The sequence below is a fragment of the Sporomusa malonica genome, from assembly GCF_900176355.1.
GTDB classification, from domain to species: Bacteria; Bacillota; Negativicutes; order Sporomusales; family Sporomusaceae; genus Sporomusa; species Sporomusa malonica.
Genome location: NZ_FWXI01000018.1, coordinates 57672 through 115342 on the forward strand (window position 1 = coordinate 57672; position 57671 = coordinate 115342).

At 44.9% G+C, this 57671-nt stretch carries 54 protein-coding genes, 3 tRNA genes and 2 riboswitches (2 of these 59 cut by a window edge); of the genes, 6 read left to right on the forward strand and 51 right to left on the reverse strand.

Annotated elements, in window-relative coordinates:
• On the forward strand, positions 1-1966 hold the 3' portion of the coding sequence (locus tag B9A22_RS18035) for an ATP-binding protein (RefSeq protein ID WP_084577333.1). The gene continues 2 nt to the left of window position 1, outside the view; only the last 1966 of its 1968 coding nucleotides appear in the window; only part of the start codon is in view: it crosses the left edge, with 1 base visible at position 1; the stop codon is at positions 1964-1966.
• Here B9A22_RS18035 and B9A22_RS18040 read toward each other — a convergent pair.
• From B9A22_RS18040 to B9A22_RS18065, 6 genes are all read right to left on the reverse strand, one after another.
• Positions 1938-2453, reverse strand: a complete 516-nt coding sequence (locus tag B9A22_RS18040) for a transcription repressor NadR (protein WP_084577334.1) — start codon at positions 2451-2453, stop codon at positions 1938-1940. The genes B9A22_RS18035 and B9A22_RS18040 overlap by 29 nt on opposite strands.
• Complete coding sequence (locus B9A22_RS18045; RefSeq protein ID WP_245824046.1) at positions 2453-3469, reverse strand: potassium channel family protein; 1017 nt, start codon at positions 3467-3469, stop codon at positions 2453-2455. Before B9A22_RS18045 ends, B9A22_RS18040 begins: the two co-directional genes overlap by 1 nt.
• A gap of 102 nt (positions 3470-3571) precedes the next feature.
• Positions 3572-5236 carry a PAS domain-containing sensor histidine kinase gene (locus B9A22_RS18050; RefSeq protein ID WP_176215582.1) on the reverse strand — a complete coding sequence of 555 codons (1665 nt, stop codon included), beginning with the start codon at positions 5234-5236 and terminating at the stop codon, positions 3572-3574.
• Positions 5237-5361: 125 nt separating this feature from the next.
• Positions 5362-5437, reverse strand: a tRNA-Val gene (locus B9A22_RS18055).
• A 180-nt stretch (positions 5438-5617) separates the two neighbouring features.
• Positions 5618-5692 (reverse strand) — tRNA-Glu (locus B9A22_RS18060).
• Between the two features lie 10 nt (positions 5693-5702).
• Positions 5703-5778: transfer RNA gene (locus B9A22_RS18065), tRNA-Asn, on the reverse strand.
• A gap of 186 nt (positions 5779-5964) precedes the next feature.
• Here B9A22_RS18065 and B9A22_RS18070 point away from each other — a divergent pair.
• Positions 5965-7077, forward strand: coding sequence for an aminopeptidase (locus B9A22_RS18070; RefSeq protein ID WP_084577336.1), 1113 nt, complete (start codon positions 5965-5967; stop codon positions 7075-7077).
• A 129-nt stretch (positions 7078-7206) separates the two neighbouring features.
• Here the strand turns inward: B9A22_RS18070 and speE are convergent, their stop codons facing one another.
• On the reverse strand, positions 7207-8043 hold the full coding sequence (speE, locus tag B9A22_RS18075) for a polyamine aminopropyltransferase (RefSeq protein ID WP_084577337.1): 837 nt from the start codon (positions 8041-8043) through the stop codon (positions 7207-7209).
• A gap of 270 nt (positions 8044-8313) precedes the next feature.
• Here speE and B9A22_RS25560 point away from each other — a divergent pair, with 270 nt between their 5' ends.
• Positions 8314-8478 carry a hypothetical protein gene (locus tag B9A22_RS25560; RefSeq protein ID WP_176215583.1) on the forward strand — a complete coding sequence of 55 codons (165 nt, stop codon included), beginning with the start codon at positions 8314-8316 and terminating at the stop codon, positions 8476-8478.
• Positions 8479-8603: 125 nt separating this feature from the next.
• On the opposite strand, the gene B9A22_RS18080 is transcribed toward B9A22_RS25560, so the two are convergent.
• Complete coding sequence (locus tag B9A22_RS18080; RefSeq protein WP_084577338.1) at positions 8604-9113, reverse strand: YmaF family protein; 510 nt, start codon at positions 9111-9113, stop codon at positions 8604-8606.
• A 165-nt stretch (positions 9114-9278) separates the two neighbouring features.
• On the opposite strand from B9A22_RS18080, the gene B9A22_RS18085 reads away from it, so the two are divergent.
• Positions 9279-9932, forward strand: coding sequence for a hypothetical protein (locus B9A22_RS18085; RefSeq protein WP_084577339.1), 654 nt, complete (start codon positions 9279-9281; stop codon positions 9930-9932).
• Positions 9933-10093: 161 nt separating this feature from the next.
• On the opposite strand, the gene B9A22_RS18090 is transcribed toward B9A22_RS18085, so the two are convergent.
• Both B9A22_RS18090 and B9A22_RS18095 read right to left on the reverse strand, forming a co-directional pair.
• The gene (locus B9A22_RS18090; RefSeq protein WP_084577340.1) at positions 10094-10417 is read right to left on the reverse strand and encodes an AzlD domain-containing protein; all 324 of its coding nucleotides are present in this window, start codon (positions 10415-10417) and stop codon (positions 10094-10096) included.
• Positions 10407-11096, reverse strand: a complete 690-nt coding sequence (locus B9A22_RS18095; RefSeq protein WP_084577341.1) for an AzlC family ABC transporter permease — start codon at positions 11094-11096, stop codon at positions 10407-10409. The genes B9A22_RS18090 and B9A22_RS18095 overlap by 11 nt, the downstream gene beginning before the upstream one ends.
• A gap of 113 nt (positions 11097-11209) precedes the next feature.
• On the opposite strand from B9A22_RS18095, the gene pdxR reads away from it, so the two are divergent.
• A complete protein-coding gene (pdxR, locus tag B9A22_RS18100; protein ID WP_084577342.1) occupies positions 11210-12727 on the forward strand; it encodes a MocR-like pyridoxine biosynthesis transcription factor PdxR in 1518 nt (505 codons plus the stop codon).
• Here pdxR and B9A22_RS18105 read toward each other — a convergent pair.
• The gene (locus tag B9A22_RS18105; RefSeq protein WP_084577343.1) at positions 12694-13353 is read right to left on the reverse strand and encodes an HD domain-containing protein; all 660 of its coding nucleotides are present in this window, start codon (positions 13351-13353) and stop codon (positions 12694-12696) included. The two genes, pdxR and B9A22_RS18105, sit on opposite strands and share 34 nt — an antisense overlap.
• A 140-nt stretch (positions 13354-13493) precedes the next feature.
• On the opposite strand from B9A22_RS18105, the gene B9A22_RS18110 reads away from it, so the two are divergent.
• Positions 13494-14216 carry an SIMPL domain-containing protein gene (locus B9A22_RS18110; protein ID WP_176215584.1) on the forward strand — a complete coding sequence of 241 codons (723 nt, stop codon included), beginning with the start codon at positions 13494-13496 and terminating at the stop codon, positions 14214-14216.
• A 61-nt stretch (positions 14217-14277) separates the two neighbouring features.
• On the opposite strand, the gene purH is transcribed toward B9A22_RS18110, so the two are convergent.
• The 40 genes from purH to B9A22_RS18305 form a co-directional block, all read right to left on the reverse strand.
• Positions 14278-15819, reverse strand: a complete 1542-nt coding sequence (gene purH / locus B9A22_RS18115; RefSeq protein ID WP_084577345.1) for a bifunctional phosphoribosylaminoimidazolecarboxamide formyltransferase/IMP cyclohydrolase — start codon at positions 15817-15819, stop codon at positions 14278-14280.
• A 17-nt stretch (positions 15820-15836) separates the two neighbouring features.
• Positions 15837-16454, reverse strand: a complete 618-nt coding sequence (gene purN / locus B9A22_RS18120; protein ID WP_084577346.1) for a phosphoribosylglycinamide formyltransferase — start codon at positions 16452-16454, stop codon at positions 15837-15839.
• Positions 16455-16466: 12 nt separating this feature from the next.
• Positions 16467-17519, reverse strand: coding sequence for a phosphoribosylformylglycinamidine cyclo-ligase (gene purM, locus B9A22_RS18125; protein ID WP_084577347.1), 1053 nt, complete (start codon positions 17517-17519; stop codon positions 16467-16469).
• 24 nt (positions 17520-17543) lie between these two features.
• Positions 17544-18974 (reverse strand): amidophosphoribosyltransferase, encoded by a 1431-nt coding sequence (gene purF / locus B9A22_RS18130; RefSeq protein ID WP_176215585.1) that lies wholly within the window; start codon positions 18972-18974, stop codon positions 17544-17546.
• Positions 18974-19684, reverse strand: a complete 711-nt coding sequence (purC, locus tag B9A22_RS18135; protein ID WP_084577349.1) for a phosphoribosylaminoimidazolesuccinocarboxamide synthase — start codon at positions 19682-19684, stop codon at positions 18974-18976. Before purC ends, purF begins: the two co-directional genes overlap by 1 nt.
• 47 nt (positions 19685-19731) lie before the next feature.
• A complete protein-coding gene (purE, locus tag B9A22_RS18140; protein ID WP_084577350.1) occupies positions 19732-20232 on the reverse strand; it encodes a 5-(carboxyamino)imidazole ribonucleotide mutase in 501 nt (166 codons plus the stop codon).
• 198 nt (positions 20233-20430) lie between these two features.
• A complete protein-coding gene (locus B9A22_RS18145; RefSeq protein ID WP_084577351.1) occupies positions 20431-21801 on the reverse strand; it encodes an NCS2 family permease in 1371 nt (456 codons plus the stop codon).
• Between the two features lie 214 nt (positions 21802-22015).
• Positions 22016-22117, reverse strand: a riboswitch (purine riboswitch).
• Positions 22118-22210: 93 nt separating this feature from the next.
• Positions 22211-22684 (reverse strand): NanQ anomerase/TabA/YiaL family protein, encoded by a 474-nt coding sequence (locus tag B9A22_RS18150; protein WP_084577352.1) that lies wholly within the window; start codon positions 22682-22684, stop codon positions 22211-22213.
• A gap of 16 nt (positions 22685-22700) precedes the next feature.
• Positions 22701-23168 (reverse strand): C40 family peptidase, encoded by a 468-nt coding sequence (locus B9A22_RS18155; protein WP_084577353.1) that lies wholly within the window; start codon positions 23166-23168, stop codon positions 22701-22703.
• 68 nt (positions 23169-23236) lie between these two features.
• Entirely contained in the window at positions 23237-24709 is a 1473-nt protein-coding gene (locus tag B9A22_RS18160) for an HD domain-containing phosphohydrolase (protein WP_084577354.1), read from the reverse strand.
• A gap of 187 nt (positions 24710-24896) precedes the next feature.
• Positions 24897-25439 (reverse strand): UbiX family flavin prenyltransferase, encoded by a 543-nt coding sequence (locus tag B9A22_RS18165; RefSeq protein ID WP_084577355.1) that lies wholly within the window; start codon positions 25437-25439, stop codon positions 24897-24899.
• A gap of 16 nt (positions 25440-25455) precedes the next feature.
• On the reverse strand, positions 25456-26283 hold the full coding sequence (locus B9A22_RS18170) for a GNAT family N-acetyltransferase (protein WP_084577356.1): 828 nt from the start codon (positions 26281-26283) through the stop codon (positions 25456-25458).
• A 199-nt stretch (positions 26284-26482) separates the two neighbouring features.
• Complete coding sequence (locus tag B9A22_RS18175; RefSeq protein WP_084577357.1) at positions 26483-27433, reverse strand: aldo/keto reductase; 951 nt, start codon at positions 27431-27433, stop codon at positions 26483-26485.
• A gap of 105 nt (positions 27434-27538) precedes the next feature.
• Positions 27539-29014 (reverse strand): class I adenylate-forming enzyme family protein, encoded by a 1476-nt coding sequence (locus tag B9A22_RS18180; protein WP_084577358.1) that lies wholly within the window; start codon positions 29012-29014, stop codon positions 27539-27541.
• Positions 29015-29307: 293 nt separating this feature from the next.
• Complete coding sequence (locus B9A22_RS18185) at positions 29308-29877, reverse strand: DJ-1/PfpI family protein (RefSeq protein WP_084577359.1); 570 nt, start codon at positions 29875-29877, stop codon at positions 29308-29310.
• An 85-nt stretch (positions 29878-29962) separates the two neighbouring features.
• A complete protein-coding gene (locus B9A22_RS25565; protein ID WP_176215586.1) occupies positions 29963-30130 on the reverse strand; it encodes a hypothetical protein in 168 nt (55 codons plus the stop codon).
• A 15-nt stretch (positions 30131-30145) separates the two neighbouring features.
• Complete coding sequence (locus tag B9A22_RS18190) at positions 30146-30817, reverse strand: hypothetical protein (RefSeq protein WP_084577360.1); 672 nt, start codon at positions 30815-30817, stop codon at positions 30146-30148.
• A 48-nt stretch (positions 30818-30865) separates the two neighbouring features.
• A riboswitch (SAM riboswitch) is annotated at positions 30866-30969 on the reverse strand.
• 75 nt (positions 30970-31044) lie between these two features.
• On the reverse strand, positions 31045-31575 hold the full coding sequence (locus tag B9A22_RS18195) for a GNAT family N-acetyltransferase (protein ID WP_084577361.1): 531 nt from the start codon (positions 31573-31575) through the stop codon (positions 31045-31047).
• A gap of 35 nt (positions 31576-31610) precedes the next feature.
• The gene (locus B9A22_RS18200; protein ID WP_084577362.1) at positions 31611-32465 is read right to left on the reverse strand and encodes an ATP-binding cassette domain-containing protein; all 855 of its coding nucleotides are present in this window, start codon (positions 32463-32465) and stop codon (positions 31611-31613) included.
• Positions 32465-33463: an ABC transporter ATP-binding protein gene (locus tag B9A22_RS18205; protein WP_084577363.1), complete on the reverse strand. Its 999-nt coding sequence runs from the start codon at positions 33461-33463 to the stop codon at positions 32465-32467. Before B9A22_RS18205 ends, B9A22_RS18200 begins: the two co-directional genes overlap by 1 nt.
• Before the next feature lie 18 nt (positions 33464-33481).
• Entirely contained in the window at positions 33482-34294 is an 813-nt protein-coding gene (gene nikC, locus B9A22_RS18210) for a nickel ABC transporter permease subunit NikC (protein WP_084577364.1), read from the reverse strand.
• Positions 34291-35232, reverse strand: a complete 942-nt coding sequence (gene nikB / locus B9A22_RS18215) for a nickel ABC transporter permease subunit NikB (RefSeq protein ID WP_084577365.1) — start codon at positions 35230-35232, stop codon at positions 34291-34293. The genes nikC and nikB overlap by 4 nt, the downstream gene beginning before the upstream one ends.
• A gap of 24 nt (positions 35233-35256) precedes the next feature.
• The gene (gene nikA, locus B9A22_RS18220) at positions 35257-36876 is read right to left on the reverse strand and encodes a nickel ABC transporter substrate-binding protein (RefSeq protein WP_084577366.1); all 1620 of its coding nucleotides are present in this window, start codon (positions 36874-36876) and stop codon (positions 35257-35259) included.
• A 180-nt stretch (positions 36877-37056) separates the two neighbouring features.
• Positions 37057-38019: a hypothetical protein gene (locus B9A22_RS18225; protein WP_084577367.1), complete on the reverse strand. Its 963-nt coding sequence runs from the start codon at positions 38017-38019 to the stop codon at positions 37057-37059.
• An 8-nt stretch (positions 38020-38027) separates the two neighbouring features.
• Positions 38028-38720 carry a class I SAM-dependent methyltransferase gene (locus B9A22_RS18230; RefSeq protein ID WP_084577368.1) on the reverse strand — a complete coding sequence of 231 codons (693 nt, stop codon included), beginning with the start codon at positions 38718-38720 and terminating at the stop codon, positions 38028-38030.
• Between the two features lie 223 nt (positions 38721-38943).
• On the reverse strand, positions 38944-41385 hold the full coding sequence (locus tag B9A22_RS18235; protein ID WP_084577369.1) for a heavy metal translocating P-type ATPase: 2442 nt from the start codon (positions 41383-41385) through the stop codon (positions 38944-38946).
• A gap of 6 nt (positions 41386-41391) precedes the next feature.
• Positions 41392-41763 (reverse strand): ArsR/SmtB family transcription factor, encoded by a 372-nt coding sequence (locus B9A22_RS18240; protein WP_084577370.1) that lies wholly within the window; start codon positions 41761-41763, stop codon positions 41392-41394.
• Positions 41764-41894: 131 nt separating this feature from the next.
• Positions 41895-42599, reverse strand: a complete 705-nt coding sequence (locus B9A22_RS18245; protein WP_176215587.1) for a YaiO family outer membrane beta-barrel protein — start codon at positions 42597-42599, stop codon at positions 41895-41897.
• 107 nt (positions 42600-42706) lie between these two features.
• The gene (locus tag B9A22_RS18250; RefSeq protein WP_084577372.1) at positions 42707-43609 is read right to left on the reverse strand and encodes a hypothetical protein; all 903 of its coding nucleotides are present in this window, start codon (positions 43607-43609) and stop codon (positions 42707-42709) included.
• The gene (locus B9A22_RS18255; RefSeq protein WP_084577373.1) at positions 43572-45371 is read right to left on the reverse strand and encodes a polysaccharide deacetylase family protein; all 1800 of its coding nucleotides are present in this window, start codon (positions 45369-45371) and stop codon (positions 43572-43574) included. Before B9A22_RS18255 ends, B9A22_RS18250 begins: the two co-directional genes overlap by 38 nt.
• 35 nt (positions 45372-45406) lie before the next feature.
• On the reverse strand, positions 45407-46438 hold the full coding sequence (locus B9A22_RS18260) for a bactofilin family protein (RefSeq protein WP_084577374.1): 1032 nt from the start codon (positions 46436-46438) through the stop codon (positions 45407-45409).
• Positions 46438-47715, reverse strand: a complete 1278-nt coding sequence (locus tag B9A22_RS18265; protein ID WP_084577375.1) for a glycosyltransferase family 2 protein — start codon at positions 47713-47715, stop codon at positions 46438-46440. Before B9A22_RS18265 ends, B9A22_RS18260 begins: the two co-directional genes overlap by 1 nt.
• Positions 47703-48488 (reverse strand): hypothetical protein, encoded by a 786-nt coding sequence (locus B9A22_RS18270; protein ID WP_084577376.1) that lies wholly within the window; start codon positions 48486-48488, stop codon positions 47703-47705. Before B9A22_RS18270 ends, B9A22_RS18265 begins: the two co-directional genes overlap by 13 nt.
• A 265-nt stretch (positions 48489-48753) precedes the next feature.
• Positions 48754-50190: an ATP-binding protein gene (locus B9A22_RS18275; protein ID WP_176215588.1), complete on the reverse strand. Its 1437-nt coding sequence runs from the start codon at positions 50188-50190 to the stop codon at positions 48754-48756.
• A gap of 579 nt (positions 50191-50769) precedes the next feature.
• Positions 50770-53193 carry a heavy metal translocating P-type ATPase gene (locus B9A22_RS18280; RefSeq protein WP_084577378.1) on the reverse strand — a complete coding sequence of 808 codons (2424 nt, stop codon included), beginning with the start codon at positions 53191-53193 and terminating at the stop codon, positions 50770-50772.
• A gap of 35 nt (positions 53194-53228) precedes the next feature.
• The gene (locus tag B9A22_RS18285) at positions 53229-53498 is read right to left on the reverse strand and encodes a metal-sensitive transcriptional regulator (protein WP_084577379.1); all 270 of its coding nucleotides are present in this window, start codon (positions 53496-53498) and stop codon (positions 53229-53231) included.
• 206 nt (positions 53499-53704) lie between these two features.
• Positions 53705-54997 (reverse strand): sensor histidine kinase, encoded by a 1293-nt coding sequence (locus B9A22_RS18290; RefSeq protein ID WP_084577380.1) that lies wholly within the window; start codon positions 54995-54997, stop codon positions 53705-53707.
• A complete protein-coding gene (locus B9A22_RS18295; protein WP_084577381.1) occupies positions 54987-55670 on the reverse strand; it encodes a response regulator transcription factor in 684 nt (227 codons plus the stop codon). The genes B9A22_RS18290 and B9A22_RS18295 overlap by 11 nt, the downstream gene beginning before the upstream one ends.
• A 39-nt stretch (positions 55671-55709) precedes the next feature.
• Complete coding sequence (locus B9A22_RS18300) at positions 55710-57350, reverse strand: ArnT family glycosyltransferase (protein ID WP_084577382.1); 1641 nt, start codon at positions 57348-57350, stop codon at positions 55710-55712.
• 89 nt (positions 57351-57439) lie between these two features.
• Positions 57440-57671, reverse strand: partial view of a glycosyltransferase family 2 protein gene (locus tag B9A22_RS18305; protein ID WP_084577383.1) — the final stretch only. Its footprint extends 734 nt past the window's final position; 232 of the gene's 966 nt are visible here — the last part of the coding sequence; the start codon falls outside the window, past its right edge — the gene reads right to left on this strand; the stop codon is at positions 57440-57442.

Below are 57671 nucleotides of genomic sequence, written 5' to 3' on the forward strand. Positions count from 1 at the left end.
GAATTTCTGGGAACAAACCGTTTTATTTGCATCCAATACTTTTACTACACTGGCATTGTCAGCTCTTGGTAGTTGTTTGATCCTTACCCTTCCCAGGAGCTATACCTCAATTGTCTGGGGTGTTATATTCGGAATATGTTCAGTTCTTGTTATGCGCGAAGGTATCTTTATCACAAGTGGTTCGATCGTCGACTTCCGGCATATTATTCTTACGCTGTCCGGATATATTGGCGGCCCGCTTACTGCAATAATTACTGCCAGCATTGGTGCATTATTCCGTTGGCATTTGGGTGGATGCGGCGTTCTAGGCGGTATCATCTGCCTTTATGTTTTTGCCGCTTTCGGCTATCTGCTACGTCTGTACAAGCCGAAGATAAGCCATTACACTCAACTGCATTTGCTTAAACTCGGAGTTCTTATGGCGCTTATCTATCTTGTTATATTGACAGGAGCCGCCTTGTATTATACCGGTTCTATTCGGGTAGTCCAGACAGCCCTACTGCCGCTCCTTATTTTTACTCCGCTTGGCGTATGGGCCTGTTTTAATTTTTACCGCCTTATCTATGACAAATTCAGCCGTGCTGAGCTTGTCGAGTGCCTGCTTAATTCCAGCCCGTTTGCTATTGTTGTGTTTGATGCAAATAGGAAACCGGTGCTTGCCAGCGACAGTTTTACCAAAGACAGTCTTCTCCTCACAAAATTACTTGAATCCCCAGAAGAAGATAGGGCACTGCACCGAGCCTTTATTCACCATGAACACTCATCATCAATTCTTAGGATACCCCATAGCGGCGATGAACTGATATACTCTCTAAGCTTAGCTCCACTTAAATTACCGCAAGGCCAGACAGGTACAGTGGCAATCGTTAGCGATATCACCGACCTATTTCGAGCAAAACAGGCGTTACTATCTTCAGAGTGTACTTTTAATAAGATTTTTAATAGCAGCCCTATGCCGCTATCGCTCTACAGTCTGACTGCTGGTCGCTTTATTCACATTAATGAGAGTTTCATTAATCACTCCGGTTACAGCCGGCAAGAAATCATTAACCAGCCTGGAGTTGAGCATGCCCTATGGCGTTACCCACGCGAAAGAGAACGATTAATTCGGCTGGTTTACCGTGAAAAATCTGTGCGTGATTTCGAATTTGAATACATCACTAAAACGGGTGATATTCGGGTCAGCCAAATATATGCCGAGCTTGTCGAGTATGACGATCAGCCTTGCTTACTGGCATCGGTTTATGATGTTACCGAACGTCGCCAACTAGAGCTTCAGCTGTCACGGCTTGACCGGCTTAATCTTGTCGGCCAAATGGCTGCCAGTATTGGGCATGAGGTAAGAAATCCTATGACTACAGTACGTGGATTTCTACAACTATTAGCAAAAAAGCCGGCCTTAGCCAGCTATAACGAATATTTTAAGATTATGACTGATGAGTTAGATCGGGCTAACGACATCATTACCGAATTTCTATCGCTGGCTAACAACAAACTCATTCACTTAAAATCCACCTGTATTAATGATATCATCAATACTATGCTACCGCTGATGAAGGCCGATGCTGCTGCTGGAAACAAAGATATTATTGCTGACTTAAGCAATATTCCTGACCTTGCCCTTGATGAAAAGGAGATTCGCCAATTACTGCTTAATCTGGTACGGAATGCCCTTGAAGCCAGTCCGGCTGGCGGAGTTGTTTATATCCGGTCATTTTATGATGCTACCAATGTATCAGTTGTACTATCTGTAACTGATGAGGGTTCAGGAATAGCGCCAGAGGTCCTAAAACAACTTGGCACACCATTTCTGACCACCAAAGAAACCGGAACCGGCCTTGGTTTACCTGTGTGTTATAGCATTGCCGACAGGCATCAGGCAGGTATTGATGTGACAACAGGAGCTAGAGGAACGACGTTCTTTGTCAGGTTTAAGATTAGTCCAGCAATATCCCCAGCATCTTAAGCTCAATGGCGATTTTTTGCAGGACATCTTTTGAAGGAGCTTCGACTGTATGCAGATGCACGCCGCCGGTAATAAGTGACAGTGGTGCTGCGCCACTCTCGGCTGACTTATGCAAAAACTCGGTCAAGTCACGCCGGGAAGCTAACATTAGGTTAGCCTTAATCTCTCCATACACGGGGTGATCAACACTGACATCAAGTACTCGTCCGCCATTATCAACAATAGCCGCAAGCTCATCTTCCATAAGTTCAACGCCATGACGACAGGCAAATCTGGCTGTAACTGCAGTGGTTGCTGATACCGGCAAAATGATATATCCTTGCGGCGTGGCACAAATATCGACACCTGCCGCTCGCAAAATAGCAATGTCACCGACAATTACCTGCCGGCTTACCCCCAGCTCTTTAGCCAATGCGGTGCCGGTCAGCGGTTGTCCGACACATTTAAGCGCTCTGACAATCTGTTCACGCCGTTCTTTTGCTTCCATTAAAAGTCACGCTCCAGCCCAAATTCTAGCGAAGCCACCCTGTTAAGTTCATATAAGTGATCACGCTGCCCGAGTAAAATCATAATGTCGCCTGACTGAATGACTTCTTGGGCCCGAGGGTTGTTAAGCAGCGTTTCCCCCCGCTTAATCGCCACAATGATTGAATCATACTGTTCCTTGATGGCGCTTTGGACCAGCGTTTTGCCAACCAGCGGTGAGGCAGGCCTAACCGTAATTTGCGCTATGTCGACATGGATTTCCTGATTATAAAATACGTTTTCCACCAAATCGGAAACAACTGGCTTAGTCATGGAGGCTGCCAACTGCCGTCCTCCCATAACCGATGGAAAGATGATTGTATTTGCCCCAGCCCGTTTAAGCTTTTCTGCTGCTTCTGGGCGTTCGGCTCTGGCTACAATAGTAATATCCGGATTCATACTCTTAGCAGTCAGTGTAACGTACACATTATCAGCGTCATGCGATAATGCAGTGATAATCCCCTTTGCCCTGGCAACACCTGCTGCCAGTAATATTTCATCAAAGGTAGCATCTCCATGCACTGCAGGGATTCGCTGCTCCATTAATGCATCAACAATTTGCTGATCTCGATCTATCACAACGTAATTCTCTTTTTCATGCAGCAGCCGCTCAATGGTATTGGCCCCGACCCGGCCTGCGCCACACACAATAATATGATTATTCATAGCAGCAATCCGCCGGTTCATACTCCGCCTCCCCCACACATTCTTAAGCTGCCCTTCAATAAGCGCACTAATAATCAGCATAAAAGTATAATAAGCCATCCCCACACCGCTTATGATTAGCCCCATTGTAAACAAACGGCCAACAGGCGTCTTGGGTATGATATCGCCGTATCCAACTGTAGCAACAGTGACAACAGTAAAATATAACGCATCAATAAATGACAGGTCCTCAATCAGCATATACCCAGTAACGCCAATCATCTGGATAAGCAAGAAAGCAGCAATGGTTACTTTTAGCCGTTCATATTGCAAACCTGCTCACTCCACACGTCATACCGCCAATTATTTGCTTTTGCTTGGAAACTCCCTGCTCCATTTGGCTGTCGCCACCTTATTTTAGATATGTATCCATTATTATACACTGAAAGTGCATTGATGATCTACTGTAGGTAACACGCTATCATCTACTGCAGCTGGCAGCAATACAGTAAAAGTAGTTCCTTGACTGGTTTGGCTGGATACGGATATTTTGCCGCCATGGCTCTGAACAATGCTATAACATACCGACAATCCCAGACCTGTGCCATTTTCCTTGGTCGTAAAAAAAGGTGTACCCAACTTATCAATTATTTCCTGGGGAATTCCATTGCCATTGTCCTCGACTGTTATCGCCATCATACCCTGTTGTCTGCCAATGGCGACCACAACCTTCCCCTTGTCAGGCACTGCTTCTACGGCATTTTTCAGCAAATTAATAAATACTTGCTTAAGCTGAGATACATCGCCAAAAGCAACGCATCCTAATGTTGGTAGTTTTATGTCTAACTCTGCATGTTTATCATGCAATTGCCCTTCCATAAGAAAAGCAATATCCTGCAGCAGCTTACACATGTTGACTTTTTCAAAAACCGGCTCTTTAGGCGGCCGTGCTAACATCTGAAACTCGCTAATCAGATTGTCTATCCGGCCTATTTCGGCTACAATGATCTCTAAATGCTCAGGACGCGGCGGTCTATCATTCCGGCGAGCCATGAGCTGAATAAAGCCTTTTATCGATGTAAGAGGGTTTCTGATTTCATGGGCAATACCGGCAGCCAGTTGATTCACACATGTCATACGTTCCAGCCTGAGCTGCTCCCGTTCGTGCTCATGCTGACGATTCTGCCGCCATACACCATATACTAGCGCAAGGCACAGTATAAAGAAAAGTATATTGCCACCTTCATCTAGCGATTTAACAAGCACTCTACCATATACAATATTAACTGGAACAGCCACAACTACTCGCCAGTTGTTATAGACAGTGTCTGTATAAATGAACAGTTTATCCACATTATCCAAGAAAGACTTGATAACAACAGCTCCCGCTTTATCAGACAACATATTGCTTATCTGTTCTTTAAACACGGAATGCTCGTTATAAACGTCTACCAGCCTAGGGTGATCAACAATATTACCATTACTGTCCATGATGAAAACATATCCTCGTTCACGTATGTAGTCACGTGGGACACCAGCTGCAATATCACTAGTAGGTACACGAGCCGATAGTATTGCCGCAACATTGCCCTTATCATCAAGAACAGGCACCCTCAAGCTAACATAGGCGTCTGCAATATTTTCTTCTATTATAATATCAGAAACAACACTCCTGCCTTCAAGTGCCGTTTGAAAGCTTTTATCATTAATTAGTACGTTATTTCGATTGTAACTATTGGCCGGAGTTGTTAACAAACCAATAATTTCCTTACCCTGCGGATCATATAACACAAGATTGCGAAAACCAAGCACATTGCTGGCAATATATAATTCATGCCTGGCCTTATCAATATCAAGTTTTTTTACACTATTGCTTGCTGCTAAAAATTTAAGCCCAGTCAAACGGGAATTAAAGTACATATCCAGATAATTTGCCGCGATTGTAAGACCTTCTTTTTCACTGGCGATTACACTCCGGTACTGATAATGAAAGTAGTTAATGATAAGAGCACTAACAACAGCCACCAGTGTTGTAATAATGGTAACTGCAGCCGATTTACTTTTGCTTCGCGGCGACAAGAGCATGAATTTCTTCACCACCTTTTTCTGACACAATTCGCCAAAATTCAGACTTTTCCTGCTAAATTATATTGGGCTTTGATGTTTTTTTCACAAATAGCAAACAAAAGAAGCCCTCAGACTATGCTGAAAGCTTCTTTTGTTTATGGTGGGCGATGACGGGATCGAACCGCCGACATCCTGCTTGTAAGGCAGGCGCTCTCCCGGCTGAGCTAATCGCCCATGTAACTAGTATAAGGATGTTCTTCGCTACCGCTCAGAACTAAGCGATTCGCACAGGTTTTCGCGTCTCTCTCGCTCCTAAAAACCTGGCTCTCTGCTTATCACTACCGCTCGGAAGTAAGCGACTCACTCAGGTTCTCATTTCGCCTATCGGCTCGTGAGAACCTGGTTCGCTGCTTATGGTGACCCGTAAGGGAATCGAACCCTTGATACCGCCGTGAAAGGGCGGTGTCTTAACCGCTTGACCAACGGGCCGAATGTAAAATGGCTCCTCGAGTAGGACTCGAACCTACGACCGATCGGTTAACAGCCGATTGCTCTACCAACTGAGCTATCGAGGAATGTCTCATAACATTATGAATTATATACTAGGTAAAATAAAATTGCAAGTAGCCGCATGTATTTTTTTATGGTCAATTAGTTGCCCTATATTACCGAACAAAGCCTGATAGCAAAGGATATTTTTGCTAAAACATCAAATACTGATAGTATAACTATAAAAGAACATATCTAAGGAGGTATTACTTTTGGATCCAAGAATTAAAACTCTCGCCAAAAACCTGATTGGGTATTCAACCAGTCTTGCGCGTGGTGAAAAAATATTAATTGAAATGTTTGATGATGCCCTGCCTTTAGCCAAGGCACTTGTGGATGAAACTTATGCAGCCGGTGCCATACCCTTTCTTGAGCTAAAGAACAGCCAACTGCAGCGGGCTCTGCTCCTGAAATCCTCAAGTGAACAACTTAAATTGGCAGCTTCCTGGGAAGAGGCCCGGATGAAGGAAATGAATGCTTATATTGCCATCAGAGCCAGTTTCAACATTACCGAAATGGCTGATGTTCCCTCCTCTCAGCTGCAGAGTTATCAGCAGGAATGGGTCAAGCCTGTGCATCTTGACATACGTGTCCCAAAAACAAAGTGGTGTATTCTACGCTGGCCCAACGCCTCTATGGCACAATCGGCAAGTACTAGCACTGAAGCATTTGAGGATTTCTATTTCAATGTGTGCAACCTTGATTACGGCAAAATGGCCAAAGCCATGGATCCCTTAGTCGACCTTATGCAAAAAACCGACAAAGTGAAAATTACCGGACCCAATACTGAGCTTGCATTTTCAATAAAAGGCATCCCGGCAGTCAAATGCTCAGGTCTCAGAAACATACCAGACGGCGAGGTATATACCGCACCTGTTAGGGATTCAGTAAATGGCGTCCTTGCCTATAATACACCGGCAGTATATCAAGGCTTTACCTACGAAAATATTCGGCTTGAATTCAAAGATGGTAAAATCATCAAAGCCACAGCTAATGACAACGAAAAAATTAATAAGATATTTGACACTGACGAAGGCGCTCGATATATTGGCGAATTCGCCCTAGGTGTCAATCCATATATTGAAAAGCCCATGAAAGATACTTTATTTGATGAAAAAATCAAAGGTAGTTTCCACTTCACGCCAGGTAATGCCTATGATGTCGCCTTCAATGGCAACAAATCAGCCATCCATTGGGATTTAGTCTGCATCCAAAACCCAGAGTACGGTGGTGGCGAAATCTGGTTTGATGACAAGCTGATTCGTAAGGACGGACGGTTTGTTTTGCCTGAGCTTGAAGGGTTGAATCCCGAAAATCTTATGTAAAGATAGCCATAAGAAAAAGCGAGATTGCTTCACATACGTTCGCAATGACCATCATGGGAAGACTCTTTCCCACCTGTCATTGCGAGCGCAGTGTGGCAGTCTCGCTTTCCATTCTCTGCAACAATTATCCTATTTGACTAGCTCTTGCACAAAGTTCGGTAGTGCAAAACAGCTTTTTTGAATCTCACGATTATGATAGCGTGTACCGAAATTTTCTGGAATCCGCGCTATATCGGCAGTAACCGGATCATACTGCTTGGATCCTATGGTGAAGCAGTGCAGACCGCTCGGGTACTGCGGGATATTTGCCAGATAAAGGCGAGTGACTGGGAATAAGGATGCAATGTCCTGCTTGAGCCTCTTTATCAGTTCCTGATGATAAAACGGCGATTCAGTCTGTTGCACAAACAAGCCATCTGGCTTGAGAGCTTTGTAGACATCTTGATAAAATGCATGGCTAAATAATCCTTCCCCTGGGCCGATAGGGTCAGAGCAATCAACAATGATAACATCATATTTATTCTCAACTTCTTGCATATGTTTAATGCCATCACCGATCTTAAGACGCAGCTTAGGATGATTTTCATTTAAAGCCACACTAATTTCCGGCAGGTATTTTTTGCTGACATCAACGACCAGGCCGTCTATCTCTACCATCTCAGCCACTTCAACTGACTGGTGCTTAACGACCTCGCGAATCGTCCCGCCATCTCCACCACCGATAACTAGGACGGTTTGGGGATTAGGATGGGCAAACAGCGGCACATGGGCAATCATCTCATGATAGATAAACTCATCAAAAATTGAGGTCTGGAATACACCATCCAACACCAGCATCCGGCCGAACTGATAAGAATCGACTACCGCTACTTCCTGAAATTCCGACTGTCCGGTATATAACGTTGCCTTTATCCGAGCAGTCAGACCCAAGTTTTTAGTTTGATATTCGGTATACCATAACTCCATTTATAAATCCTCCCTGACGTATTTTTCCTCTATAGCTTCCCCTAATTTGTAAAATTTGTTCAATCACAAATTCTATCACAAAAATTGCCAGATTAAAAGATAAATCTGGCAATTTTTGTGTAGATTGCAAATCTTTAAAGAATATGTGAATTATTTAACTTTATTTCATAATTGTACTTTATTTCACAAGTAAGATAGTGTATACTTAAGCTACAGGTTTCAGTTACCTTTCTACTCTACTTATCTTTGACCGCGGGAGGGGGTGAGCTTGTGTTTAACAATATGGCGTTTTACCTGATGTTGGCAGTTGTCAGTCCGTTATTTCTAGTGTCTCTGTTTTTGCTGATATTTACTTCACCGATATGGTTTTTCCTCACATTACCCTATCATATCGGTCGGCGGACTCAGCCTAATGCTGCCATTGTCTTAGAGTAAAATACCGTAACAAAGCTCTTTCGCTATTGATTCGTTGTTTTACGGATAAATATCAAAAGAGCCTTGTTTCCACAGAAAAGAAGCAGCCCCCAGCAGTGATGCCGGCGGCTGCTTCTTTTTATAACTTATTCTTCTTCTGGACGCTTGCCGTATTTATATTTATACTTAGGCATTTTTACTGGCATTTCGCACTCTTCCTCTTCTTCTACCTCGTCGCAGCAGTCATCATAATCTTCTTCCTCACACTCATCCACTGTATCTTCCATGTAGAAAAGAGATGGTCCAAGACCAGTAGCCCCAGCAAAAGTATGGCAATGGTCGTCATCTTTACTTGTAATGCCTTCAAAATAGTGAACATGGCTACAGTCCGGCATTTCAATAGCCGGCCCGGTCATAACGTCTTGGGTATGCCAGTGACCACCGCATTCACCCTCTTCACTAATAAAAGAAGTCCGCCCGTGAATCCGGTGAACGTGAGTATTTCCCTTCTCCCGTGCCGGACCACTAACACCTAAAATAACATGCTGATGGTCATCTGCTACATTAACTTCAGTCAGATAAGTATGAACATGCAACATATCTGCCTGAGGATGGTGTTGATGTTTCGGTTTACGCTCTTCTTCATTCATAGGCATGGCCTATCGCACCTCCAAAAGATTTCGTACACCATATCCTATGCTGCAGGCTAATTATTGGCTACCACTTTTTTAGTTTACATATAACAAAAATGTGTCAACTAACCCTTGCTTAGCATATAGTATACTAACAAGAAGGCAGCTCCCTGTACGGAGGTGATCGTAATGTCCAGGGGTGAAGAACACAGTAAGGTATTTGCGACACGCATGTTTTTCTTGGCGTTAATTGCCGGCCTTTTAATCTCTTTATGTACACCGCTGACTTATCTCGGCTGGGCTTGGAAAACCAAACAAGCTGAAACAGCGGCACTTGCTCAACAAATAGCTCGAGAAGCACAAGAAATTGTAATCAACAATCCTGATATGCGGCAGTATAATTTACAACAGCTTAATAGCTTGGTCTCTTTGTACCAGCAAAAGCCTGATATAAAACACATCAAAATTGCAACTAACTGGTCAAACAGTGAAAGTTCAGCAGGAGTTCCTTCGCCAGCACTGTTTGATATTATCCGCCGTGTAGATATTACCTTTCGCGGCACAACACATGGCTATGTTGAAATTACAGTAACAGCCGCAAGTGTTATCATGTCTACAGTACTCTTGTCAGGCATTTTTTTCGGGCTGGGTCTTTTAACAAACACCTTGATTTATCGCCTGCCTGTTAGTATTATTATCGAAAATGAAAAAGCTCTGGAGATTATGGCTTTCAAATTGAAAGAAAAGACGGAAGAACTTGCCCATGCTCAAAGCATGCTTGAGCAGAATGCACTGAGCGAATGCAAAACCAACCTGAATAATGCCAATCAGTTGATAAAGTAGACTTAGCTTCAGGTGGGGTTTTAACCCCATCTGAAGGTTAGTCGCCCTTATCCAGGGACTTAGCCGCTCTTAACTCCCACTTGTAGAAGATGGGAGTCTTAGAGCGGGTTAGTCATCGGATAAAAAAACTAACCGAGGATATCTAACTACCCGAAATAACACTATATTCCCAGCCACCTAAGGGAAAGCATGGCCGTTAAGCCCAGCCCCATAGTAAGTATAGCGTTCCGGCATGTATAAGCCACAATGGCTGCCAGTACCCCGGCCAGCAGATAATGATTGTTAAGCGAAAGATCAATTTGGCCTTGCGGCAGAAGCAGCGATGGCATGATAAGCGCCGTTAAAATTGCAATCGGCACATGTTTGAGCCAGCGTTCAAACCAGGTTGGCAGACCAGTTTTCTTTAATAACGCCAGCGCGCCAAATCTTGTAATAAAGGTTACTGCTGCCATTCCCACAATGATAAGCATGATTTCAGATCGCATGATTGTCCTCCTCCTTTTCCAATAAGCCGCCTGTTATGCTAGCAGCTATACAGGCGGCTATTATATACCATTTTCCGGGTAAATAAGCAGCTCCCACAACTGCCGTTACGGCAGCAACCAGGCACACTGCAATACTTACATGATTGGTCAGGCGCGGCATCAGCATAGCCAAAAAGGTAGCAGGCATGGCAAAATCAAGCCCCCAGGCCAGTGGATCGGGAATATAGCTCCCTACTAGCACACCTACGATTGTTGACATCACCCAGATAAAATAAAGAGCCCAACTACTCCCCATCTGGTAATCGGCACTATAGCCTTCTTTAGCTGTCCGGTTGGCAGTAATGGCATACGCTTCGTCTGTCAGAGTAAAGCTCAACAGCAGCTGACGCGCCAGTGGCAGCTGCAAAAGATGCGGCGCCAGTGACGCCCCCATTAGCAGGTGGCGAAGATTAATCAGCAATGTAGTAAATACAATAAGGCCCCAACCGGTAACCCCCGCTCCCAGCATAGTTATTCCAATAAATTGTGCAGCCCCGGCAAATACCAACAGTGACATAAGCACAGTTTCCACAGGAGTCAGCCCTGCAGTCAGCCCCATAACACCACAAGTAATACCAAAGGGTGCAACCCCCAGCATAACGGGAAGACTCTCACGTGCCCCTTGGACATAATCTTTCATAAGGTTCACCGCCTTTTGTAATTTATTTTATATTACTAGGCAGGAAAAACATTGTAAATATCCAATTATAAATATTAATGAATTAATTGGATATTTAGGGAGAGTTTTTACAAATGGATATATCCAAAATCTTCGAACATGGTTCACTTATACCTAAGTCAGCAATACCTTTATACAACCAGATTGCTAGCGCATTGGCTGAGAATATCAAAAGCAGCATATTGCCTGCCGGAACTAAGCTGCCGCCAGAACGCGAACTTGCCGCCCTTTTGAGCGTAAGTCGCACGACAGCCATAAATGCTTACCGCCAGCTCGAAGAGCAGGGGCTTATCAGTACCAGAGTCGGCAGCGGTACCTATGTGGCTGATTTAGCCCCACCCATCCAGCCCTCCTCTCCTACGGTACCCTGGTCACAGTTATTTACCCCTAGTCTAAATACGCAGTCATCCTCCATTCTCCGCGAACTGATTGCATCTACCTCCGCCGAGGGTATCATCCCTCTGGCTGCCGGCATGCCTGATCCTGCACTTTATCCGCTTATTCACTTTAATCGGCTCTTCAGCCAGCTATCCGCCCATCTGAACGGCGCTGACTTGGGCCATATCCCAACTGAAGGCTATGTGCCGCTCCGACGTATTTTGGCTGCTCGACTGACAAAAAAGGGCTATAATGTAACACCTGATAATACCATGATCGTAAGCGGTTCCCAGCAGGGGTTATATCTAATCACAAAAGTTTTCCTTGAGCCTGGCGACTATGTTATTGTTGAGTCCCCTACTTATCTTGGGGCCATTCAGATGTTCAGCGCAGCCAATGCCCGACTGCTTAGTTTGCCAGCCTCAGGACGTCTGCCACTTGACATATTGGAGGATTACCTTATACGCTACCGCCCGAAACTGCTATACATAATGCCGACATTTCAAAACCCTAATGGCCGGGTTATCCCCATCGAAGAGCGGCATGAACTTTTAAAACTAGCTGCCAAACACCGGTTGGTGATTGTGGAAGATGACCCATACGGCGAATTGTACTACGGCGAACAGCCTCCCCTTTCCCTTAAAGCGCTTGACCCGTACGGCGGAGTTATTGGCCTGGGAACTTTCTCTAAAATGCTTTTTCCCGGACTGCGCACAGGCTGGGTTACTGCGCCGGAAACAGTAATTAACCGTTTTGCTCTAGAAAAACAATACATCGACCTCCACAGCAGTAACTTGTCACAAAAGCTGCTCTATGACTATTTAACCGAAGATCTGTTAGATGATCATCTTGTCTCTGTCCGCACCGAATACAAAAGACGCCGTGACCTTGTAGCCAGTGCTCTTAAGCGCTACTGCAGCCCGCATCTGACCTTTACCCTGCCAACAGGCGGCTTTTATTTCTGGTGCACACTAAACAATGGTATTTTAACAAGGCAGCTATTACATGAGGCGGCTAAGACGGGAGTATCTTTTGTACCTGGCGAAGCCTTCTATGCCGATGCCTCGGGCGCCCGGGAACTCAGGCTGTGTTTTGTGACTCATCCCGAAGAAAAGCTGCTTGAAGGCGTCAAACGTTTAGGCAAAGCCCTTCATGTTCTAGGAAACAATAAAATCAGCAGTCACACTCGACCATCAGTTACCCCTATAATTTGATTTGCGAGAAACCCTTGGAGCGCAACTAAATTACGCCTAGCAGTTTGCTCATACTTTTTCCGGAAATAATCGGTTTGATAGATTGTGTCTCGGCTAAGAAATACTTTGATAAATTGTTGCCGCCCTTGCCGGTAATCGAATTCAGGCATATGACTGTACTCGGCTTTTATCTGGTACTCATAACCCAGGAAACTATCCCACTCCCGCCCCAAGACTACCAAGTCAATGTCGAGTAAATAAGCCTCATCCGTGTTTTCGGCCACAGCCTTGTGGTTTGTCAGCATAATTAGCCTAACAGCCTGCCGACTAAATTCATCTGCAAGTCTGAGCTGGGTAGCAGCATAATACGAGGCAGCCGCACTTAATGCTTCATTGCTTTTGGCATTTGGCACACAGACTATGTCGTGAAACCATAGCGCATACTCTACCAAATCATAATTAGTTAGCTCTGTTTTGATTTCATCCAGGTGTTTAAAACAATCAGCAAGATGGCTGAGCCCATGATAATGGCGAAAATATTGTCTGTAACTATCTAGCAAAATTTCTAATACTATTTCCGCAGAATAAGAGTTTGCCCCTAACCTACCAGTAAACGCCTGCCAGCGGGTAGTCACTTGGTGTTCCACTACGCCTCGCCTCCATCCCAGCTTAATCGGGTATTACTTCAAGTATTACCATCCCAATTTAGTAGATACAATTCTTATGATTAATTGCGTTACCTTTATTCTCTTCAAACGTTTAACTATACGAAAGGGAGATGATTCAGATGTTTAAATCAGCAAAAATCTTAACTTTGGCGCTGCTAATCATGACAGCCGCGCTGCCAGCCGCCTTGGCTGCCGAGAAAAATCCTAATGTTACCGAAGTGCAGGTAAGCGGTAGTCACCAGGAAGAGCTTGCTCCAGATATTGCCTACATCAATTTAGGTACTGTAACAGAAGCTGATACCATTGCCAGCGCCCAAGCCAAAAATGCCGAAGTATCAGAAAAAATTCGTCGTCAAGTAGAAGGCTTAGGAATTAAGTCTGAATACATAAAGACGGCGCACTATGCAGTAACACCGCTCTACAAAAATGACGACAGCGGCAAGCGTATTCCAACTATCAAAGGCTACCAAATTACTAACAGTATCACCGTAACGACTTCAACGGAAAAAGCCGGCGAAGTTATTGATACCGCCCTGAATGCCGGTGCAAACCAAATAAATAACATTCGGTTTGGCAAACGGGATGAGACTGATGTTAAAAATGCAGCGCTGGCTCAGGCTGTGCGGGACGCCATGACCAAGGCTGATGCCATTGCCGCAGCACTAAACAAGCGGGTGGTACGGGTTAAGACAGTCAATGAAAACGGTATTAACCTCCAGTCACCCGAAGTTGCTGGCCGGTTATATTCCAAAGCCCTTATGGCTGATTCTTCGGCAACACCTATCTCAGCCGGACTGGTGATGCTAACAGCCAATGTGCAGGTAGTTGTAGAACTAGAGTAAACTAAAATAGACTGTAAAAGGGTTATGGCCCTTTTACAGTCTATTTATTTAGCCTACTATTCTAATGTTTAAAATGCCTCATGCCAGTGAACACCATAGCAATGCCGTGTTCGTCTGCCACTTTAATCGAATCTTCATCATTGACCGAGCCACCTGGCTGAATAATAGCGGTGATACCAGCCTCAATAGCAGCCCCAACAGTATCGGCAAAAGGGAAAAAGGCATCTGAGGCCAAGACTGCACCTTTTGCCTGTTCACCGGCCTGCGCCAGCGCAATACCAGCGGCACCCACGCGGTTCATTTGACCTGCGCCTACACCAAGTGTCTTATTGTCATTAGCAATGACTATAGCATTAGACTTAACATGTTTAACAACCTTCCAGGCAAATAATAGCTGTTCCCATTCCGCATTTGTGGGCTGGCGTTTGGTGACAGCTTTCATCTCACTCTTGGGTGCAGTTACCATATCAGCCTGCTGCAAAAGCACGCCGCCGGCCACTGATTTAACGTCAAGCCGAGTGCTGTCAGGCTGCGGCAGCTCAGCTGCAAGCAGACGAATATTTTTCTTTTTCGTCAGGATATCCAGTGCTTGCTGGCTAAATGCCGGAGCAATAACAGCTTCGACAAAGAGCTCACTGATAAGCTCAGCCGTATCTTTATCCACTTCCCGGTTTATGCCGATAATACCACCAAAAGCGGATACCGGGTCGGCCTGATAGGCTTTATTGTAGGCCTCAGCCAAAGTAGCGCCAATGCCTGTGCCACAGGGATTAGTATGTTTGATAATAACAGCAGCAGGCTGCTCAAACTCAGCAGCAAGTGCATAGGCAGCTTCCACATCGACGATATTGTTAAACGACAATTCTTTGCCATTTAGCTGCTTAGCATTGGCTACGCCCGGCCCTGAGTAATATTGTTCACGGTAAAAAGCAGCGGCCTGGTGTGGGTTCTCTCCATAACGCAAGTCTTGGGCCTTTTCATACACTAGCTGCAGGGTTTCCGGGAAAAGACCTTGACCAAGCTGTCCGCTCAAATAACGAGCTATGTAGGCATCATAACCAGCTGTGTGGCTAAAGGCTTCCTGGGCCAATGCCATACGATTTTTGAACTCGACTTCACCGCCAGCAGTTAGTTGGGCAATGATTTCTCCATAACGTGCTGGATTTACGACAACTGTCACATAGTGAAAATTCTTAGCCGCTGCTCGAATCATAGCAGGACCGCCAATATCAATATTCTCCACAGCATCGTTTAACGTCACATCAGGCTTGGCTACAGTCTGGCGGAAGGGATACAGGTTAACAGCCACCAAATCAATGCCGGTGATGTTATGCTCGTCCATTGCGGCCTGATGGCCGGGGTTATCACGAATGGCCAGTATACCGCCATGGATATAAGGGTTAAGAGTCTTTACCCTGCCGTCCATGATCTCGGGAAAACCGGTAACTTCACTGACATAGGTAACTGGTATGCCTGCATCCTTAATGGCTTTCATAGTTCCGCCAGTGGAAATCAGTTCAACCCCGATGGCATGCAAGGCTTTGGCAAACTCAACAATGCCGGTTTTGTCCGACACACTTAAGAGCGCACGTTTTATCTTCATTAGTGTCCCTCGCTTATTTACTCTTTATCAATGATTCGCACACGCCGCCCCTCAATAGTCAGACGCCCTTCGCAATATAAGGCAAGAGCACGGGGATAAAGAATATGTTCGGCATGCAGAATACGTTCTGATAGCGTCTCAGCACTGTCATTTTCTAAGACAGGCACAGCCTCCTGCAAGATAATCGGGCCGGTATCCATACCTTCATCAACAAAATGGACAGTGCAGCCTGCTATCTTGGCTCCATAGTATAAAGCTTTATGCTGGGCATTCTCACCAGGAAAAGCTGGCAGCAGCGACGGGTGAATGTTCATGATCTTTCCGGCAAACCGGTCAATAAAATACTGGCTTAGAATCCGCATAAAACCCGCCAATACGACCAGTCCAACATGGCGGATGTTAAGTTCTTCGGCAACAGCAGCCTCAAATTGCTGGCGGCTGGCAAACTGCCGCCTGTCAATACATATCGCTGGAATGTCTGACCCTGCCAGGCGCTTTAAGACATTGGCTTCCGGGTTATCACTGATAACCACACCAATCTTGGCAGCAAGCCGCCCGGCTTGAATGGCGTCGACAATCGCTTGCAGATTACTGCCGCGTCCTGATGCCAATACACCGATTACCGTTTTGTCCACGAGGCAGCCCCCTTACTTGAGTTCGACTTGACACTCGCCTGCTATAACCTTGCCGATGATGTACGATTTTTCATCTCTTGCGGCAAGGTCAGCCTGTATGGTCGATACGTCTTCAGCCGAGACTATTAAAATCATACCTATGCCCATATTAAACGTCCGGTACATTTCCGGTTTAGCTACACCGCCCCACTCTTTTAAAAGAGCAAATATAGACGGCTCAGGCCAGGCACTTGTATCAACTTCTACGCCGCAGCCCTTAGGCAATACGCGGGGAATATTATCATAAAAACCACCGCCGGTAATGTGGACCATACCGTGAAGATCGAACTTTTCAATCAGCGGCATACAGGTTTTTGGATAAAGCCGGGTAGGCTCTAAAAGCTCTTCACCCAAGGTTCGGCTTAACTCAGGAATATATGTATCAACAGTAAGTTGTTTTACATCAAAGCAAATTTTGCGTACAAGCGAGTAGCCGTTAGAGTGGATACCACTTGAGGGCAGGCCAATAAGCACATCTCCTGGCTTAATCTTTTCGCCTGTTATAATTTTATCACGATCGACGACGCCTACGGCAAAACCAGCGATATCATATTCACCATCTGGATAGAACCCAGCCATTTCAGCTGTCTCACCACCAATAAGCGCGCAACCTGATTCACGGCAGGCCATAGCAACGCCACTGACAATAGATGCAACTTTTTCAGGCTCAAGTTTTCCAACAGCCAGGTAATCCAAGAAAAACAGCGGCTCAGCGCCTTGCACCAGGATATCATTGACACACATAGCTACGCCATCTTGCCCAATGGTATCATGCTTGTCAGCCATAAAGGCAATCTTTAGTTTTGTACCTACACCATCGGTGCCACTTACCAGCACCGGCTGGCGGTACTTACCAGCGTTTAGTGCAAATAATCCGCCGAAACCGCCAATATCACCCAAAACTTCCGGGCGGTAGGTGGCGCGAACATGGCGCTTCATTAATTCAACAGCCTTATTACCGGCATCAATATCTACGCCGGCATCGCGGTAGGTTAGTTCGACATTCGGTTTCTGGTTCTCGGTCATTTTTTGACCTCCTGCTATATTCGTTTACTTGGCTTTAGGTTCGAAGAGGAATTTATTGTTGGCACAATCGCCTTCACAGGGAGTTTCTGCCGGATAATCACAGTTAAAGCAAGCGTTGCACAGCGTCTTCTCATGGATATGCCCAATTGATGCATGCAAGCCTTCAAGTGACAGATAGTGCAGCGAGTCAGCACCAATAAACTGCCTGATTTCATCGACTTGCTTGGAGGATGCGATAAGCTCCTTGCGAGCTGAGGTATCAATGCCATAATAACAAGGAAAACCGATAGGCGGCGAACTGACACACATGTGGACAGCAGTGGCGCCCGCCTCTTTTAGCATACGGACAATTTTACCACTGGTGGTACCGCGAACTATGGAGTCGTCAACCATGATAACAGACTTACCTTTAACGACAGAAGCCACAGCGTTCAGCTTAATCCTGACACTCATGTCACGTTTTTTCTGTTCTGGCTGGATGAACGTACGGCCAATGTAACGGTTTTTCATCAACCCTTCTGCAAAAGGAATGCCAGATTCATGGCTATAACCTAACGCTGCAGTAGTCCCCGAATCCGGTACTGAAATGACGATGTCCGCTTTAAACCCACTCTCGCGGGCAAGTGTACGTCCCATGTTAAATCTGGCTTGATACACGCTCTGCCCATCAATGACACTGTCTGGACGGGCAAAATATATATATTCAAATACACAACCAGACCGCCGGTCAGTCTTAGCAAAACTCCGTGACTCGACACCATTGTCATCAATGATGACCATTTCACCTGGCTCAATATCACGTACAAATTCCGCAGCCACAGTGTCCAGGGCGCATGATTCTGATGCCAGGACCCAGCCTTCGCCCAAACGCCCTAAGCACAGCGGTCTAAAGCCATGAGGGTCACGCACGCCGATTAGCTTGTTTTCGGTCATGATCACAAGGCAATAAGCACCCTGAACACCCGCCAGGCTGTCAATGATTTTTTCTTCTACTGTAGGCTTAGTGGAGCGGGCAATCAGGTTTACGATGACTTCACTGTCAATAGAGGTTTGAAATACGCTGCCTTTATCCTCTAATTGCTGCCGCATTTCATGAGCGTTGGTCAGGTTGCCATTATGGGCCAAACTAATTTGTCCACCAGAATAGTTGACTAACAGTGGCTGCGTATTGCGCAAGAGACTTGAACCGGTTGTTGAATACCGGACATGACCGATAGCAATATGGGCTGGCATATCAGGCAGATTATGGCGAAACACCTCATTGACCAGTCCCATGCCTCGTTGTACGTCCATAACGTTGCCGTCAGTAACAGCAATACCAGCACTCTCCTGCCCCCGGTGCTGGAGTGCATATAGGCCCCAGTAAGAATTAAGGGCTACATTCTCTTGCCTGGCAAAAATGCCGAATATGCCGCATTCTTCCCGCCATTTATCGCTTTGTATATCGTAAAGCATCAGGAATTCTCACCTGTCAATCTTCTTAGTACCTCTTGATAGGCCTCTTCAACATCACCTAGATCACGGCGGAAACGGTCTTTATCAAGCTTCTGCCCAGTCTCACTGTCCCAGAACCGGCAGGTATCAGGCGAAATCTCATCCCCTAGAATAACCTCGCCTTTATGTACGCCAAACTCCAGTTTGAAATCGATAAGTTCCAATTTCTTGTCTTTTAGGAATGCAGACAGGATTTCATTGATTTTAAGCGCGTATTTTTCCATAATTTCAACTTGCTCAGGTGTAGCCAGACCAAGTGCCTTTATGTGATAGTCATTAATTAGCGGATCACCTAGATCGTCGTTTTTGTAATACAGCTCAACAACAGTTGTCGGCAGTTTGCGTCCCTCTTCCCAGCCAATACGTTTGGCCAGGCTGCCGGCGGCGATATTGCGGACAACAACCTCAACAGGGAGAATGTCTAGCTTTTTAACCAGCATTTCGCGCTCACTAAGCGTTTTGACAAAATGATGGGGTATACCTTTTTCTCCTAGCAGATTAAAGAAAAAGACGGAAATCTTATTATTGAGCACACCTTTATTACCGATAGTACCACGTTTTTCACCGTTAAAGGCTGTGGCATCATCTTTAAAATACACCAATAATTCATCCGGATTTTCAGTGGCAAATACTTGCTTGGCTTTACCTTCATACATAGGTTTTTGAGTCATGGCAGCTGCCTCCTTATTTATATTAAACTTGATAGAATAAGCTTGCTTTAACTATTTTTAGCGGCTATCTTTTCAGCCAGACGAGCATCCTTTTTCTCTACTTCCTCAGCCATAGTCTGACGATGGGCTGTCAATCTATTTGCAAGTTCATCATCATGCACAGCAAGAATCTGAGCGGCAAACAAGGCTGCATTTTTTGCCCCGTTAATGGCCATAGTGGCTACTGGAATTCCCGCAGGCATTTGGACGATACTCAAAAGAGCATCCATACCGCCAAGCGGGGTAGCATTAACCGGAATACCGATAACCGGCAATGTAGTAAAACTGGCAATCACCCCAGGCAGGTGAGCAGCCGCTCCGGCAGCAGCAATGATAACCTTAACACCGCGTTCTTTGGCTCCTGCCACGAATTTATGTACCTTGTCGGGCGTACGATGAGCCGATGCTACCAGAATTTCTGTCTCAATGCCAAATTCAGCTAGTTGGTTAACAGCTGGTTCGAGAACTGGCCAATCAGAATCACTTCCCATGATAATTGCTACTTTCATGTCATCATCCTTTCGATTTGTTTATCCTGTAAGAAAGTATAACTTTCCGTCTGGATAAGGGCAACATCGGCTTCCGCTTTCGCCAAGGCTCGGCGTAAGCCGTGTTTTCTTTATGGTATTGGGTTAAAAACCCCAATGGATAATGCTGTAATAAAACCCAGATATTTTATTGTAAAATATCTGGGTTTAGTGTCCCCGCTATTCTGCCAGGAATACGAACCGGAACACGACGAGCACAGCCAGAATGTAGACGATCCAGTGTACTTCGCGGCCTCGGCCAGTCACCAGCTTTAGCAGCGGATACATCACAAGACCAGCCGAAATGCCGTTAGCGATGCTGTATGTGAATGGCATCATAACAATAGTTAAGAATGCGGGTATGCCTTCGGTAAGATCCCCGAAGTCAATATGACGGATGGATTCAATCATTAATGCACCGACAATAATAAGCGCAGGAGCAGTGGCAGCGTCAGGAATAAGACCAGCAAGCGGTGTGAAGAACAAGGCTAACAGGAACAGCACTCCGCAGACAACAGCAGTTAATCCAGTACGTCCACCTGCACCAACACCGGCAGCACTTTCAACATAAGCGGTGATTGTACTGGTACCCAGCATAGCACCCAAACTTACACCAGTGGCATCAACTAACATAGCTTTGCCAATACCAGGAAACTTACCCTTTTTATCCATAAGCCCTGCTTTGGCGGCTGTGCCTACCAGAGTTCCCATGGTATCGAACAGTTCCACAAAGGTAAAAGTAAAGACAATAGCCATTAGACCCATATTGAGCGCACCCATAATATCAAGAGCCAAAAAGGCGTTATTGCTGAAATCAGGTATAGCCACAGGGCTAAAGCCGGCAGGAATTTTTACAATCCCCATTAAAATGCCAATGATAGTTGTGGTAAAAATACCAATCAAGATAGAACCCTTTACATTGCGAGCCATCATCACAGCAAGCAAAATCAAGCCAAATACGGCAAGTAGTACCTCAGGATGAGCAAGTTGCCCCATTTCAATCATGCTCTCGAAATAAAGTGGTGTGCCGTTACCTTTGGCAGCAACAATCTTCTCAAGAGTAGGCGGAATCAGCGACAGACGGATGCTCATAATACCAGATATTTTAAGACCGATAATAGTAATAAAGAGACCTATCCCCACTGTGATAGCATGCTTTAACGAATTAGGCATACCTTCAACCAATAGTTGACGGACCTGAGTCACGGTAAGCAAAATAAAAATAAGACCAGAAATAAAAACTGCACCTAATGCAACCTGCCAGGAAACCCCCATACCGATAACAACAGAAAAAGCATAAAATGCGTTAAGACCCATACCTGGAGCCAAAGCAATTGGGTAGTTTACAAACACACCCATCATGATGGATACTACCCCAGCGCCGATGGCAGTAGCTAAAAGTACGGCGTTCTTATCCATACCAGCTGCTCCCAAAATACTGGGATTGACAAACAGTATGTACGCCATGGTCATGAATGTGGTAATGCCTGCAATGACCTCGGTTTTAACATCTGTTTTTCGGGAACTGAGTTCAAATAATTTTTCCAGCATTTCCTTTTTATCCCCCTTTGCAACGTAGTGATAGTGTTACCGTCAAACGCTACATCTTATCCGAAGACAACAAAAAACCCTGACAGGGAAATTCCGCATGAAACCATAGAGCGAAACTTCCCCGCCAGGGTTTTTATCCCATCGGTGTAGTGTTATCAGTTAACACCTGCGCCACTTGGTCACAGTCCAGAGCACACGAGGTGCAGAGCGGAACCCTAGGCGCACTTTCACTCGTAGTCGGGCGATTTACGGTCGCCTGGTAGAAACTTTTGAGCCATATTCTCAAATATATACGAGCAGTATTTATTTACTTGTATTGTACCAGTAGTGGACAAAATCTGTCAACGAAAAGTTCGAACTTTAATCATCATTTTTAAAATATTGTTCGGAAAAACCCCGTTTTTCCTTGCTATTTCAACAGAGACATCTTAATTTTGACGACAGCTTTCTTTACTTTGCTGGTTTCTTGCAGAGTACAATTGGGGCGGTGCACATCCCACGGAAAGAATATTGCATACACACCTTTGGTCATGATCAGATCTGTCTCCTGCTGGACGGTCTTGTAGAAGATAGCGTCTTTGGCTGCAAGCTCATCTGAGAGCACCTCATTATCAGCCGCGAGCAGGCTGTAAGCAATCAGTTCTTCCCCGGAAATAATATACTGGATATCAAGATATTCTACATGAGCCTCGGCCCTGCGTACTTCACGCGGCTGTGTTTCATATTCATTAATCGATACATAGATATCTTTACCTTCAATTTCATGTTTGCCGGCAGGCAAAGCAACCAGATCTGTTTTAGCAAGATAATCAAGCCCTTTGGCAAGAGCTTGGGGAAGTAGTGGTGTATCTTTTTCCAGGGTTGAAATGTGTCCAAAAATCATTATAACTCCTCCACTCTTAATTAATTACCCTTCTGGCACCAAGGTAACGCGGCTTCCAGTACGTCTCATCAAGCCGGCTAATCATTACACCCCGACTTGACGAAGCATGGATGAACCTGCCATTGCCAGAATATATTCCTACATGAGATGCTCCTGACGCATAGGTAGTGAAAAACACCAAATCGCCCGGTTTAAGACTGGCTCTGTCGATTTTTTTACCAGTTCTATACTGAACATCAGCCGTGCGCGGCAGCTTCTTGCCATGGCGATCATATACATATTTGACAAATCCCGAACAATCAAAACCCTTCGGAGATTCGCCGCCAAACCGGTAGGGTATTTTTAGATACTTTTCCGCAGTTTTAACAATATTATCCGGTTCTTGCTTAACTGGCTTATTCGGGGCAGCCAATGCCGAAGAATTTACCAAGACAAGCATCAACACCACTAGGTATACGGCAGCAAGCTTACATGTCGGCCGCATAAAAATCCACCTCTGATTTGGTTAATTTTAGCTTGTCAATATTCTTCGGCAAAATTCCATAAATTCCTTTATTGTTTGACAAATTGTTCAGGGTTAATTTCTAAAAAAGCGTCAACAACCCGCGGGTCAAACTGAGTGCCCTTGTGTTTGATAATCTCTTGTACCGCATCATGCCAAGGCCGCCCCTTACGGTATGGCCTGTCAGCAATCATGGCCTCAAACGCGTCAGCCACTGTGCATATACGAGCTAATAGCGGGATATTTTCACCTTGGAGATTTAAGGGATAACCTTTACCGTCATACCGTTCCTGATGATATAAAGCCACTTCAGCAGCTTTTGCTAAATACTCTGTGTCTTTAAGAATATAATAACCTATCCTCGGGTGTTGTTTAATAATTTCATATTCTTCGGTTGTAAGCGTACCAGACTTCAACAAGATCTCATCTTTGATAGCTAGTTTGCCGATGTCATGCAGCAGTGTTCCCCAATTTAAATTTGCTAACTCTTCTGCATTAAGCTGCATTTTTGCACCGATTGCCATAGCAATTTTATTCACTTCCACAGAGTGTGACGCAGTATTACTCTCACGATGCTCAAGTGCTTTAAAAATAGCGCGGATTGTAACTTCATAAGCCTCGGCAAGCTGGCTATTGGCTGCTCTAAGCTGGGCGGTAGCTTGATTCACCCGCCGCCGGAGCGATAATACGTGAAGAAACAGCAGCAAGGCACTCACTGCTACTCCGAAAGCTATATAGCACATACCGCGAATTAACCGTTGACGTTCAGATGCAGCAAAATAGTTTTCACCAAACCATTTGTCTTGAAGTTTTTGCACTTCACCACTTTTTTTTGCTTCGATAATAGCCTGGTTAAGAGCAGCAAGCAGAGCAGTGTTCCCCTTTTTGACTGCATACCCATATGGAACCTCTTGCAACGGTTCCCCGACCACTTTGATTGTATCTTCCAAGTTATTTTTAGCAATCACGTACATGCCTGCGTAATAATTGCCGACAAAAGCATCTACCAATCCCACTCTTAAGTCATTAAGCGCGTCTACCTGACTAGCATAATAATACAGCTTCATTTCCGGGTATTTTGCACGCAGCAAATCTTCCGAAATGTCACCCTTCTGAACGGCAACACGCCGATTGACAAGGTCTTCATGGCGGGTTATGTAGAAGCTCTCTTTCATAACAAAGATAACTTGCCGCATTACCAGGTAAGGTTCCGTAAAATCGTAAAACTGCTCACGCTCGGCCGACCTGGACATCCCTATCAATATATCCTTCTCGCCACTTAATACTTTTTGCTTAGCTTGATTCCATTCCATAAGCTCTGGCTTAATTCTCATCCCTGAGCGATGTTCAACAATATGCAGAATATCAACATCATGACCTTCAGGCTGATTTTTTTCATTTAAATAAATGAAGGGCGCAAAGCTGTCATCGCCGACTGCCTGATATAAAGGGGCAGCCTGGCCAGCAGCAAAAGGATAAACTGACATCCAAATAGCACCAAGCAAAATAATCAGTAGCCGCATTTTTTCACTCCAAGTGAGATTTCCCTACCTTTCATTATAATCTCGTATTTAGTAAATTCATAGAACAAATCCCTTGTTTTAGCTATTTCACTGAGTTTTTTACTTTTTTTGCAAATATTTACTCACCTTATGCGTTCGATATCACTTTTTTAATACCGTTTTTAAAGGCTTATCTTTAGAGTGACAATTAACGCATGTATAGCGAGTGTTCTATCTTGAAGATATCCAGTATTTTTCCAACCATAAAGTTAATTATATCGTCCAGCGTCTCCGGTCTGTGATAAAACCCTGGTGCCGCAGGTATCACCACTGCGCCTGTTTTCGCCAGTGTAAGCATATTTGACAAATGAATAGCTGTCATCGGTGTCTCGCGTGGCACTACAATCAGTTTCCTCCCCTCTTTAAGGGTAACATCTGCTGCCCTGGTGAGTAAGTCCCGCCCACTTGCGGTTGCCAGGGCACCTAACGTGTGCATTGAACAGGGTACAACCACCATACCGCTTGTTTTAAATGAGCCACTGGCCAACGCGGCAAACAGGTCTGAATTATCATATACTACAGCATGTTTTTTTACATCCTCGATAGTGAGGCCGCATTCATATTCAAATACCTTACGCCCCATATCAGTATAGACAGCGTGCACCTCAATTCCGAGGTTTGACAGTGCAGTTATTAAAGTATAGCCATAGATGGCTCCGCTTGCGCCGGTGACGCCAACAGCTATGCGCATGAAGAACTCCTCCAGTTCAAATCAGGAATTTTACAACTAAGTAGTCATCAAAGTAGGTAAAGCCGATTGATTGATAGGACTTAATGGCTGGAAGATTATCTTTCCGCACCATCAAAACCGGTATTTTGCCATAACCCCGAATCCGGCGGCATAATTCGGCTACCAGCACCTTGCAGTAGCCCTTGCCTCTGCAGTCTTCACTAGTATACACGCCGCCAATTTGGTTAATCCGGTCTGTAGTCACCTGAATAAAAGCCTGGGCTTTTGGTACGCCGTCTACCAGCAGAAAAATATGATCCTCTTCAGGCCCGCGGTCATCAATCAGTTTAGCCGCTAATTCTGTATTAAACCGGCGCATAAAGCCCTGCCGGTATGCTTCAACAACAAAACTGAGTGCGGCTGTCCGTTCAACCTCCCTGGCATCAGTAATTTGACCTATACAGGGCAAACCAGCAGGCTTAACGTCCAAGTTAATAAAATAGTAGCTGTCTTCATAATCCAAAACCTTTTTGTAGTGACCAAGAACTTGTTTGAGCGGCTCGATTATGTGTTTCATTCCGGCCATCATCTCAAACTTGCGTTGACGCATTATCTCTACAAAACCACTAACAGCTCCTGGCGATTCAAAGTGCGGAATAACACTCCCCCAATTGAAAAAGGTCAGTATCGCTGTTAGCCTGCCATATTCAAAATAGCCGTAATAATCTCCACCACGGCGGCTTGTTCTGTCATTATCAATCCCACATCGCTCAAAATTACTGTTTAGCAAAACTGTTTCCATGTGGTTTCGTTCCAAATACGCTTTGACTTCATAGATATCGCCGCCTGTTAACAATCTAATCACGCTGATCCGCCTTCCACCTAAACTAAGAACTCGCTATCCAACAGGCTACTCATTCTTATTTACGAATTCTACTATAATTCTAAACGCTAATTGTTTCAAGTTTTAATATTACATCCTCAATATATGGGATAAGAAAAGACCAAAGCCCTGTTATCCTATTAAGTAACAAGGCTTTGGTTAATATATATAGCGAACTTGCTCAGATTACACGAATAGCAAACTCTGGGCAGATTGGCGTGCAGTAGCCACAGGTTAAGCATTTTTCTGAATTAACACTGGCCTTGTTTGCCGCATCAAAGCCTATAGCATCTGCCGGACAGGCATCTATACATTTTCCACAGCTTTTGCAGGCACCACTCAGCACCTTAACTGTTTTCTCAACATGGCTTAGCTCAATAGCGGCCGTTGTAAGCTCTCCGTTAAAATACTTTATATTAAAGTCAACCTCAGGTATTGCCACCATGCCTAGTGCGATAGAGGCATAACCCTCAATCCCTCTGGCATATTTCATGGCCGCATCATATTCGCCAATCAAAGAGCCTCCGGCTAAAGCTTTCATTAGATACAGCCCTTTGTTGGCCTGCACAACCTTGCTGATTGCCTCCACCATTTCTTCTCTGGTGCCTCCCATAATGCCGCGCCCATTCATATTAATAATAGGAAATACTACATCAATAACATCAACATCAGCCGCCCGCCGAGTAACAACTGTATGATGTGTCGAAATCCCAACAGCTTTGATTTTTCCTTTTTTCTTCATGTCAACAAGGCATTTCAAGGCACCCTCGTATACCTCAAAGGCGTTTTCCCCTTCACGCGCCGCGTGAAGATGGAAGATATCTATGTAGTCAAGCCCCAGTGCGGTAAGCGCTTCCTCAACCGCCTGTTCCATACCCTCATAGGTTTTTTGGTTGGATTTAGACGCAATAACCGGCCGAATCCCAGTTTTATCTATAGCCATTTTTATTGGTGGATACGTCTTATAACCTTGTGCCGTATCCACAAAATTAATACCGCTTTGAAGAGCATGCGCCACAATGTCAGCACATTCTTCAACAGGCATATTTTTTTGCATTGGCCCCATGGGTAACGCACCAAAGCATAACTCTGTCACTTCTATCCCTGTTCTGCCCAATATTCGTTTTTGCATACGTTCACGTCCTTACATAGCTAATTACGCTATTAAAACTATACCATAAAACTAGCATAATATAAAGAAAAGCCAATCCTTGATTAAAGGGCTTGGCTTTTCACATTATCCTGCTTGTTCGCGAAGTACACGTTTCAATATCTTGCCTGTCTGATTTTTGGGCAATCCATCGACAACGACAAAGTCCCGCGGTATTTTATAGGCGGCAATATTGGTTTGCAGATACTCCCGCGCTGCTTTTTTATCGAAACTATGCCCTTCTGCCAAAACAATATAAGCACGCGCTACCTGACCGCGTAGTTCGTCTCTAACGCCAATGACACTGGCCTCGATGATACCAGGATACGCGTATAGCAATTCCTCAATTTCTCTCGGGTAAATATTCTCGCCATTTGATATTATTAAATCCTTCAAGCGATCAACCACAAATAAATATCCCTCAGCGTCCTGATAGGCCAAATCACCGGTATAAAGCCAGCCGTCTTTAAGCGCATTCTCACTCTCTGCAGGCAAGTTAAAATATCCCTGCATTACACTTGGTCCACGCACGATAATCTCACCTACTACACCTGGAGGCAACGGTTGGCCGTTGGAATCAGCCACTTTAACCTCCAAGCCGGGGAGAGCTTTCCCGATCGAGCAATATTTTGGCTTTTGCGCTGGATTTAGCGTTACTACCGGTGAAGCCTCAGAAAGGCCGTAGCCTTCAATAATTCTGTTGCCATATTTATCAGCAAACTGCTGCGCCACCTTTTCAGGAAGCGAGGCACCGCCTGATACAAAATATTTGACCCCTGCCAAATCTTCCGCTTCCCCAATACGAGTAAGAAGGTTATACATAGGTGGTACTCCGTAGACAACCGTTACGCCATAGTCCTTGATAGCTGTAATAGTTTCTTTCGGCGCAAAGGCTTCTAATATAGTGATGGCTGCACCACAAAGCAGTGGGTTAAGTACGGCGCATGTCCAGGCAAAACAATGATACATTGGTAACACGCACAATACATTATCGCAGAGATTTAGCGGCAGCCGCTCCCTGAAGGCCTGTGCATTGGCGACAAGGTTGCTGTGTGTCAGCACAGCCCCCTTAGGAGTACCGGTTGTTCCTGAGGTATATATAATTGCGCAAGGGCTGTTTTCGTTAATGCTGATATCCAGAACCGGAGCCGCAGAATAATTGTCCTGAGTCAACCCTGGTTTAAAATCCGCAATGACAAGCTGTTCAACTAATTGTGTATAGCCCTGCTGACTGAGTTCAGAATCAATGACTAACCGCTCCATGGTAATAAGCCGCTTCATCTTAGTATCTTTAACGATAAAAGCAATCTCCCTGGCTGCCAACTGAAAATTTAGAGGCACAATAACTGCTCCAAGACTGATAACGGCCATATAGCAGTAAACGAAGTCTGTAGAATTGCGGGAAAATAGCCCCACATTTTCACCAGCCCGAACGCCTGACCTATAAAAATAATTGCGGTATTTACTTACTTGTTCCTGAAGTTCGCCATAAGACACATTATCTTTGCCGGCAAAAGCTTGGCTGTCTGTTGCTCCTTGCAGAATAAGATCATGGACAAACAATGAATGCACCCCTTCCCTTCATAGTGCTGGAAAAAATAGCTACAACCGCCATTGTATCCTGAATATATTAATTTGTCTATATAGTATTGCCGTAATGGCTCGATAATTAACAAACTTTGATTTGCCTCAGTGATAGCACATTTTTAGTAAATATAAAGAAAACACGGCTTGCGCCGAGCCTTTGGCGACAGCGGAAGCCGATGTTGCCCTTATCCAGAAGGAAAGTTATACTTTCTAACAGGACAAAAAGAGCAAAGCCCAGTAAGCCTTGCTCCTCAAAGTTCTTGCTTCATTTAAATGCTGATTTTAGCACCTAATAACTCAACAAAGGCTTTTAACCACTCGGGGTGATTCGGCCAGGCTTGCGCAGTCACCAGGTTACCACTGACAACGACCGGCTCATTTTTCCATTCTGCACCAGCCAGTTGACACTCAGCCGCGCAGGCCGGATAGGAAGTTACAATCTTGCCTTCAAGCACTTTAGCTGGAGCCAAGAGCTGGGTACCATGGCAGATGGCAGCTACCGGCTTACCGGCAGTAAAGAAATCCTGTACCAATTGAACCACTTCGCCATACATCCGAATATATTCAGGCGCCCGTCCACCAGGAACAACCAAGCCAACATAATCTTCTGCCTTGGCATCTTTGGCTGCAATATCAACAGGAATCCGATGACCTGTTAGTTCAACATAAGTGTCTAAACCGGTAAAATCATGAACAACAAGCTGCACCATATCACCAGCACTTTTATTAGGAACAGCGATGTCAACTTGATAGCCCAACATCATGAGCGCCTGTTGCGGTACTTTAACCTCATAATCTTCAGCGCAGTCCCCAGTAAGTATAAGAATCTTCTTTGCCATTTGCAGTAACCTCCTTAATACTTAAGATAGGTTAGATATTCTATATTAGTAATATTTTTCCTTCTATATTTCTCCCACTAATTGACTATATTCCATCACCATGGACACCTTCAAGTTGGGCACTTCTATTTTGTTGAATGAAAGTGACTACTTTACCATCACGAATGATGATAATAACCTCATTACTATCTTCTCGTTTCCCTGAACTATAACTATCCCAGGGCTCATCATAACCCTTGTATCTGTCTACCATATCAAGTGACCTCTTTCAAATTCTTACAAAGCTACTAATATTTAGAGCATTTTGCACCCTAAAACGCTTTTCCAAATTTCTTTTAACTTCACTTATATACCTGGCCTCGATCAAGACCTCAATTAATCCATACGACTCTGCTAATCGCAGCAAGGGAATATTACCTTGTGCAATTGTTTCGGTAACAGCCGTTATTGTGTTCAACAACGGCTGCCCGCCGATACACCGGATAGATAGCCTTACACACTCGGTAACAACTTCAGGATAACATTCAAGCTGTTCAAAACACCCCTGTACTTCCTCCAGCAGTCGATTGTGGATAGTAAAACTGAGCTGCCGCGGCTGGATTGACACCAAATCACAGGCCACGCCACACGCTCCCACTGCTTGTAAAACATTCATTACCCAATTATCCGTACACTCTGGTGTAGGACAGTTAACCCTAATGAGAGCGATAGCCTTATCATAAGTAATACTTGTTATCTGATCTGCCAGAGAATCATTAATTTCCACATCAGTGCTTTGTGGTAAAGCGCTAAGTTTAGCAACTCGCTTAGTACGGCACATTCGCAGCTGCTTAGGGTTTCTTTCTATATTACTGTATTGCTCTAATTCATTGGTACGTACTGAAAGGGTTGATACATGCACTTTAAAAAGCACCTCCGGATAGCTGTTTAATTTTTGCACAAATAAAAACCCCTCTCCGAGGAAAGGGGCTAATTTTTATGCGCCTTCCTCTTATCTGTCAGGATTCCTCCTGCTGGAATTAGCACCACTGCAGCATAGCTACCGGTTGCTGGGTGTCATCGGGCCAGTCCCTCGACCACTCTAGATAAGAGCGTATGAAATTGAATATAATTTTATCATGAAAAATCAGACAATGTCAATACATTACCTAAAGCCTAGCCTGTTAATCACTTGTGTTTTATAAATACATCCTTATCCATATACACAGTCTCAATCTCTTCAGTTCTCTCTGTACGAATCATATAGCCTTGACTTAACCAAAACGGAAAACCTCCTGGCAAAAACCTATGGGTATGAAGACAAATAGTCTGGTAGCCGTATTGCCGGCAATAGCTCTCAATGGCTGCCACCAACACACCGGCAAGGCCCTGGCGGCGCAGCGAACTTTTCACATAACAGCGGGATAACTCGGCAGTACCTGGCAGATCATAGTAGCCGCGAACGGCCTCAATTCGATCATCATAGGGTCTAATGGCAATCGTGCCAACAACTTGTCCAGCATTGTCAAAGGCGGCAAACATGACTGAGTTCTCTTGGCTGACATAGGCTTCTTCCATGTTAGCAAGATCCCAGCGCACGGCTACGTCCGGTATATTGGGGTATACCTCATGCAGCATAGGAATAATGAACGCCAGTGCGGCTGCAACATCATTTGCTGTAACCCTGCGAATGATCCACTCTTTATGGCTAATTGCCATGTGAAACCCTCTCCCTATTTAAGATGCTAATTTATTCAAGACGTCCTGGCTGCTGCTGCAAACTTACCCGCCCCAGTCTCCTGCTTGTTACGATATTCAGGCTGAGCTGGCAATACAGCAGCTAACAGTGCCAAAGACACCGGATGGGTGAGACAATGAATATCATCCATATTGTCCAGTCTTTCTACAATCTCACCCGAGCACATGACTGCTAACCGGTCAGACAGATGAGCGACTGCGGCAAGATCATGAGAAATGAAGATGTAGGACATGCCCAGCTCCTCACGTAAATCTGACAGCAGATCCAATATCTGTGCCTGAACTAGTACGTCAAGACTGCTGACAGCTTCATCAAGGACAATCAGTTTGGGCCGCAAGGATATTGCCCGGGCAATACATACCCGCTGCAGCTGCCCACCACTAAACTGATGCGGGTATTTGGCGGCGTCCTCGACATCAAGTCCCACAAGCTCTAACAAATTACCTACTGTTCGCAGCTCATCATGGTAGCTTAGGCGTGCAAAATTTCTTAGCGGTTCAGCAATACTCTCCCCAGCTGTCCTGCGAGGATTGACCGAACTAAAACAGTCTTGAAATACTACCTGAAGATCACGCCTTACTTCACGGATACCTGATCTATCTTTACCATACAAATTAACACCTTGAAATAGTACCTCACCGCGATCAGGTTTCTCTATTCCCAGGATAATACGGCCTAAAGTACTTTTACCTGAACCACTTTCTCCGACAAGCCCAAGACACTCTTTTGCCGCTAAAGAAAGGGTTATCTCCTTGGTAGCTTGAACCTTTCTCCCTTGCTTAAAGATACCGCCGCCGTGGAAATGCTTACTGACTCCCCGTAATTCAAGAAGCGGTTGTATCGCTGCCATTAGACAACCTCCGCTTGCGCACTGCCAGCGTTTAAACAGCGTACCCAGTGCCCGCTCGTATTGACTTTAACCGGACTAGGAGCTGTTTCCCGGCATGCACTGCTAACATGAGGACAGCGTCCGGCAAACCCACAAGCGGAAGTTAAGCCGTTACTTATCTCAGTCGCAGCCATCGGCAGTAACGACAATCGCTTTCTGCGCGGTAAACCAATGCTGCTGCGCGCATTCATCAGTGACTGAGTGTAGGGATGGAGAGGTTGGGCATATATATCGGCAACAGCTGCTTGTTCAACAAATTGCCCCCCATACATCACGGCTACCGAATCAGCCAACCGGGCAATGACGCCAAGATCATGGGAGATGAGTAGTATACTTGTACCAAACTCACGCCTTACTTCAGCCAAAAGATCAAGAATCTGAACCTGAGAGGTTGCATCCAAGGCGGTAGTCGGTTCGTCAGCAATAATCAGGTCAGGTTTTTGCGCCAGAGCAATGGCAATAATGACTCGCTGCAGCATACCGCCACTCAATTCAAAAGGATACTGCCGCAGCAATAAACTAGCATCCGGAAGTCCTACTCTCTCCAGATATTCTACGGCAATCGCCGTGGCAGCCTTAGTATCAGTTTTCCCATGCGCACGCAGAGTCTCGATAAAATGATCCCCAATGGTGCGAATGGCGTCAAAGGCACTCATGGGATTCTGCATGATGAGCGCAATTCTGTCACCCCGAAGTTGTCGCCACTTTTCGGCAGCTAGTCCTTCAACGGCTTTTCCATCCAGACAGATATCCCCGCCAGTCTTATGAATTCCTGCTGGCAACAGGTTTAACAGCGACAGGCAGGTTAACGTTTTGCCGCAACCGCTTTCGCCTACCAAACCGAAAACCTCACCCTGCTCTATTTGAAAACTAAGTTTCTGTACTACAGGCACAACTTTGTTTTTCTGCCTAATTACAACCTCCAGACCTTCGACCGAAAGCAGTGGCTGCTTCATCATGCGCTACTCCGCCCTTTCCTATCGTTTTCCCTGAGGATCAACCATATCCCGCAAGGCATCACCCAGAAGATTAAAAGACATCACTACACTTAAAATCATAAGTCCCGGATAAGCCATCAGTGATGGATAACCCCGCAGAAACTGGCGGCCATCATTAATCATGGCACCCCACTCCGGCGTCGGCGGCTGAATTCCCAGACCCAAGAAGGACATCCCGGCAATATGCAGAATAACCCAGCCGACATCCAGAGTGGCAAGCACTGCAATCTGCGGGAGAATATTGGGCAAAATATGCTTGGCAATAATGGTGGCTTGGCCAGTTCCCGCCACTTTCGCCGCCAGCACATAATTTCTTTCCTTCAGACTAAGTACCATGCCTCTAATCATTCTGGCATACCAAGCCCACTGGGAAAGGGCCATAGCCAGTACCACATTCGGCAACCCTGGACCCATAACCCCGACGAGGGCCAAAGCCAGGATTAGACTGGGAAAAGCCAAAAATATATCACATATCCTCATAATAAGAGCATCAACTCGGCCACCGGCGTACCCTGACACGACTCCCACCACGGTGCTAATACTGAGAGTGACAGACATGACGGCAAAAGCCGCCCCCAGCGAAACTCTGGCACCATAAATAAGGCGAGACAAAATACAGCGGCCAAGATGATCAGTCCCTAGAAGATAATTATTATCAGGCAGCATTAACTTGCGTTCTAAAGAAACATCATTTGGGTCATGTGGCGCAATATACGGTGCAAAAATAGCTACTAAAATATTAAGAAGGATGATCATCAGGGCAACCGCCACAAAACTGCGCTTGATCCTCATGATGACTCCCCTTTCAGGCGAATCCGCGGGTCAAGCCACGCATAGGCAATATCAACAAGCAGGTTAGCGGTAACAAAAACTACTGCCATCATCAGCACAAAACACTGCACCACCGGATAGTCCCGGTTCAAAATTGCCGACACGCAAAACCGTCCAATCCCCGGCCAGGAAAATACACTTTCCACAATAACTGACCCGGATAACAAATGCCCAATACTCATCCCCAATGCAGTTACAACAGGCAGCATCGCATTCTTTAGCACATGACGACCAATAACCCAGCTTTCTTTTAAGCCTCTTGCCCTGGCATACAACACAAACTGTTGGTCCAGATTCTCCAGCATGCTGGTTCTAAGAAGCCTGATATAGGTCGCAATATAACTAAAAGAAAGTGTTACCGCCGGAAGAATGAAATGTTCCCATGAGCCCCGCCCCAAAGTAGGCAACAGATCAAGTTTCAGCGCAAAGAAATACATTAACATAAAACCAAGCCAAAAATTAGGCATCGCTGCACTGGTAAAGGCGATCACCCGGCAAAAGTTATCAAACCATCCGTCTTTATATAGTGCTGAGAAAATGCCCATAGGAATACTGATGACAAGAGTAAAGAGTAGCGACACACCGGCCAGTTGAGCTGTCGAAGGTAACAGAAACATCATTTCGTCCCACACCGGCCTGTGTGTGGCATATGATTTACCAAAATCAAGAGTTAGTGCCTTGACTAGCCAATCCCCGTACTGAACAACAACCGGACGATCAAGGCCAAGTTCCACCCTGACTGCCGCTACAGCTGCTTCTGTCGGCGGTATCTGTGATAGTCTCAAATACGCCTCCGCCGGATCACCCGGCGTAAGGCGTAATATGAGAAAAGTAATAATCGAAATACCTACCAGTACAGGTATTAGGCTCAGCAGGCGTTTGACGATATAATCAAGCATGCTGCCTACCTCTTTTTTCTATGATTACTGAATATCCATATTTGCAAAAGGAATTTCATATTGGCTGCCCATGAAGGTAACACCGGTTACATTTTTAGGATATACAGCTATATTGGCCAGATAAGACAGCGGCAAGTATACCGCCTGTTCATGAAGCGTAGTAAAGATCTCTTTATATAATGCCTGGCGCTTTGCTTCGTCTGTGCTAACAAGAGCCTCTGTTGCAATCCTATCAATATCAGCTTTCATCGATAGTCCTACTTGTGCCTGATAATCGGCATGCCCTGGCGCACGCATCGAACCTACCAAGGAATGTGGATCATAAGGAGCTCCCCAGGTATCGCTATAGATAATATTAAAGTTGCCATCTTTTTGTCGTTGAACAATGGATAGCAGTTCTTCGCCAGTAAGTTTGACTTTTATACCAATTTTTTTAAGATCGCCCTGGAGTACTTCGGCAACCGATTTTTGAATGGCATCCGTGCTTTCAAAGCAAAATTCCAATTCAAGTACTTGTCCGTCTTTTTCGCGGAACTCCTTGCCTTTGATTTCCTTCCAGCCAGCCTCTTCTAATAAAGCCTTGGCCTTATCCGCACTATACGCATAAGGTGTTAAGCCAAGATTACAGTACGGAAAGTTGGTAGCAAGTAAAGTATCAGCCTTATGCTCAGTACCATAGAGGACACCTTTAACAAACGCATCCTTATTAAAAGCATGCTGAATGGCTTGACGAACCTTGAGTTCTTTCGTCACACCTTTGTTAGAGTTAATGGCTAAGACTCGGGTTGCCAATGGCTCGGACAGCTTGGTTTCATATTTTCCGGAAGCCTGAAGATGTTTAAACGCATCAAGACTGATGCTGCCATTACCATAAATCAGATTGAGTTCCTTCTTTTCAAAAGCAACTACACGCGACTCACTGTCAGGAATGATTTTTACAACTAGCTTATCGACCTTGGGTTTAGCTCCCCAATAATGCTCATTGCGAACAAATACGGCTACTTCGCCTTGCTTATACTCACTCAGCACCCATGGACCTGTACCTATTGGTTTTTTGATCCCTTCACCGGTGTTACCGTTGTCCGGGAACTGCGAAGGTGCCAGAAAGCGAATCGGCCGGACCAGTGCCAACTCCTGCAGCACAGGATAATATGCATCTTTAAGTACCAGTTTGAACGTGTTATCATCCATGACGTGTGTTTCTTTGATTTGCCGAATAAACGCTAACCAGTCATGACGTTTGCTATTAGCCAATACGGCATCAAAATTTTTCTTAACCGCTGCCGCATTGAACTGGGTACCGTCAGAGAACTTTACGTCCTTACGCAGTTTAAACACATACTCTTTGCCATCAGGTGAGATTGTCCAGCTTTCGGCCAGCCATGGAATGATTTTACCATCATTACTGTATTGAACTAATGGTTCATATACTAAGGCTTGCGCAAACATTTGATTCGGATTGTACATGTGCGGATTTAAAGCGCCAATGTCTTTCGCCCAGGAAAAATTCAAGACTTTCTCTTTTGCCGGGGCCTGACTTGTCTTGGAACCGCAGCCAGCCATTAGACCAGCTAAGAGGATTAGGGAAATTAACACTGCTACATACTTTTTGAACTTCTGCAACTGTTTTCTTGTCTCTGCCATCTTTTTATACCTCTCCCTTGATATTTTATGTCAGTCATAACCCACAGGGTTAGCTAAGACCAATTTTTAACAACTCCCAGCAATACAACCAAAAGATAAAAAACCATAGAAAATAAAGTCTATTCATAAGACAATACCTTCATGGTTTTTAAATCTGACAGCTTCAGCCGTCATTTTTATTTAGTTAGCCCTCACATACAGTGCAATACCAGCCCCTGCTGCTACTATGGAAAGATATAAACCTGTCCCCAAGGCGGTAACAGTAACCCCTGTCTTAGCCCCAAATATCGAAATATTAGTCGGCAATACACGAGATAAGCCATCATAGATATTATGGAAAAACGAAGTTAACAGTAGAACAAATATGACGTCCTGAGGAGCCAGTGCCCCACTTTGCACCAGTGTTCCGGCAACACCAATCGCCGCTATCAGGGTAGGAATACCAGCAATGATGACTAACACCCCGGCTGCCGTAAGGTTAAACCAGCGTAAAAAAGGTTCAAGCCCGGCAATCACTTCCTTGATAAAGTCTGTATGCAGCAAAACAGTAAAAATAAACGTAATCGGCATAAAGACAACTGCAATATTCCAAAATTGCTTAAAGGCCTTCTTGGCTGCCGCTGCCAGATCGGTATTGTCGACTTGCATACAACAACAGCTTTCTATACGACCCTGCGTCTGGAATACGTCATGTGAAGGAGTGTGCAGCCTGTTCCAGGCAAAACCAATGATCGTAACGAGGGTACTTATTCCAATGTTAATGGCAATAAACGACGTACCCAGATTCCACCCCAGCCCGGCAATCAAAGGCGGGCTAAAGTAGAAAATAGTAAAATAGATGCCAGTCGGCAGCGACCCCATCAAGTAGACTGCCATCAAAGTACTTTTTGTTACAGCACCACTCTTGCCAAACTCGGCTAGCATAGCGTTTGCTGCATATCTATTTAATAGACACAAGATAAAAAACGATCCCAGTGCCTCTGGCAGTTTTCCCAGTGATGTCATCGGCCGCATTGCTTTGCTGAAAAACGCAAAAAATTCCCCGCTTCTCAGCACAACACCACAATAGCACCCCAGAAACATGGCTGGCAGTGCGATTTTCCACATTGCAAAAACATCTGTTAGGGCTAAAGTAATATTCATAGTAATGCTTACTTTTCCGCCAAAACAAACCGGAATATATACGCATCTTCATAAGATGCCTTCAGCCTGTCAGCAATACGTAAAAAACCATCCTCTTTGCGGGAAATATCAATAAAGCCCTGAGGTCTCCGCCGCTGAATTTCTACTTGAAACCCTTCTGCCGCAAAGGTCTCGGCAATAAAGTCCAGTGTATGGGCATTGGACTCTACCAGGCTGTTTTGGTTAATCCACTGTGTAAAATGCTCCAGACTAGGGTTGTCATTGCAATCAGTATAGGTGGCATAATAGACCCCGCCTGGTTTCAACATCTGCTTGACCTTCCATGCATGGGTTTTCAGGTCTTTGATCAGATAAATAACCGCCTGGCTGACAGCCAAATCAAATCTGTTGGCAAACTGCTCCGGGTTTGGTGTCGCCACATAAGTGAGCGGCAGATCGCCTTTGCGAGAATCAGCAACAGCGATTGACTGCTGAGCCAGATCAATACCCATACCTTCTTTAAACGGCTTGGCTTGATATAGAAACCGCAAAAAGCCACCTTGGTTGCAACCGAAATCAAGCACAGTCATATTGGACAGGTCCTGTTCCTGGATTAGATTAATAACCTCTTGCCAACCCCTAATGTGGCTGTCTTCCATTTGCTGTTCGCCCTCTGCGCGGTTTTGCCACCATACGTCATAAAGCTTGTCTTCCTGAACCATACTATCTCCTCCTTGCATAAAAACAGAAATCCACGAAGAGCAGGACATATTCATTGTCCTGTTACCCTTCGTGGATATGTTTTAGTTATTCAGATTTTGATTTTGTTCCAGATAGCTCGCATTCCGACCTTCAGACCGGCATTTGTTAAAATTATAACTTATTCTGCAAAACACTGCAATATACTATTGTGAAAAAATTCAACAATTACTAACTACTCTGACCTCACTTAATTTCACGTACCAGCCTCATCCCATTCAATGTCACCAACAGCGCTGCACCCGTGTCAGCCAGCACGGCCAACCAAAGATTAACAAACCCGGCAAAGGTCCCAAGTACAAACAGCAGTTTCAATGCCAAGGAAAAGGTAATATTCTGCTTAATAATAGCTACGGTTTTACGGCTAAGTTTCATTACATAGGCGAGCTTACTCAAATCATCAGACATAAGGGCAATGTCTGCCGTTTCCAAAGCAGTATCTGAACCGGCAACCCCCATGGCGATACCCACATTGGCAGTTGCCAGCGCGGGGGCGTCATTTACCCCATCACCGACCATTGCTACACTGCCGTATTGGCTGGCCAGCTGTTTAAGGGTTGCGGCTTTATCTTCCGGCAACAGCTCGCTGTAAAAGGCATCAAGACCTAGCTTGCCAGCAACGGCTTGCGCTACCCGGCGGTTGTCACCTGTCAACATGACGACACGTTGTACCCCAGCAGACTTAATATCCGCTACCGCATCAGGGCTGTTATCGCGCAAGGTATCGGCTACAGCAATCGCACCATATATTTCTGTGCCAGCCCCCACCAACATAACCGTTTTTCCTTGCTGCTCTAAGAGTGCCAAGCTGCTTTCATGCGCGGCAAGTGTACAGCCTAATTCCTCAAAGAGCCTTTGGTTTCCCACATAGACGGTGCGACCATCTATGTCAGCCTGTGCCCCCCGGCCAACAAGGGCTTTAAAATTAGTCACTGGCGGTAATCTCTGATTACCAGTATGGGCAACAATAGCCTCAGCCAACGGGTGTTCTGACCATTTCTCAACTGCAGCAGCCAGTATCAGTATCTCTTTAGTATCCAGCTTGCCTGCGAGCTTAATAATATCAGTCACCATTGGTTTACCTACTGTTAAAGTCCCAGTCTTGTCAAAGGCAACAGCCTGGATTTTTCCCATTTGCTCAAGATAAGCACCGCCTTTGATCAGCACGCCATGCCGTGAGGCATTACCGATTGCCGAAACGATAGATACCGGTGTTGAGATAACCAAAGCGCAGGGACAGGAGATAACTAGCAACACCAGCGCACGATAAAACCATAAATCAAAAGCTTCGTTGAAAAAGAGCGTTGGAACAATGGTTAAACCCACGGCTGCCACGATGACTGCTGGTGTGTAGTATTTAGCAAAGACATCAACTAATTGCTGCATGGGCGCTTTTTCAGCCTGAGCTTCTTCTACCATGTGCATGATTTTGGCCAATGTTGAGTCTTCTGCCAGTTTAGTTACTATGATCTCCAGCGCACCTTGTTCATTAACAGTACCGGCATATACACTGTCACCGGTCTGTTTCTCCACAGGCATAGATTCTCCGGTAATGGCGGCCTGGTTGACGGTTGAGCTGCCGCTCGCAACCGTGCCATCCATGGCAAGACGTTCACCAGGCTTAACAATCATTACATCACCAACAACAATATCTTCTACCTGCAGACGCAGTTCTTGCCCGTCTCTTCTTACCAGTGCTTCCCGCGGCGCAAGCTCCATCAGCGCCCGGATAGAGTCACGGGTTTTATCCATGGTATAGGCTTGCAGTGCATTACCCAGTGAAAAGAGAAAGACTACTGTCGCCCCTTCGCTCCATTCACCAATAGCCGCCGCGCCAATAACAGCGATCACCATCAGGAAATTAGTATCAAGTGTCATACTCTTGAGGCCATATAACCCGCTTTTCGCCACATGATAACCGCCAACAACCATAGTCAAACTATACAAGGACACAACAACTTGTTCAGCTATTCCGATCCATTCCAGAACCATGGCAGTCGCCAGCAGCAATCCAGATGTTATGGTTGCCAGCATACGCGGCTTTTGCCACCAGGCCTGTTCCTTGACGGCTGCTTTCCCCACGTCACTGTCGCTAACTGCTTGATAACCGGCCTGCTCCACAGTCTCGATAATATCTTTATCGGTAATACGGTGTTCCACGGTCATTTTACCAGCGCCGAAATTTATCAATACTGTATTGACCCCTGCTAACGCAGCAACACGCTTTTCCAGCTTAGCTGCGCAGTCGGCACAGTCAAGACCAGATAAACGAAAGATGGTTTTATGATAACCGGCCACAGCCTGCGGCTCTTTAGCCAGTGTAGCACTGTAGCCAAAGCCGGTAATAACCTTTACAATCTCATCTACTCCTAAAACATGTTCGTCATAGTTTACCTTCATTTTGCCGGCTGCAAAATTCATCCGAACATCAGCCACGCCGGCAAGACGACGAACAGCTTTTTCCACCTTAGCAGCGCAGTCTGCGCAGTCAAGGCCCTCTACTTGGAATGTTTGATTTACTAATTGCACACTATCAAGAGCTGCTGCCACGCACTCGCTTGCCGTTAGAGCCACTTGGCCGCTGCAGCAGCAACTACAGCCGCAATGGTTGTCTTTATGTTTATGCATAGCTTCTTACCTCCTGCCATCATGAGAAATATGCTCTAACCCCTGACACATCAAAGTAATTACATGATCATCATCAAGTGAATACCAGGCTTCTTTACCCTCTTTACGAAACTTCACCAGCCTTGCGCTGCGCAGAGTACGGAGCTGATGAGATACCGCAGACTGGTTCATCCCCAGCGTCTCGGCAATATCGCATACGCACAGTTCCTGCTTCGATAGCGCATGTAATATCTTGATGCGGGTAGGATCGCCTAATATCTTAAACATCTCGGCTAACTCCTGGATTGTTCTATCCTCCAGCATTCCTGCTCTGGCCAGACAGATTGCCTGGGGATGGAAACAGCGTTCTTCACAAATATCTTTTTCTGTTGCCTTCATGGCACACCTCTCAACGTATGATTATATGTTCATATATAATCATACGTTGACTTATTGCTAAATGTCAATAAAAAAATGAGTCTCCTTTTAAAAAGACTCAGACATACAACATAGATCGAGTATCAAGAAAATCATAATTCCCGGAAAAAACCTAGTGAGACACCTGTTTTGTGGTAGGAATTTTCTAGTTCTACATAGCTGATGTCTCCAAAAAAACCATGCTCACTCCCTAACCAACGCCGGTGGTTTAGGGTAAGCATTCGAGAGTTCTGGTTCACCTCTTGGGGCGTTGCCAGGTATGTTGCCAGATATGCCTGCTTGCCTGATGAGAAAGTAGCTGTTGTCCACTGGTGTTTATCCTGACCATAACTGAGAGACAGCAGGTACGAATAAGAATCAACTGAGCCAGGATCGCTCTGATTTCTAAAAATGCGGTACTCAGCGACCGAGTTTTTGAGATAAGCCATGATCCCTGCAGACAAGATATAATCCTTATGGTCACCAAAATATTGAATATAGCTTCCACCGACAGACCCTACCAATCTTTTTTCCGGGCCAAACTTAAAGTTAAAATTGTTATCTACCCTCGTCCTCGGGAGATAAGCCGACTCAGTTCCTGCTGACAGCGATGTATAGGTGTAGAAAGAATCACTCCAGTCCTTGAAAGCACCCACTGCTGCAAGCTGACCACTTCCTTCGGGCCGTGATAAATGAGAAAGTTGGGTGTACCAAGTCAAATCAGGCCGCTCCTTGCGATAGAAGCCCAAAGATAACGTCTTCCAGTCACCATAATCAGCATGAGGAGAGAGATGTTCATACGATGTAGAGATTTCCATACGATTTTTACGCTCGTCAGCAGGCTTGTCCTCTGCCAAGGACTGTTGGAATGGATATATGATTAAACCCAGAAGCAAGGAAAATAATACAGGTATCATCCTCGTCATCATTTTTCTACCGCTCTTTCCATTTTTCTCCGAGTCAAATTATAGATAATCTGCTGTTCAATAGGAAAGGTTTGCACCAACCCCGCATATTTACCGGTAAATTGCCACCAAAGATGATTTTTCGCATCTGGCTCATCTGTAAGGATATCGTAATAGATGGGAAACAGCTGGGCATATGCATCAGGGTAACTAATCCACCAGGAAGACTTGCTTTGGTACGGCCCTTCGACAGCCCAGGCAAACACCCGATTTTCCGAATCATAGAGATGAGCTATAATTCCATACTTAATAGCTTCACGGACTTTGCTATAGTATGCAATGTCACCTTTGCCTGTAAGCTTTGCCATGGCAAGATATGCCGAGACCCCGCCATAGGCTTCACAGTTGTCCATGAGATATTTAACACGACTATCAGGTAACGCCCGAGTCAGTCCGTCGCTATCCTGCAAAACCGGGAGCAGGTACGCAATATCCTCAATTTTATCCCAATTGGTATGAACAATCCCGATATCTCCGGTCTTGACAACGTATTGGTGAAGGAGGTGGAGAAACAATCCGGCATAGCCATCGACTGAATCGTATTTGCGTGTCGCACGCTCTTTGCCGTCCTGTAGGGAATGAATATATATCGTACCCGTAAGGCCGTGGTGATCCGGGTAGTTGAGCTTGCTGAAATACCACTGAATGAATTGCCCTACCTCGTCAAGATGTCTATCGTTCTCGACTTCGTTGAGTGCCAGAATACTTACAATATAGGGTTCAATAGTGTGCCGCTGTGCAAAGTCACTCGAATAGAACCCCATGATTACTCGGGCTGGATGTTCGGCAAAAGCAGTTCCCTGGATAACAAATAAGAGTAAAATACTAACGAGTGTCAGCCGTAATAAGTTTCTCTTTTTCATTCTTTCCCACCACTGTAAGGTAATAATACCGCTCATCCTCCCGGACTACGATCCCCTCTGCTGTTGGTTTTTGACAGGACTTTTTCGGCAGTGCAATCGTTATGCCTGCCAAGTCATCAAGGTTCTTTAGCGAAATGACGAGTTGCTTCTCTTTAACTCTGAAAGCGTAGGTTGTACTCATAAATCGCAGGAAAAACCTCGCAAAGTCACTCATGGGCCGGACAGTGATTTCTCCAGCAGCTTGCATTGCTTCGGCTCTGTCAATAAAGGCTTTCATGGCCTGGGGATACGCCTCAATATCATAGGGATGGGAATAGACTAGCCGCACGGTCCGATTGCGGGCGGCGTAGCTGAGGATACTGAAAAGCCATTCTGTGACCTCGGTCTCATTCTTATGGTCCAAATCATACATCTCACCAAGCGAGGCCGTTCGGCCAAAAGGCATAACAGGGAAAGCGATGACTTTATCAGATACCATTTTCCCTTCGTAGAAGGTACGATTTGGCCCGCTGCCAGTGTCACCGGTATAATAATAGGCAATGAAACCCATGTCTTCGAGTATCTTGGTTGTGGCCGGTTGAGGATGCAGGCCGCTGGGTGCAGAGTACTCAATTACTTTGTAACCGACAACAGTCTCAAGACTGATGTTGTTTTTCGCAATGAATTCTCTTATCTCCGGCTCTGCGAAAGCTCCCTTGGTAATGTTCTCTGAAAACCAGTTGTGTGCCCAGCCCCCATGCGACCCAATTACACCATAGCCCTTGAGGAGCGTTGTCAACCCCCTTCCTGCCCCAACAGCATCATATCCCAGGCGGTCAAGCGGGGTATCGCGGAAATCTCCGGCAGTAATATGAAAAGAGGCGCGGAGCCCCGGCCGGAGAAAGCCCTCAGCTTGCATAGCAGGCAATGTAGTATGTTCTATACTGGAATCAATATGCCAGTTGATGACAATGCCACCCTGACCTTGCTCAACATTGGTGATATGCGGAATTTCAACCACGTCAAAAAGAAATGTTCTGAGCATTGACCTGAGCGGCAAATCGTCTGTGTTAGCTTTAAGATGGCCAAGGGGTAGATTAACATACAGAACTCTGCCCTTGGCATATTCTGTGAGAACTAAAGAAGGAAACCTTTCGTTATTTGCTGCCTCACTATAAGCATAAATACCGGTTTCTGGAATATCCCGAACTGATACATTTCTGGCCAAGGGATATTTAAGCGGCCCATAGCCGTAGCTGCTGAGTACCAGCCCATCTATCGTTTTACCCATAGGGATTTGAAAGAAATCACGATTTTCCTTGGAGGAAAACCTAACATATCCATAGCCATAGGCCTCTGTACCTGCTGTGCTGTAGGTAATATAATTCAGGCCAATAATATCCGCAAAAGCCGCATGTTCTCGAAAGTGTCCATGATCATCCCTGATTCCAGCGTCGTAAATAACTGCGATATTTCCCCCATTAGCGAGATATTGCTTTGTCCAGTCATCAAACTGAGCAGGAACACTCTGAAGGAGGTTGTCCGGCATAATCACAACCGGAACAGTTTTTACAAGTTTGCCAGCATCAACTCGGGTGAGCTGCAAGACGTCAACGGTTTCATAGGGAACGCCCTCCTCCTGTAACACACTTTCATAAGCTGCAAGTATGTGGGGGGCATTTTTCAGGTAGGCGGGATGATATACGAGCAGGACCCTAATCTCATCCTCCTTAGGCACAACCATAAGTTTTCTTATTGCCGGAACAGCAAGGAAGGCAATCACAATGCCGATACTAAAGAGTAAAATAAGCGCCTTTTTTATATTACTCTCCCCTCCCCTTCGGTTGAAACAAATCCGAATACGCTGACCCCACGGTGAAAAGTAATTCCCTTCTTGCTGATGACTGACTTAATTTTTCCATGAGAACCAACTGCTACGCCGTCCTCCAAAGTAATGTGTCCTTGCGTAAATATTGTGCCCAGAACCCGGCAATATGGTCCAAGACGGATATTGCCTCCGGCAAAAATATTGCCTGTAATGGTAACTGAGTGGGCGGCAACCAGGTCACCATGGGTTTTTACATGCCCCTCGATAATCGTGTGTTCTCCAATAGTCAGAGAATGGGCGGTAATTATGTCACAGTTTTTCCGGCTGCGGGCTGGGAGTACCGCGAGGTTGCGTTGCATATCCTCTTGCTGAGAGGCAGGACCAGCCTCAACGAAATCGCCGGCGGCTACCCGCTCTGGAGCAGTATATGCCATAGTGGAAGTCATTGTCGTAACCGGAAAGCCATAAAGCCTTTTAAATGAGCACCCTCCAGCCAGGAACAGTTCTTTGCCACAGGCGGCGCTGACACCAAGCTCACTCTCCTCTTCAGCCCGGATACTGCCTTCCGCATCCAGCCATCGGATAAACCTTGTCCTCCCAAGAATATGAATATCGCCATCACAAGCCAAAGCACGAAGCTCATTGCCCTCACCGAGGCATGCGTTCCCCCTCACATAGACTTCCTTTTCAAATCGTACATTTCTTCCGGACTGAAGATTGTTTTCAACATAGTAAATAGTTGCTACGGAACCGCCATCTTCAACAACGGCGTCATCCACCACTTCAATTAATTCCTGCTTTGAAAGTTTGATATGGAGAAACCCTGACATACCTGTGTAATTGGCAAGCGATTTTATTACTATTTGCCGAAAAGATAACCCAAAGTACCGGGGATTCCTGCGATAATCCATGTTAATAAACAAAGGCTCAGCATCTTTTCCGTTCAACATCTCGCGCAGCCCTGGAGCAAACGGCAAAAAAAGCAATAAGATTAGCAAGGAGCAGAACAAAAGCAGCAGCATTAAACATACTCCTTCACAACTGGGCCCTTCCTAAAACGCTCCGTCTTCTGCCAGATGGTTTTTCGAGAGGTGATCACATCAATGACGGCATCGGCAAAGCCTTTTGAGATATACCACATATTAAAAAAGAAATTAAAAATCAACAACGGCAGCAGCAAAATACGTTGCGGAGTTCCGTCCAAAAAGCAAGCCGTCCCCACCTGATAAAATGGAGCAAAATTGCCAAAGGTACTGTACGCCCCGATAAAAAGCAGAAAACCCAGTCCCGAAACAATTTGCATCTCGCCGAAAAAGAACAGGGCAAGCGAACAGCACAGTCCCAGCAAAAGGAAAACAGGTACTGAGTAGACGATTAGGAGCAGCATACCATCAAGTTTTTCACGTAACGAGAGGTATGGTGATTTCATTACAGGAAGAAAGTATTTAAAAAACACATCATTGTGCCCCCTGGACCAGCGCCTAATTTGTCGCGCTCGTACACCCCAAGTTTCAGGTACTTCTTCATAACACTCGGCCCGGTTAGCATAAAGCACTTTCCAGCCATTAATTGACAACCGGTACGTCAGTTCAGTATCTTCGGCCAAGACTTTTGTGTTGAAATAGCCAAGCTTGGCAACTACACTCCTTCTAAAGCCGCCAACGGTGCCGCCGTACTGTGGCATAAGGCCCAGATTATAACGAGCCTGCTGGTCTACCTGATAGCCTCCCGAGCGTTCAAGATCAAGCAGCCGTGTGAGCAGGTTGGTCTTAGTATTGACAGGAACCACCCGTCCCATGACAGCCCCTACTTCCGGGTCCTTAAAGCAGACAGCAATATCCTTGATAATTCCACAGGGCGGCAGATAGTCGGCATCAAAAACGATGATAACCTCGCCACTTGCTTTTTTGATTGCTTCATTTAGAGCTGCAGGCTTGCCGCGCTCACCGTCGTAGCGGTGAATAGGCTTGACAACAGAATATTGAGCGGCATAAACATCTAGAATTTCTTTTGTTCCATCCTGAGAAAAGTCGTTGATCGGTATAATCTCGAGCTTATCCATATTGTAGTCAGTCTTTAGCAGCTGTTCGATCACATGGGCTGCAACTTTTTTCTCATTATGCATAGGGATTAGCACCGATACTGTGTCCAAATCGGAGTCAATGATGTCGTGATAATACAATCGTTGTTCCCCGAAAAGCCTATTCAGGGTAAACACGAAATGCCTAAGGGAATACACCACCATTAACCCGATCGTGAATAATAGATAAGCTTTCAAGAGGAGTATCACCATCGCCATACTGAAACATCCTCCTTTGTCTTAGCCGTCAGCCGGGTGACGTGGATGCTATAGATTCCCACGATATAGGCGAAATCTATTAACGGGCCAAGAACGAAAAAAAGTACTGCCATGTAAAGTAGCGATGCCTTCGCCAGAATGAAAAGAAAAACGGCATACCTGACTGTCCCAAAGACCAGAGCATATACACATGTTATGCCCATGGTTAAACACTTTGAAATTAGACTTGAAGGCAGCGGTAACAGGGCAAAGCCCATTATGAGAGGGACAAAGAACAAAATACTAATCTGTTGAACCATATAGAGGTATGAATAATCGGTAATATCATACGGAAACAGGCCAGGAGCGACCACAAAAAATGTCGATGACAGCAGCTGAACAGCTACAATCATCATGAAAAAAATATTGAGAGGATTTGCCCTGCATAAATACACCTGAAATAATAGCAATACCAGGCAAACAAGAGCATTTCCCAACGAAAAGAAGAACTCCGGAAACTTGCCTGGTAAATCAATAAAGTATATATAACCAACAACATCAATAAAATTCGTCTCGGCGATAGTTATTGTGTCTTGAAAAAAAGGGGCCAATGTGATCTCCGTTATTAAACATATAGCGCGAGTAATCTGGGGATAAAAATAGGCAGTCAAAGCGGCCAATGGAACAGCAAAACATCCGAATTGCAGTAAAAAAGTCGCGACTGAACCAGGCAGCTTACGATAGGAGCGATGAAATAAAATAACGGCTTTCCCGTTGTCTAGCTTAGTTCGCATACTGGTCTCCCAGGGTCCGGGCTTGGACACTTCTAGCGTTAATATTCAGTAAATCAAAAGAGATGAAGTAAGCTCGTATTAAGTCAATAATACAACTGCAAAGTATTTATGTCAACAAAGCTATCTCTATAGTAAAGAAAGTTGCTAAGATAGTTATTCCCAACTACCTTAGCAACTTTACGTTAGTTAACACAATTCCTCGGTCTATTATCCTGAAAAATAGCATTTTCATTCTTTGATGGTGCCGTTATAACGGCATGACTGTCTAGCCGCACATATCCCTGCCTTCGTTTTCCTGTGAATCAGCCGCTCTAAAAGAAACAATTACTGTAGTTCCCCGCCCTAAATTAGATTCTATCCGAATATCGCCGCCGTGCCTATCCACGATACTCTTACACACTGCAAGCCCTAGCCCTGTAGCCTGATCCTTTGTAGTATAAAAGGGATCAAATATTTTATCCAAATGTTCGTCACTAATACCGCAGCCATTGTCTCTAATGCATAATTCAATGACTCCACAGTGATCTAGGGTAGATATCTCAAATGTCCCACCTTGCTCCATAGCCTCTAACGCGTTGCGTGTGAGGTTTGAAATTAATTGGACTATCTCTTTGCCGTCCAAATTAACTATTGGCAACGCATTTTTGAGTGACAGCGACACAAAAATTCCCCTGTTTTCTGACTCGGCATAGATAAGTGGTGCCATGGCTTCTATGATTTGATTAAGTTGCATTAGCTGCTTGTCCACTCTCTTATTGCGTGCTAACGACAGAAAATCCGTAACAATCATATTAATATGCTTGAGTTCTTCTAATATCACTAATGCTCGTTCTCGCCACTTTGCATCGGCTTTATTGGACATCATTTGAATAAAGCCCATCACTACCGTCATCGGGTTACGAATTTCATGAGCAACTCCGGCAGCCATCCTAGATACTAAATTTAGCCGATCTAGTTTTATCATTTCTTCCTTTACTTTTTCTCGTCTTTCAAACTCGTTAGCAAGGTGCTGTCTCAATGTACTAACTGTATCAAGAACCGGCACCAATTGTGGGAATTCCTGCAATTTTACTCTATCAAAATCACCAGACTTTACTTGCATAACAAAATTAACCAGCGACTTATCTAATTTCGTAAATGTCCACTTAATAGTCATCAATACTGCCAGCCAAATAGCACAAATAATACCCAGATTTCGAAAAAGGAGAAAGTAGAATTCAGACTCTATATCTTCCGTCTTAATGTCCGCCCATACATGACCTACGATCTTACCATTGTTGTGAAGAGGGTAAGTAACAGCTAATAACGGCCCCTCACCTGGTATAGTACTTTTATTAAGATACGCGGTTTCCATACGGCTTGTCTCATACACCACCAAAGAGCTATCTGATGCCTTCACTCCTAGGAAGCTATTGTCCCAAGGCCATACAGCAACTACTTTAAGTTCTGGCGAATAATATCCTAGATTATGACCAGGATACCACGCTGCCACCTCTGTTACAATTGGCTGAAGTTGTCTATTCAAAGCCCGAAGCTTGTCTTCATTGGTGCCAGAAAAAACGTTCTCTTGTCTCAGTATTTCTTCAAAGGACTGTGGTAATCTTTGTGCCAGAGCAGAGACGATTTTAGCTAATTGTACTTCTTTTTCATACAGCAGCAGCCGGTGGGTGCGGGAAGCATTATTATATGTCCATATTAACATAGGTAGAGATACAATCATCGTAATAATTAAATAGGCCCGTTTATGAACTGAAACAGGTAACAATTAACTCACCCCTTCAATAATATCATAATACGGTTATTCATCTAAAATCTGCATACAATCCACCTTAAATTGTTTGTAGAAAAAACAGCCCCCTTCGATGAAGCATATAAATTTTTAAATAAAAAATCAGACCTCTAGTAATGCCTACAGTAAATCCCCTTATAATCGTGGAGTATAAACAGTTGGCTATTCTTAAGCTCTGGTTGCGCTAGTTATTTGGTTTTCTAGTACTAATAATCTTTGACTTCTGCTGAAGTACTTACTATCCGAACTATCCAGATAAACCTCCTTTGGCTAATCATTTTGCATCTTTTCGACTAATTTGAATAAAATTGAACATTATGCTCTTTTAAATTATACCATAAAATTCCTTGTAAATATATGACATAACATTATTTTCCAAGAAAAATACAAATATATTTATCAACAATATCACAGGCTAAGGCTTTGAAGAATTTATGTTCTTTTAAGGCAAGCAGCCCTCCACTAATCAGAGGGCTGCTTGCGTAATGTCGTTTAATCCTTATACGGCTTAAACCGTTTCAGTCTAAGTGCATTGGTTACCACCGAAACCGAACTAAAGGCCATTGCCGCGCCTGCCAGTACAGGTGATAGAAATCCTGCTGCCGCGACTGGGATGCCAAGCGAATTATAGATAAGCGCCCAGAATAGATTCTGCTTAATATTGCGCATAGTTGCCTTACTTAAGCGAATAGCAGCTACAATACCAGTCAGGTCACCCCGCATTAGCGTAATATCTGCCGCCTCAATAGCAACATCGGTGCCTGTGCCAATGGCAAAGCCGACATCGGCCGTTGCCAACGCCGGAGCATCGTTAATGCCATCACCGACCATAGCCACAACCTTACCCTCTTTTTTAAGAGCCTCAACCTTTTCAGCTTTGTGCTCTGGCAGTACTTCAGCCATAACGCTGGTTATACCGACAGTTTGGGCGATAGCCTGGGCAGTCCGGGTGTTATCACCGGTTATCATCCATACCTCAATACCCATTTTTTTCAGCTCGGCTACAGCTTGAGCAGAATGCTCTTTCACCGTATCAGCCACGGCGAATAAACCGCTGAGCTTGTTTTCTAAGGCAAACAGCATGACTGTCTTACCTTGCAATTCCAACTGTTCGATTTGAGTAACAGCTGATTCAAACTCAATATTATTTTTCAGCATTAGTTTGCGGGTACCCACTAAAACTCTTTTTCCTTCAATGGTAACCTCAACCCCGTACCCAGGAATAGCAGTAAATGACTCAGGGTCGTTAAGAGATACGCCTTGTTTTTGCCCGTACTTAACAATAGCTTGCGCCAAAGGATGCTCAGAGTTTTTCTCTGCCCTGACAGCCAGGCGTAGGAGTTCAGCTTCAGCAAGTCCAGCAAACGGCACAATATCAGTAACTTCAGGCTCACCCTTGGTAATTGTGCCTGTTTTATCAAGGACAATGGTTGTCAGTCTATGGGCATTCTCTAAGTGCTCAGCACCTTTGATCAATATCCCGTTTTCCGCGCCTTTACCTGTCCCTACCATAATCGATGTCGGTGTAGCTAATCCAAGTGCGCAAGGACATGCGATGACTAATACGGCAGTGAAATTGACCAACGCCCGCGAGAAATTACCTGGGTCCAGAATAAAAAACCATACCACAAAGGTTAGCAGCGACAGTCCTACAACGACCGGTACAAAATATGCTGATACCACGTCGGCAAAGCGCTGAATTGGTGCTTTAGATCCTTGGGCTTCTTCGACAATGCGCACAATTTGAGCTAAAGCAGTATCTTTGCCAACTTTAGTGGCCTTAAATTTGAAGGTGCCAAATTTGTTGATGGTTGCGCCAATTACCTGATCACCCGTCTTTTTATCAACAGGCAAACTTTCACCGGTAAGCATCGACTCATCCAGCGTTGATGTCCCTTCAACAATAACGCCGTCGACCGGAACTTTTTCGCCAGGACGCACCACCACGATATCCCCGGCCAAGACTGATTCGACCGGAATATCAATTTCCTGTCCATCGCGCAGCACTCTGGCCGTCTTGGCCTGCAGCCCCATAAGCGCCTTAATGGCCTCAGAGGTCCGCCCTTTGGCAGTGGCTTCAAGTAATTTACCCAAAATAATTAGCGTAATTAGAATAGCTGATGTCTCAAAATATAGATCAGGTGCATGTCGAAGTACGTTAGCGATACTATAGAAATAGGCAGCCGACGTTCCAAGCGCGACCAGAACATCCATGTTCGCGCTGCCGTTCTTAAGCACGATATAAGCCCCTCGGTAAAACTGCCAGCCTGCAATAAATTGGACAGGAGTTGCCAATACCAATTGGAGATAGGGATTCATCAATAACTCGCTAGCCCAGCCCTTTACTCCAAGCATGTGCATGGCCATAGCCAATAGTAGCGGCAGGGAAAAACCTGCAGCTAGCAGAAGGCGAAAGCGTTGTCTACTTATCTCTGCTTCACGGGCCTGCTTCTCTTTGTCTACCGCGGCAGTATCTGCTAAATCATGAGCACCAAACCCAAGTTTTTCAATTTTACCCTTAATATCGTTTAAAGTAGTTACACCAGGATAATACTCTACCGTAGCCTTCTCCACTGCCAGATTGACAACAGCATTGGTTACACCAGTCAGTTTGCTCAAGCCTCTTTCCACGCGACCTGAGCAGGCCGCACAGGTCATACCGGTAATCTTTAAGTCTACCTTATCCTTGATAACCTGATAGCCCAAGTCTTCAATCTTATGTGCTATCTCGCTCAGGCTAATCTGCGAGCGATCATAGGTTATAGAAGCCTTCTCAGTGGCAAGATTAACGGCGGCCTTTTCTACTCCTTTGAGTTTGGCGAGCCCGCGTTCCACCCTGCCTGAGCAGGCGGCACATGTCATGCCTCCGATCTTTAAAAAGACAGTCTCTACAGATGCTCTGTTTGAATCAGTCATATTTTCACCCCTTTACCTCTTGTAGCATGCCACTCTTACTTTGTGAACTTAGATAAGACGCCCATCAACTCATCGACAGCCTCTTCAGTACGGTTTTCTTTTATAGCATTAACCACACAACTCTTTGTGTGACTTTCAATCATAATGAGCGCTACCTGATTGAGTGCGGCTCTCGCTGCCATAATCTGCTGCAGAATATCCACACAGTAACGACCCTCATCTACCATTTTCTCAATTCCGTTGATTTGTCCACTTGTTCGCCTTAGTCTTTTTTTAATATCTGTCTTTTCCCGTTCATCTAGCATATAGATCCTCCTACTATACCCCCGTATAGTATTTATTATAAAACCAAAATCAATGTACTGTCAATTCTTTTAGTCTTACCTAAGAAAAAACTGGCTAACCATATTTAAATTAAAAATGCAGACTTGCAAGAACCATTCATTTAAAGAAGCCCCGAGTGATACCGGCTGGCAGCCGGTATCACTCGGGGCTTCACCCAGAATATTAATTAGCTAGGCAAGCTTACAATGAAAGTGCTGCCGACACCGACAGAGCTTTCAACTTTAATTGTTCCGCCATGAGCTTCCACTATCCATTTTGCAATGGACAGACCTAGCCCAGTTCCCCCCGCGTCCCTGGATCTTGCTTTATCTATTCTGTAAAACCGTTCAAAAATAAGTTGCTGCTGGTCTTCGGGAATACCCTGCCCGTTATCTTGTACGATGATATTGACTGTCCGCTTCGAACCAGTCACCTGTTTGACAGTGAGGATTACCGCTCCTTCGTGCTGTATAAATTTTAAAGCATTATCAATTAAAATCAAAAAAAGCTGGTTAATTCGTTCTCTATCTGCTTGTATAAAAAGATTGTTTGTTCCGACAAACTCAAGCTTGATCCCTTTTTCAGCTGCTACTGGTTGAAAAGAACGGATTACCTTTTCTGCCACATTGTTGATGTCAAACTTTTCTTTAAAAAGGTTTGTCGCACCGGCATCAGCTCTTGCAAGAGTTAATAAATCAGCTACAATTTTTGTCATTCTCTTGATTTCACTTTTCATATCATCAAGAACCTGTTCAGAGAATGTCGAAAACTTATTTTCGTCATCTGTTCGAATTGCATCAACAGAAGAAAGCATAACACTCAGAGGAGTACGAAGTTCATGAGATGCATCTGCAACGAACTCACGTTGTCTGGAGAAAGAGTTTTTTATAGGAATAATTGCCCGCCCCGCCAGTACATGTCCGGCAAAAGTTGCAATAACAAGAAATAACAGGCATACAGTGCTCAGCACTAGCAATAACCGTTTTAACATTATGCAGTAGGACGTAATATCTTTACCTACGAAAACAGTACCTAACGCACGGTCTCCCTCATAAACTTTCAGACTGCATATCATAAAGTAATTTTTATTGTCGCTTGGAAGATGTAGTTTGGTTAATATCGCTTCCCCATCAGCACCTTTCCAGCTACCTATGCTTTCTATAATAGCGGCACGTACTTCGGGAGCTGGCTCACTGGCGGAAACCTGTTGATTATTCATATCAAATACGTAGTGAAAGAGTTTGCCATCATTTTGCTCATCATCTTCCACGAAAGGTTGATTCGCTGACAATTGTTTCTGCCGAAGTACGTTAATATGTTCATGAGCTTCTTCTTTAGCAAATGCCTCTACATCTAGCTGCTCTTCTCGGTATAGCACCCAAACCAACCCAGTGTAACTTGCAATAATGAATGAGATAAGAAAACATACCATAACTGCAGCATACACCATAGTAAGGCGGTTGCGAATTTTAGCAAACATGATGAGCCTCCAACTTGAAACCTACCCCTCTTACATTTTGGATTACCACGTCACCCTCTGGCAGGTTAATTTTTCTCCGCAACAAACGCACATAAGCATCAAGGTTATTGGGTGATACGTCAGATTCTAGCCCCCAGACTCTATCTAATATAACCTCTCGTGGTACTACCTGCCCTTTGTTTTGAACAAGCAAATCCAGTAACTGAAATTCGCGGCTAGTAAGCTGTACTTCAGTTTCCTTAAATTGAACGCTGCGGCTCGAACGATTTAGAATAAGGTCGCCCAATTGTACTATATCTTCTTTCAGCTTGGTGCTACTGCGGCGTGATAAAGCGCGGAGCCGAGCAAGTAGTTCTACAAACTCAAACGGTTTTACAAGGTAGTCATCGGCTCCTGTATCCAACCCTAACACCCGATCGACGACGTCATCTTTTGCTGTAAGCATTAATATTGATCCTTGATACCCGCCTTTGCGTAGGTGATCGCAAACCTCAATTCCAGTTTTAACTGGCATCATCCAATCTAAAACAATGACATCATAGGGGGAATGGATTGCGTACTCTATCGCAGTGTCACCCTGTGTAACCCAATCCACCTGCACTTCGGCCTTTTCCAACATACGTTTAATTAGATTACCTAGCTTGGCATCATCTTCAGCAAGCAATATACGCATCTCTGTAACTCCTTTTCTCAATGCCTGGAACGATATCTGTCAGACGCCAAGATAGTAATAGCTAAATCCATCTTTAGTCCGCAAAAGTCTAGGATTGAGATTCTTCGACTCTTCCAAAAATCTTTTCCTTTTATCTTCAGGTACTATAATCACTATACTATCCTTTTTTGCATTCGTCACGAAATTTGAAAGTGATTCAGTAGGCATCGTGTACTTACTTGACCAGCTTAATGACCCTGGTTGGGGTGATGTTGCCTCTTCTGACGAAGTAACTTTCACGGCAACTTTGCCACTATAATATACAGCAGAGGTGCTATAGAATTCATAAAGACCAATTTTATTTCCGTTATACTCTATCATATTTTGCGCAAGCTCTTTTCCCGATTTACTATCAGCCATTGCAGAAAAAACAAAAAGTGATAGCGTCATGTACACTGCAATTTGGCATAAACAGAGCAACCCTAAAGCATGTTTCGTGGGTTGTTTTTTAATTTTCCACCAGGTAAGTATCACTAGGCTTCCCACGGCAGCAACAAGCCACGGACTCCCGAGATAACGATATGCTGCAGCAAGATAGGCGAGAGTCGCTAAAACCATTGGAATGCCCACCCAATAAATAATGGTTCTCTGATTATCCTGGTTGATCAATTGTTCTAGATAAATTCCCGCTATCACCGCTAACGGGAAAAACATAGGAAAAGTATAGGTAAGATATTTGGTAGCCATAAACGAGTAAAAAGTGAAATAAACGCCAACCCAGATGAAGCTAAATAACCATAACGAAGATTTGCGCAAAGATCGGTCTTTGCAACCAGCAATCATAGCCTTCAGCGTAATCGGTGACCAAGGTAACATACCAAGTAAAAATATTAAAACATAATAATAACTCACATTATCTTTAGGATGTTCTGAAACCGTCGCACGCAAATAGTTATGAACACCAAAAAATATATTAACAAAGTCAGACCCGTAATCAAAATACATGGCAGCATACCACGGCAAGGCGACCATAGAAAAAATAAGAACTCCGGCAGGTATATACATTCTCCTAAGTTCTGCCCAATTGCGCTGCACCCCAATAAATATCACCATAACAAGTCCAGGCAACAGTAAGCCCACCGGCCCTTTTGTTAAGACGGCCAAAGCCATACTGGCATACATAGCAAAATACCAGCGTTTTGTATCGTCTACTCTGGTATAACCAAGATAGAAGAATGCTAATGCCGCGTTGTTAAATACAAACAATACCATATCGGTAATCACAAATTTTGCGAGCAATACATACTCTAACGATGTCCCCAGGACAAGGGCCCCTAGCAACGCTGCTGCCTGACTCGCGGTCTTGGTTAAAAACCAATACACCATAACCACACCAACCCCGGCAAACAAGGCAGGAACCAAACGCGCTGCCAAGTCGGAGAACCCAAAAACCTTGAAAGCAATGGCTGTTAACCAATAAAAGAAAACCGGTTTGTCAAACCATACGTTCCCGTAGATTCTGGGAGAAAGCCAGTCTGAACTTTCTACCATTTCTTTTGCAGTAAGCACATAATTTGACTCTACAGGGTCTGTTATTGGCACAAGGTGGCTAAACAACAGATATGAAATGAAGGAAACCAGGAACAATCCCAGACAGAGGTCTCGAGAGCGAACAGTCGCTATAGATATTGAAGTAATCACAAAAATTCCTCCTTGGATAATAGCTGCTATCTTTATGAATCAATAAGATTTCATCTTTATTAGTAGCCCTTATTCCTTCCGCCTTAGTCTCATGCAACAGTTTCTATCTTTTTAGGCGCTGCCTCCACATTACTTTTTAGCTCTTCTCGTACCCAATACAAAGGGCGCTCTTTTACTTCTTCAAAAATCCTGCCAATATATTCACCGATAATACCTAATCCTACAAGTTGCAGTCCTCCCAGCAGCAGCACACTGGCTGCGATGGTAGCCCATCCCGGAACGGCATCTGCGGTAAACAACTTAGTATAGACTACGTCGATC

What these genes read in the sequence shown, in the direction of transcription:
- B9A22_RS18040 (WP_084577334.1), bottom strand. Translation starts at nt 2,453, where the DNA reads ATGGAAGCAAAAGAACGGCGTGAACAGATTGTCAGAGCGCTTAAATGT.
- speE (WP_084577337.1), bottom strand. Translation starts at nt 8,043, where the DNA reads ATGGAGTTATGGTATACCGAATATCAAACTAAAAACTTGGGTCTGACT.
- B9A22_RS18080 (WP_084577338.1), bottom strand. Translation starts at nt 9,113, where the DNA reads ATGCCTATGAATGAAGAAGAGCGTAAACCGAAACATCAACACCATCCT.
- B9A22_RS18085 (WP_084577339.1), top strand. Translation starts at nt 9,279, where the DNA reads ATGTCCAGGGGTGAAGAACACAGTAAGGTATTTGCGACACGCATGTTT.
- B9A22_RS18090 (WP_084577340.1), bottom strand. Translation starts at nt 10,417, where the DNA reads ATGCGATCTGAAATCATGCTTATCATTGTGGGAATGGCAGCAGTAACC.
- B9A22_RS18095 (WP_084577341.1), bottom strand. Translation starts at nt 11,096, where the DNA reads ATGAAAGATTATGTCCAAGGGGCACGTGAGAGTCTTCCCGTTATGCTG.
- pdxR (WP_084577342.1), top strand. Translation starts at nt 11,210, where the DNA reads ATGGATATATCCAAAATCTTCGAACATGGTTCACTTATACCTAAGTCA.
- B9A22_RS18110 (WP_176215584.1), top strand. Translation starts at nt 13,494, where the DNA reads ATGTTTAAATCAGCAAAAATCTTAACTTTGGCGCTGCTAATCATGACA.
- purH (WP_084577345.1), bottom strand. Translation starts at nt 15,819, where the DNA reads ATGAAGATAAAACGTGCGCTCTTAAGTGTGTCGGACAAAACCGGCATT.
- purM (WP_084577347.1), bottom strand. Translation starts at nt 17,519, where the DNA reads ATGACCGAGAACCAGAAACCGAATGTCGAACTAACCTACCGCGATGCC.
- purF (WP_176215585.1), bottom strand. Translation starts at nt 18,974, where the DNA reads ATGCTTTACGATATACAAAGCGATAAATGGCGGGAAGAATGCGGCATA.
- purC (WP_084577349.1), bottom strand. Translation starts at nt 19,684, where the DNA reads ATGACTCAAAAACCTATGTATGAAGGTAAAGCCAAGCAAGTATTTGCC.
- purE (WP_084577350.1), bottom strand. Translation starts at nt 20,232, where the DNA reads ATGAAAGTAGCAATTATCATGGGAAGTGATTCTGATTGGCCAGTTCTC.
- B9A22_RS18145 (WP_084577351.1), bottom strand. Translation starts at nt 21,801, where the DNA reads ATGCTGGAAAAATTATTTGAACTCAGTTCCCGAAAAACAGATGTTAAA.
- B9A22_RS18150 (WP_084577352.1), bottom strand. Translation starts at nt 22,684, where the DNA reads ATGATTTTTGGACACATTTCAACCCTGGAAAAAGATACACCACTACTT.
- B9A22_RS18155 (WP_084577353.1), bottom strand. Translation starts at nt 23,168, where the DNA reads ATGCGGCCGACATGTAAGCTTGCTGCCGTATACCTAGTGGTGTTGATG.
- B9A22_RS18160 (WP_084577354.1), bottom strand. Translation starts at nt 24,709, where the DNA reads ATGCGGCTACTGATTATTTTGCTTGGTGCTATTTGGATGTCAGTTTAT.
- B9A22_RS18165 (WP_084577355.1), bottom strand. Translation starts at nt 25,439, where the DNA reads ATGCGCATAGCTGTTGGCGTCACCGGCGCAAGCGGAGCCATCTATGGC.
- B9A22_RS18175 (WP_084577357.1), bottom strand. Translation starts at nt 27,433, where the DNA reads ATGCAAAAACGAATATTGGGCAGAACAGGGATAGAAGTGACAGAGTTA.
- B9A22_RS18185 (WP_084577359.1), bottom strand. Translation starts at nt 29,877, where the DNA reads ATGGCAAAGAAGATTCTTATACTTACTGGGGACTGCGCTGAAGATTAT.
- B9A22_RS25565 (WP_176215586.1), bottom strand. Translation starts at nt 30,130, where the DNA reads ATGGTAGACAGATACAAGGGTTATGATGAGCCCTGGGATAGTTATAGT.
- B9A22_RS18195 (WP_084577361.1), bottom strand. Translation starts at nt 31,575, where the DNA reads ATGGCAATTAGCCATAAAGAGTGGATCATTCGCAGGGTTACAGCAAAT.
- B9A22_RS18200 (WP_084577362.1), bottom strand. Translation starts at nt 32,465, where the DNA reads ATGGCAGCGATACAACCGCTTCTTGAATTACGGGGAGTCAGTAAGCAT.
- B9A22_RS18205 (WP_084577363.1), bottom strand. Translation starts at nt 33,463, where the DNA reads ATGATGAAGCAGCCACTGCTTTCGGTCGAAGGTCTGGAGGTTGTAATT.
- nikC (WP_084577364.1), bottom strand. Translation starts at nt 34,294, where the DNA reads ATGAGGATCAAGCGCAGTTTTGTGGCGGTTGCCCTGATGATCATCCTT.
- nikB (WP_084577365.1), bottom strand. Translation starts at nt 35,232, where the DNA reads ATGCTTGATTATATCGTCAAACGCCTGCTGAGCCTAATACCTGTACTG.
- nikA (WP_084577366.1), bottom strand. Translation starts at nt 36,876, where the DNA reads ATGGCAGAGACAAGAAAACAGTTGCAGAAGTTCAAAAAGTATGTAGCA.
- B9A22_RS18225 (WP_084577367.1), bottom strand. Translation starts at nt 38,019, where the DNA reads ATGAATATTACTTTAGCCCTAACAGATGTTTTTGCAATGTGGAAAATC.
- B9A22_RS18230 (WP_084577368.1), bottom strand. Translation starts at nt 38,720, where the DNA reads ATGGTTCAGGAAGACAAGCTTTATGACGTATGGTGGCAAAACCGCGCA.
- B9A22_RS18235 (WP_084577369.1), bottom strand. Translation starts at nt 41,385, where the DNA reads ATGCATAAACATAAAGACAACCATTGCGGCTGTAGTTGCTGCTGCAGC.
- B9A22_RS18240 (WP_084577370.1), bottom strand. Translation starts at nt 41,763, where the DNA reads ATGAAGGCAACAGAAAAAGATATTTGTGAAGAACGCTGTTTCCATCCC.
- B9A22_RS18245 (WP_176215587.1), bottom strand. Translation starts at nt 42,599, where the DNA reads ATGGAAATCTCTACATCGTATGAACATCTCTCTCCTCATGCTGATTAT.
- B9A22_RS18250 (WP_084577372.1), bottom strand. Translation starts at nt 43,609, where the DNA reads ATGAAAAAGAGAAACTTATTACGGCTGACACTCGTTAGTATTTTACTC.
- B9A22_RS18260 (WP_084577374.1), bottom strand. Translation starts at nt 46,438, where the DNA reads ATGCTGCTGCTTTTGTTCTGCTCCTTGCTAATCTTATTGCTTTTTTTG.
- B9A22_RS18265 (WP_084577375.1), bottom strand. Translation starts at nt 47,715, where the DNA reads ATGGCGATGGTGATACTCCTCTTGAAAGCTTATCTATTATTCACGATC.
- B9A22_RS18270 (WP_084577376.1), bottom strand. Translation starts at nt 48,488, where the DNA reads ATGCGAACTAAGCTAGACAACGGGAAAGCCGTTATTTTATTTCATCGC.
- B9A22_RS18275 (WP_176215588.1), bottom strand. Translation starts at nt 50,190, where the DNA reads ATGTTAATATGGACATATAATAATGCTTCCCGCACCCACCGGCTGCTG.
- B9A22_RS18280 (WP_084577378.1), bottom strand. Translation starts at nt 53,193, where the DNA reads ATGACTGATTCAAACAGAGCATCTGTAGAGACTGTCTTTTTAAAGATC.
- B9A22_RS18285 (WP_084577379.1), bottom strand. Translation starts at nt 53,498, where the DNA reads ATGCTAGATGAACGGGAAAAGACAGATATTAAAAAAAGACTAAGGCGA.
- B9A22_RS18290 (WP_084577380.1), bottom strand. Translation starts at nt 54,997, where the DNA reads ATGTTTGCTAAAATTCGCAACCGCCTTACTATGGTGTATGCTGCAGTT.
- B9A22_RS18295 (WP_084577381.1), bottom strand. Translation starts at nt 55,670, where the DNA reads ATGCGTATATTGCTTGCTGAAGATGATGCCAAGCTAGGTAATCTAATT.